Origin of the sequence: Pseudomonas leptonychotis (genome assembly GCF_004920405.1) — a bacterium.
GTDB classification, from domain to species: Bacteria; Pseudomonadota; Gammaproteobacteria; order Pseudomonadales; family Pseudomonadaceae; genus Aquipseudomonas; species Aquipseudomonas leptonychotis.
The window spans coordinates 1-57,671 of sequence record NZ_RFLV01000006.1; the positions used below are offsets into that span (position 1 = coordinate 1).

Annotated in this window: 54 protein-coding genes; 8 read left to right on the top strand and 46 right to left on the bottom strand. The window is 53.7% G+C overall.

Annotation, left to right across the window (positions count from 1 at the left end; genetic code table 11):
* Nucleotides 1-230 precede the first annotated feature (230 nt).
* The 39 genes from D8779_RS19110 to mtnA all read right to left on the bottom strand — a co-directional run bounded on the left by D8779_RS19110 (nucleotide 231) and on the right by mtnA (nucleotide 44,968).
* Nucleotides 231-1,394, bottom strand: a complete 1,164-nt coding sequence (locus tag D8779_RS19110; RefSeq protein WP_136666129.1) for an MFS transporter — start codon at nucleotides 1,392-1,394, stop codon at nucleotides 231-233.
* A 128-nt stretch (nucleotides 1,395-1,522) separates the two neighbouring features.
* Nucleotides 1,523-2,329 carry an SDR family oxidoreductase gene (locus D8779_RS19115; RefSeq protein WP_136666131.1) on the bottom strand — a complete coding sequence of 269 codons (807 nt, stop codon included), beginning with the start codon at nucleotides 2,327-2,329 and terminating at the stop codon, nucleotides 1,523-1,525.
* Nucleotides 2,330-2,433: 104 nt separating this feature from the next.
* Nucleotides 2,434-2,805, bottom strand: a complete 372-nt coding sequence (locus tag D8779_RS19120; RefSeq protein ID WP_136666133.1) for a DUF2784 domain-containing protein — start codon at nucleotides 2,803-2,805, stop codon at nucleotides 2,434-2,436.
* Between the two features lie 129 nt (nucleotides 2,806-2,934).
* Nucleotides 2,935-3,258 carry a ComEA family DNA-binding protein gene (locus tag D8779_RS19125; protein WP_136666135.1) on the bottom strand — a complete coding sequence of 108 codons (324 nt, stop codon included), beginning with the start codon at nucleotides 3,256-3,258 and terminating at the stop codon, nucleotides 2,935-2,937.
* 162 nt (nucleotides 3,259-3,420) lie between these two features.
* Nucleotides 3,421-5,406, bottom strand: a complete 1,986-nt coding sequence (locus tag D8779_RS19130; RefSeq protein ID WP_420875615.1) for a polysaccharide biosynthesis protein — start codon at nucleotides 5,404-5,406, stop codon at nucleotides 3,421-3,423.
* A gap of 142 nt (nucleotides 5,407-5,548) precedes the next feature.
* Complete coding sequence (locus D8779_RS19135; RefSeq protein ID WP_136666139.1) at nucleotides 5,549-6,580, bottom strand: MraY family glycosyltransferase; 1,032 nt, start codon at nucleotides 6,578-6,580, stop codon at nucleotides 5,549-5,551.
* The gene (locus D8779_RS19140) at nucleotides 6,577-7,542 is read right to left on the bottom strand and encodes a UDP-glucose 4-epimerase family protein (protein WP_136666141.1); all 966 of its coding nucleotides are present in this window, start codon (nucleotides 7,540-7,542) and stop codon (nucleotides 6,577-6,579) included. Before D8779_RS19140 ends, D8779_RS19135 begins: the two co-directional genes overlap by 4 nt.
* Entirely contained in the window at nucleotides 7,536-8,792 is a 1,257-nt protein-coding gene (locus D8779_RS19145) for a glycosyltransferase family 4 protein (RefSeq protein WP_136666143.1), read from the bottom strand. Before D8779_RS19145 ends, D8779_RS19140 begins: the two co-directional genes overlap by 7 nt.
* Nucleotides 8,793-8,800: 8 nt before the next feature.
* Complete coding sequence (wecB, locus tag D8779_RS19150) at nucleotides 8,801-9,934, bottom strand: non-hydrolyzing UDP-N-acetylglucosamine 2-epimerase (RefSeq protein ID WP_136666145.1); 1,134 nt, start codon at nucleotides 9,932-9,934, stop codon at nucleotides 8,801-8,803.
* Nucleotides 9,935-9,957: 23 nt separating this feature from the next.
* Nucleotides 9,958-11,076, bottom strand: a complete 1,119-nt coding sequence (gene wbjC / locus D8779_RS19155) for a UDP-2-acetamido-2,6-beta-L-arabino-hexul-4-ose reductase (protein WP_136666147.1) — start codon at nucleotides 11,074-11,076, stop codon at nucleotides 9,958-9,960.
* Between the two features lie 3 nt (nucleotides 11,077-11,079).
* Nucleotides 11,080-12,114 (bottom strand): polysaccharide biosynthesis protein, encoded by a 1,035-nt coding sequence (locus D8779_RS19160; RefSeq protein ID WP_136666149.1) that lies wholly within the window; start codon nucleotides 12,112-12,114, stop codon nucleotides 11,080-11,082.
* Nucleotides 12,115-12,145: 31 nt separating this feature from the next.
* Complete coding sequence (locus tag D8779_RS19165; protein WP_136666151.1) at nucleotides 12,146-12,931, bottom strand: AglZ/HisF2 family acetamidino modification protein; 786 nt, start codon at nucleotides 12,929-12,931, stop codon at nucleotides 12,146-12,148.
* A gap of 1 nt (nucleotide 12,932) precedes the next feature.
* Nucleotides 12,933-13,547, bottom strand: a complete 615-nt coding sequence (gene hisH, locus D8779_RS19170; RefSeq protein WP_136666153.1) for an imidazole glycerol phosphate synthase subunit HisH — start codon at nucleotides 13,545-13,547, stop codon at nucleotides 12,933-12,935.
* A complete protein-coding gene (locus D8779_RS19175; protein WP_276605894.1) occupies nucleotides 13,544-14,698 on the bottom strand; it encodes an N-acetyl sugar amidotransferase in 1,155 nt (384 codons plus the stop codon). The genes hisH and D8779_RS19175 overlap by 4 nt, the downstream gene beginning before the upstream one ends.
* Before the next feature lie 21 nt (nucleotides 14,699-14,719).
* On the bottom strand, nucleotides 14,720-16,024 hold the full coding sequence (locus D8779_RS19180; protein WP_136666157.1) for a hypothetical protein: 1,305 nt from the start codon (nucleotides 16,022-16,024) through the stop codon (nucleotides 14,720-14,722).
* Nucleotides 16,021-17,388, bottom strand: a complete 1,368-nt coding sequence (locus D8779_RS19185; RefSeq protein WP_205895854.1) for a hypothetical protein — start codon at nucleotides 17,386-17,388, stop codon at nucleotides 16,021-16,023. Before D8779_RS19185 ends, D8779_RS19180 begins: the two co-directional genes overlap by 4 nt.
* A complete protein-coding gene (locus D8779_RS19190) occupies nucleotides 17,385-18,152 on the bottom strand; it encodes an oxidoreductase (protein WP_136666159.1) in 768 nt (255 codons plus the stop codon). Before D8779_RS19190 ends, D8779_RS19185 begins: the two co-directional genes overlap by 4 nt.
* Nucleotides 18,149-18,835 carry an acylneuraminate cytidylyltransferase family protein gene (locus D8779_RS19195; protein ID WP_136666161.1) on the bottom strand — a complete coding sequence of 229 codons (687 nt, stop codon included), beginning with the start codon at nucleotides 18,833-18,835 and terminating at the stop codon, nucleotides 18,149-18,151. The genes D8779_RS19190 and D8779_RS19195 overlap by 4 nt, the downstream gene beginning before the upstream one ends.
* Nucleotides 18,832-19,845 carry a Gfo/Idh/MocA family protein gene (locus D8779_RS19200; RefSeq protein WP_136666163.1) on the bottom strand — a complete coding sequence of 338 codons (1,014 nt, stop codon included), beginning with the start codon at nucleotides 19,843-19,845 and terminating at the stop codon, nucleotides 18,832-18,834. The genes D8779_RS19195 and D8779_RS19200 overlap by 4 nt, the downstream gene beginning before the upstream one ends.
* The gene (locus D8779_RS19205) at nucleotides 19,842-20,888 is read right to left on the bottom strand and encodes a nucleotidyltransferase family protein (protein WP_136666165.1); all 1,047 of its coding nucleotides are present in this window, start codon (nucleotides 20,886-20,888) and stop codon (nucleotides 19,842-19,844) included. Before D8779_RS19205 ends, D8779_RS19200 begins: the two co-directional genes overlap by 4 nt.
* Before the next feature lie 16 nt (nucleotides 20,889-20,904).
* Nucleotides 20,905-21,576, bottom strand: a complete 672-nt coding sequence (locus D8779_RS19210) for an acetyltransferase (protein ID WP_240789770.1) — start codon at nucleotides 21,574-21,576, stop codon at nucleotides 20,905-20,907.
* Nucleotides 21,573-22,640 carry an N-acetylneuraminate synthase gene (gene neuB / locus D8779_RS19215; RefSeq protein ID WP_136666167.1) on the bottom strand — a complete coding sequence of 356 codons (1,068 nt, stop codon included), beginning with the start codon at nucleotides 22,638-22,640 and terminating at the stop codon, nucleotides 21,573-21,575. Before neuB ends, D8779_RS19210 begins: the two co-directional genes overlap by 4 nt.
* A 2-nt stretch (nucleotides 22,641-22,642) precedes the next feature.
* Nucleotides 22,643-23,332 (bottom strand): PIG-L deacetylase family protein, encoded by a 690-nt coding sequence (locus D8779_RS19220; RefSeq protein ID WP_205895855.1) that lies wholly within the window; start codon nucleotides 23,330-23,332, stop codon nucleotides 22,643-22,645.
* The gene (gene neuC / locus D8779_RS19225) at nucleotides 23,322-24,497 is read right to left on the bottom strand and encodes a UDP-N-acetylglucosamine 2-epimerase (protein WP_136666169.1); all 1,176 of its coding nucleotides are present in this window, start codon (nucleotides 24,495-24,497) and stop codon (nucleotides 23,322-23,324) included. Before neuC ends, D8779_RS19220 begins: the two co-directional genes overlap by 11 nt.
* Nucleotides 24,487-25,296: a GNAT family N-acetyltransferase gene (locus D8779_RS19230; RefSeq protein ID WP_136666171.1), complete on the bottom strand. Its 810-nt coding sequence runs from the start codon at nucleotides 25,294-25,296 to the stop codon at nucleotides 24,487-24,489. The genes neuC and D8779_RS19230 overlap by 11 nt, the downstream gene beginning before the upstream one ends.
* Nucleotides 25,297-25,306: 10 nt before the next feature.
* Nucleotides 25,307-25,741 carry a MaoC family dehydratase gene (locus tag D8779_RS19235; RefSeq protein ID WP_136666173.1) on the bottom strand — a complete coding sequence of 145 codons (435 nt, stop codon included), beginning with the start codon at nucleotides 25,739-25,741 and terminating at the stop codon, nucleotides 25,307-25,309.
* Nucleotides 25,742-25,758: 17 nt separating this feature from the next.
* Nucleotides 25,759-26,919 (bottom strand): LegC family aminotransferase, encoded by a 1,161-nt coding sequence (locus D8779_RS19240; RefSeq protein WP_136666175.1) that lies wholly within the window; start codon nucleotides 26,917-26,919, stop codon nucleotides 25,759-25,761.
* Nucleotides 26,920-26,926: 7 nt separating this feature from the next.
* Complete coding sequence (locus D8779_RS19245) at nucleotides 26,927-28,117, bottom strand: UDP-N-acetylglucosamine 4,6-dehydratase (RefSeq protein ID WP_136666177.1); 1,191 nt, start codon at nucleotides 28,115-28,117, stop codon at nucleotides 26,927-26,929.
* A gap of 46 nt (nucleotides 28,118-28,163) precedes the next feature.
* Entirely contained in the window at nucleotides 28,164-29,411 is a 1,248-nt protein-coding gene (locus D8779_RS19250; RefSeq protein WP_136666179.1) for a lipopolysaccharide biosynthesis protein, read from the bottom strand.
* Nucleotides 29,412-30,179: 768 nt separating this feature from the next.
* On the bottom strand, nucleotides 30,180-31,337 hold the full coding sequence (locus D8779_RS19255; RefSeq protein WP_136666181.1) for an LPS O-antigen chain length determinant protein WzzB: 1,158 nt from the start codon (nucleotides 31,335-31,337) through the stop codon (nucleotides 30,180-30,182).
* Nucleotides 31,338-31,880: 543 nt separating this feature from the next.
* Nucleotides 31,881-32,165 carry an integration host factor subunit beta gene (gene ihfB, locus D8779_RS19260; protein WP_090238453.1) on the bottom strand — a complete coding sequence of 95 codons (285 nt, stop codon included), beginning with the start codon at nucleotides 32,163-32,165 and terminating at the stop codon, nucleotides 31,881-31,883.
* Nucleotides 32,166-32,317: 152 nt separating this feature from the next.
* Nucleotides 32,318-34,012, bottom strand: a complete 1,695-nt coding sequence (gene rpsA / locus D8779_RS19265; protein WP_136666183.1) for a 30S ribosomal protein S1 — start codon at nucleotides 34,010-34,012, stop codon at nucleotides 32,318-32,320.
* A 153-nt stretch (nucleotides 34,013-34,165) separates the two neighbouring features.
* Nucleotides 34,166-34,852 (bottom strand): (d)CMP kinase, encoded by a 687-nt coding sequence (cmk, locus tag D8779_RS19270; protein ID WP_136666185.1) that lies wholly within the window; start codon nucleotides 34,850-34,852, stop codon nucleotides 34,166-34,168.
* Nucleotides 34,849-37,104 carry a bifunctional prephenate dehydrogenase/3-phosphoshikimate 1-carboxyvinyltransferase gene (locus D8779_RS19275; protein WP_136666187.1) on the bottom strand — a complete coding sequence of 752 codons (2,256 nt, stop codon included), beginning with the start codon at nucleotides 37,102-37,104 and terminating at the stop codon, nucleotides 34,849-34,851. Before D8779_RS19275 ends, cmk begins: the two co-directional genes overlap by 4 nt.
* Complete coding sequence (hisC, locus tag D8779_RS19280) at nucleotides 37,101-38,207, bottom strand: histidinol-phosphate transaminase (RefSeq protein ID WP_136666189.1); 1,107 nt, start codon at nucleotides 38,205-38,207, stop codon at nucleotides 37,101-37,103. The genes D8779_RS19275 and hisC overlap by 4 nt, the downstream gene beginning before the upstream one ends.
* Nucleotides 38,208-38,298: 91 nt before the next feature.
* Nucleotides 38,299-39,405 carry a prephenate dehydratase gene (pheA, locus tag D8779_RS19285; RefSeq protein WP_167492604.1) on the bottom strand — a complete coding sequence of 369 codons (1,107 nt, stop codon included), beginning with the start codon at nucleotides 39,403-39,405 and terminating at the stop codon, nucleotides 38,299-38,301.
* The gene (gene serC, locus D8779_RS19290) at nucleotides 39,405-40,490 is read right to left on the bottom strand and encodes a 3-phosphoserine/phosphohydroxythreonine transaminase (protein WP_136666191.1); all 1,086 of its coding nucleotides are present in this window, start codon (nucleotides 40,488-40,490) and stop codon (nucleotides 39,405-39,407) included. The genes pheA and serC overlap by 1 nt, the downstream gene beginning before the upstream one ends.
* A gap of 195 nt (nucleotides 40,491-40,685) precedes the next feature.
* Entirely contained in the window at nucleotides 40,686-43,472 is a 2,787-nt protein-coding gene (gene gyrA, locus D8779_RS19295; protein WP_136666193.1) for a DNA gyrase subunit A, read from the bottom strand.
* Between the two features lie 419 nt (nucleotides 43,473-43,891).
* Complete coding sequence (gene mtnA / locus D8779_RS19300; RefSeq protein WP_136666195.1) at nucleotides 43,892-44,968, bottom strand: S-methyl-5-thioribose-1-phosphate isomerase; 1,077 nt, start codon at nucleotides 44,966-44,968, stop codon at nucleotides 43,892-43,894.
* A 139-nt stretch (nucleotides 44,969-45,107) separates the two neighbouring features.
* Here mtnA and D8779_RS19305 point away from each other — a divergent pair, with 139 nt between their 5' ends.
* The 5 genes from D8779_RS19305 to D8779_RS19325 all read left to right on the top strand — a co-directional run bounded on the left by D8779_RS19305 (nucleotide 45,108) and on the right by D8779_RS19325 (nucleotide 49,882).
* Nucleotides 45,108-46,427 carry a TRZ/ATZ family hydrolase gene (locus D8779_RS19305; RefSeq protein WP_136666197.1) on the top strand — a complete coding sequence of 440 codons (1,320 nt, stop codon included), beginning with the start codon at nucleotides 45,108-45,110 and terminating at the stop codon, nucleotides 46,425-46,427.
* Nucleotides 46,428-46,570: 143 nt separating this feature from the next.
* Nucleotides 46,571-47,269: a bifunctional 2-polyprenyl-6-hydroxyphenol methylase/3-demethylubiquinol 3-O-methyltransferase UbiG gene (gene ubiG / locus D8779_RS19310; RefSeq protein WP_136666199.1), complete on the top strand. Its 699-nt coding sequence runs from the start codon at nucleotides 46,571-46,573 to the stop codon at nucleotides 47,267-47,269.
* Nucleotides 47,269-47,940 carry an N-acetylmuramic acid 6-phosphate phosphatase MupP gene (gene mupP / locus D8779_RS19315; RefSeq protein WP_136666202.1) on the top strand — a complete coding sequence of 224 codons (672 nt, stop codon included), beginning with the start codon at nucleotides 47,269-47,271 and terminating at the stop codon, nucleotides 47,938-47,940. The genes ubiG and mupP overlap by 1 nt, the downstream gene beginning before the upstream one ends.
* A 59-nt stretch (nucleotides 47,941-47,999) precedes the next feature.
* Entirely contained in the window at nucleotides 48,000-48,740 is a 741-nt protein-coding gene (locus D8779_RS19320) for a YciK family oxidoreductase (RefSeq protein WP_136666204.1), read from the top strand.
* Nucleotides 48,741-48,955: 215 nt separating this feature from the next.
* Complete coding sequence (locus D8779_RS19325) at nucleotides 48,956-49,882, top strand: GGDEF domain-containing protein (protein ID WP_136666206.1); 927 nt, start codon at nucleotides 48,956-48,958, stop codon at nucleotides 49,880-49,882.
* Between the two features lie 134 nt (nucleotides 49,883-50,016).
* Here the strand turns inward: D8779_RS19325 and rluB are convergent, their stop codons facing one another.
* The 7 genes from rluB to D8779_RS19360 form a co-directional block, all read right to left on the bottom strand.
* Nucleotides 50,017-51,222, bottom strand: a complete 1,206-nt coding sequence (rluB, locus tag D8779_RS19330; protein ID WP_136666208.1) for a 23S rRNA pseudouridine(2605) synthase RluB — start codon at nucleotides 51,220-51,222, stop codon at nucleotides 50,017-50,019.
* Between the two features lie 132 nt (nucleotides 51,223-51,354).
* Nucleotides 51,355-51,534: a DUF1289 domain-containing protein gene (locus D8779_RS19335; RefSeq protein ID WP_136666210.1), complete on the bottom strand. Its 180-nt coding sequence runs from the start codon at nucleotides 51,532-51,534 to the stop codon at nucleotides 51,355-51,357.
* 30 nt (nucleotides 51,535-51,564) lie between these two features.
* Nucleotides 51,565-52,356: an SMC-Scp complex subunit ScpB gene (scpB, locus tag D8779_RS19340; RefSeq protein WP_136666212.1), complete on the bottom strand. Its 792-nt coding sequence runs from the start codon at nucleotides 52,354-52,356 to the stop codon at nucleotides 51,565-51,567.
* A 2-nt stretch (nucleotides 52,357-52,358) separates the two neighbouring features.
* The gene (locus D8779_RS19345) at nucleotides 52,359-53,057 is read right to left on the bottom strand and encodes a segregation and condensation protein A (protein WP_167492606.1); all 699 of its coding nucleotides are present in this window, start codon (nucleotides 53,055-53,057) and stop codon (nucleotides 52,359-52,361) included.
* 148 nt (nucleotides 53,058-53,205) lie between these two features.
* On the bottom strand, nucleotides 53,206-54,420 hold the full coding sequence (locus D8779_RS19350; RefSeq protein WP_136666216.1) for a tryptophan--tRNA ligase: 1,215 nt from the start codon (nucleotides 54,418-54,420) through the stop codon (nucleotides 53,206-53,208).
* 44 nt (nucleotides 54,421-54,464) lie between these two features.
* Nucleotides 54,465-55,094 (bottom strand): L-threonylcarbamoyladenylate synthase, encoded by a 630-nt coding sequence (locus tag D8779_RS19355; RefSeq protein WP_136666382.1) that lies wholly within the window; start codon nucleotides 55,092-55,094, stop codon nucleotides 54,465-54,467.
* Nucleotides 55,095-55,107: 13 nt separating this feature from the next.
* Entirely contained in the window at nucleotides 55,108-55,971 is an 864-nt protein-coding gene (locus tag D8779_RS19360) for a PHP domain-containing protein (protein WP_136666218.1), read from the bottom strand.
* A 152-nt stretch (nucleotides 55,972-56,123) separates the two neighbouring features.
* Here D8779_RS19360 and D8779_RS19365 point away from each other — a divergent pair, with 152 nt between their 5' ends.
* The 3 genes from D8779_RS19365 to D8779_RS19375 are packed head-to-tail and all read left to right on the top strand — an operon-like array spanning nucleotide 56,124 to nucleotide 57,560.
* On the top strand, nucleotides 56,124-56,423 hold the full coding sequence (locus D8779_RS19365) for a YciI family protein (RefSeq protein ID WP_136666220.1): 300 nt from the start codon (nucleotides 56,124-56,126) through the stop codon (nucleotides 56,421-56,423).
* 54 nt (nucleotides 56,424-56,477) lie between these two features.
* Nucleotides 56,478-56,879 (top strand): SH3 domain-containing protein, encoded by a 402-nt coding sequence (locus tag D8779_RS19370; protein ID WP_136666222.1) that lies wholly within the window; start codon nucleotides 56,478-56,480, stop codon nucleotides 56,877-56,879.
* A gap of 3 nt (nucleotides 56,880-56,882) precedes the next feature.
* Nucleotides 56,883-57,560 carry a response regulator transcription factor gene (locus tag D8779_RS19375; RefSeq protein WP_136666224.1) on the top strand — a complete coding sequence of 226 codons (678 nt, stop codon included), beginning with the start codon at nucleotides 56,883-56,885 and terminating at the stop codon, nucleotides 57,558-57,560.
* The last annotated feature ends 111 nt before the right edge of the window (nucleotides 57,561-57,671 follow it).

A 57,671-nucleotide genomic window follows, 5' to 3' on the forward strand; every position in this document is an offset into this window, starting at 1 on the left:
CCTCGTTCAGTGACCTGCTTGACGGCTTCAATTTTGAATTCTTCGGGATAACGCGAGTTACTCATGGCACCTCCTAGTGGGCCGTATTATGAGGCTTGGAGGTGTCTACGAAACTAGGGGCGATTCACTCCAGCAAATCAAGGCTGCCTTCTATCACAGCCTCAGAGGCCAAGGAAGGAACTGCTGCTAAATACCCACCATCAGCCTGGTAACACTGCGCTCAGCCAACCTCAGGCAAAGGCACGTTTAGGCCCATGACGCATCACCCAAGCCAACAATGTCATCAACACCGCGAGCGCAGTCAGCACCATGAATGGAATCTGGTAGCTGCCGGACAAGTCCCGCACCAGTCCCGTCAGCACAGGTGTGGTGCAGGCTAGGCTATAGCCGGTAAACAGCATCATCGCGGTCCAGCGGCTGACCGCCAACGGCGAACCCGCCTCATACAGCGGCAATACCAATGACAACGCAAAAGAGCCGCCCAGGCCAAAACCGATAGTGACTGCCCACACCTCCGGCAACACGGTTGGCTGAAAGGTAATCATCGCCAAACTAATCGACGACAACAGCCCACAGCCCAGCAGCAGTAGATAACGGTTGTGGAACCGCTGCGCCAGCCAGGGTAACAAGAATGAGCTGGGCAACCCCATCAGCATCGATACACTGAACAGGCTGTTGCTGTGCATCAGGCTCAACCCGGCTTCGTGATAGCGTGCCACTGCCCAGGTTGCCAGGGCGTAGAACAACCCCGCTTGAATGGCAAAAAACGCACTGATTAACCAGGCTCGCGGCTGCCGCCAGGGCAAGCCGCTGGCGGCCTCATTGTCGGTTTCGATACGATTAGGCAGAAACAGCCACAGCAACAATCCCAACAACGCCGGTAACGCCCACACAGCCAGGCCACGGGTCCAATCATCCCCCAGCCACTGCGTGGCCGGCACCGTCAGCACCGCACCACCGGCGCCACCAATCGCCATACCCAGTGAATACCAGCCCACCACGCTGCCCATGCGCCCAGCAAAATGGCGCTTGATAAACCCCGATAGCAACGGCCCGGCAACCGCAATGGCCGCCCCCAGCAGCACAGCACTGCCAATCAAAATCACACTGGCGTGCCCGACAATGCGTAGCAGCAACGCCACTGCGATCACGGCCATGCACAAGGCAATGGTGCGTTCAAGACCCAGGCGCACCGCCAAACGCGGTGCAAAAGGCGCTAACAACCCCATACACAGTACGGGCAGAGCAGTCGTCAGACTGATCAGGCTGCGGCTCAGCGCAAGCTCTTCGGCGATTCGCTCGATGAGCGGTGCGAGGGAGGTGATCCCGGGCCGCAAGTTGATTGCAGCCAGGATAAGGGCCAGCAACAGCATGACCCGTGGGAAAGGTTTCACAGTAACCCATCAGTTTTGCGGCCATGCCGACATGGCCGCAAACCTTAGAGTGCAAGTTCATCGCAAACAAGTCTAAACGGCGATTAAGTTGACCTCTAGATCAAAAAACCACATTCCCCTACGGCGGATCACTTAACGCGCGGTGCACGCATTCTGTCGGCCATTGTGGTCATTTCGTTGTATAGCAACTGCGGATTCTGCTTTTTCAAAGCCCACGCCATACGGCCCTGCTCATGGGGCAAAATCATAAACTCGCCTTTGGCGATTTCTTCGTAAATGTAGTCAGCAATATCCGCTGCACTGATCGGCGAGCTTTCCAGCAGCTTACCCACCTGCGCTTTCATCGCCGGTGTAGGTCCCCGGAAGGAATCGAGCAAATTGGTCTGGAAGAACGATGGGCAAACCACATGAACGCTGACTTCATGCATCTTCAATTCGATCAGCAAGCTTTCCGACAAGGCCACCACACCAGCCTTGGCCACGTTGTAGTTACTCATCGCCGGCCCCTGCATCAAGGCTGCCATCGAGGCAACGTTGACGATCTTGCCTTTGCTCTTCTCCAGCAACGGCAGGAAGGCTTTGCAACCCTTAACCACGCCCATGAGATTGATCGCGATCTGCCAATCCCAATCCTCCAGCGACAGTTCACCGAAGAAACCACCAGAGGCAACGCCAGCGTTGTTGACGATCACATCAATGCCGTCAAGCTTCTCCTCGCAGGCTTGGGCAAATGCCGTCAGCTGGCTGTAATCACGCACATCACAGCGCTGAGTAAAACCATCGCCGCCCGCGTCGCGAACCAACTGCAAGGTTTCGAGCAAACCCGCTTCATTGACGTCCGACAACGCCAACTGCCAGCCCTCACGCGCCCAACGCAAGGCAATTTCACGCCCCAAACCCGAACCTGCGCCGGTGATCATCATGCGATTTTGCATAGGAAAGCTGCCTTTGCTGCTGTGATTAATGGGGTCAGTGTAGCCGGGTAAATTATCTTCCCCGCATACCATCATTCCTCTGAATAAGCGGGCCTAAGCTCAACTCACGGCTGCCGGTAGCGCTGCCAAAGCAACACGCCATAAACCAGCCCGTTGAGCAGCAGAGCGAACAGCCCCAAGCCAAGCTGAAGCTGCGGCGTCAACCCGGCCGGGTAGATAATCGGCAGCAGATAGTGCTCAACGAAACCACCGCGATACCCCGCCTGCCCCGCAGCCAGACGCAGACTCTGCTCCAGTGGTGTCAGCGGACAGGGCCAGTGCATCAATTCCACCAGCACACCCCACAAGGCCGCCGGCACATGCAACCAAGCCAACCCGCGCCAACGCCATACCAACAAACCGCCTAGCACAGCAAATAGAATGAATAGCAGGTGCACCACCACCACGCCATCTGCCGCCAATGCCAACCAGAACATGCACTTCCTCGCTGCGAACCCTTTGCCTATTACTGCCACGCAATATGCCGCGCGTATTGCCACTGTATTTACACACAATAAAAAGGCCGGTTAATAACCGGCCTTCGTTCACCATTGCTGGTGCAGGTGTTAGTTGATACTTAACTTGTCGCGATTTTTCTCCAACGTTGCCTCGCCAATCCCCTTGACCTCCAGCAACTCATCCACAGAAGCAAAGTCGCCGTGCTCATCACGGTAGGCAACAATCGCCTGCGCTTTGACCTCGCCGACTCCCAACAACTCACGCTGCAGGGTGGCGGCATCGGCAGTATTGAGATTGATCTTACCGACCGGTGCCACTTCAGCTGCATCAACAGCAGGTGCTGGCGGGGTCTGAGTTTCAGCGGCGAAAACCGCCAAGGACATGGAAGCAATCAGAGCGAACAACAGAGCGGACAGTTTGGCTTTTAGCATAAGTGCATCCTTTCGTTAGTTTTCACAAGTACGTGGGACTTCCCTCTCCACGCAGTGAAAACTAGCTGCTGCCAAACACTTGTCAAATAACTGTACGCCTCATCAGCTGAATCAGCTCAAGCTGCAGCTCATGCCCTACTCAAAAGTGCTTACGGGATAGCCCTAAGGGTCAAGACGTCGCTTCATATGAATCCAGTCAACAATCTCGCCTTCAGGCTTGTAGCCACTGACCGTCTCGCGCAACAGCTGGCGAACACGCTCATAGTCATCGCGTTCAACAGCATCTAGTACGTCGCTCAAGCGCACCTTGAACAGCGCCCATGAAAGATGCTCTTCACTAGCCCGCATAATCATTGGGTGCTCAGTCGGGCTGACATTATCGCCAATCAACAACTCTTCGTAGAGCTTCTCGCCTGGGCGTAAGCCGGTGAACTCGATAGCGATATCACCGTGAGGACTCTTAGCAGAACGAACGCTAAGACCACTGAGATGAACCATTTTTTCGGCCAGCTCAGCAATTTTGACTGGTTCCCCCATATCCAACACAAACACATCACCACCCTCGCCCATAGCTCCGGCCTGAATAACCAACTGCGCGGCCTCCGGGATGGTCATAAAGTAGCGAGTAATATTAGGGTGCGTGACGGTAACCGGCCCGCCCTTTTGAATTTGCTCGTGGAAAAGGGGAATCACTGAACCGGATGAGCCCAACACATTGCCAAAACGCACCATAGTAAAGCGCGTCTTATTTAGCTGACACAGTGCTTTATCATCCCCAAACAACACCGGCGCAGCCTCATGGCTAAGCGCCTGCAGCACCATCTCGGCTAAACGCTTGGTACTACCCATGACATTTGTAGGCCGTACGGCTTTGTCAGTAGAGATCAGCACGAAATTGCTCACCCTGGCCCTAATTGCTGCTTGCGCGGTGTTGAGCGTGCCCACTAAGTTGTTCAGCACGCCTTCAGCAATATTGTGCTCCACCATCGGTACATGCTTATAGGCGGCGGCGTGATAAATGGTATCCACTTTCCAGGTTTGCATCACATCAAGAAGCCTATCGGCGTTACGAATCGAACCCAGAATCGGCACCAAGCGCAGCGGTAGCGACTCACGTTTGACCCGCGACTCCAACTCAGCATGAATGCTGTAAAGATTGAACTCACTGTGTTCAAACAATAAAAGTGTCAGCGGTTCGTTGAGCATTATTTGCCGGCACAACTCAGCACCAATTGAGCCACCAGCACCTGTGACCATCACCACCTGGCCACGGATACAGCGTTCAAACAACGTTTGTTGCGGCGCAACCGCATCACGCCCCAGCAAGTCGGCGATATCCACCTCCTGCACATCCTCGACCTTCACCCGGCCACTGGCTAAATCCATGAATCCGGGGATACTGCGCACATGCAAGGGAAAGCGCTCCAACTCCTCTAGAACCTGCCGGCGCCGCGCGCGCGAAGCAGATGGCATGGCCAAAAGAATTTCATCAGCACCCGTTTCATTGATCATCTGCTGGATGTGCTTGGAGGTGTAAACCCTTAACCCGGCAATCACTCTATTGGCGATACCTGAGTCGTCATCAATAAACGCCACCGGGCGCATACCACGCCCCAGCCTGAGTGCAGCAACCAACTGATTACCAGCCGCCCCCGCGCCATAAATGGCCACTTTAGGCAAACCACTGTCGCGCCCTCGCAGCCTGGTAGGCTGGTCAACAGAGAACCAATCCCCCATGAAGTATTGGCGCATTAAGAGCCGTAAACCGCCGACGAGCACCAAACTCAGCCACCAATAGTTGAACACCATAGACCGTGGAATCAGCTTAGGTGCCGCCTGATACCAATACACAGCCAGCGCCAGCAATAGCGTCGACAAGGTAACGGCCTTAGCGATGGCCAGGAGCGCATCGTTACCGAAATAGCGCATTACCGCACGGTACATACCAAAGCGAATAAACAACGGAATGGCGATAATCGGTGCCAACGCAAATAACCAAGCATGCCCGGAAAAGGGCTCTATAGCCTCGCTATCACCCAAGCGCACAACAAACGCCAACCAAAGGGCAACCCAAACGAGAGCCACATCCGTTGTCACCTGAATCAGTCGCTTACTGCGTCGTGGCAAGCTCACCAGACGACTGCGCAACTTTTCAGCAAGTCTTAACACAACACTTCCTCAACTTCTAAAGCTGGCTAGGAATTAACGACAACACCTTGCGGCGCAATGACTGGCTAGAGCTCGGCTATATAAACCAATCAACGCCTATCAGCACTTGAAGGAAGAGCGCTTAACGCGACTCCAGCTCACCGGCCTTATACTTCAACGCCAACCCAATCAGCGGTGCATAGGCAATCGCCAGACCAACCAAACCATCCAACCCACTCCAGCCAACCCACAGCGCAATGGGCAGCAGCCAGAACAAATTAAGCGCTGCCACCGCAAGCGTCACCGGCAAGTGCCGACCAAACCGCCGCGAAGCATACTGGTAAGCATGGCTACGATGAGCCTCATACACTTTATCGCCGCGCAATAAACGGCGCAGCAAGGTAAAAGTGGCATCGACAATAAACACGCCAAGCAGAATCAGCCAGCTCCAAAGCAACTGCGGCGCCACCCAGGCTGCCTGCAGTGACATCACGCCCAGAGTGATTCCAAGAAAACCACTGCCCGCATCCCCCATAAAGATCCGTGCCGGTGGGAAATTCCAGAACAGAAAGCCCGCCACCGCAGCTGCAAGCAGCACTGGCATGACCCAAACCGTAAGCTGAGCTGAGCCTGCGAAGCCCAGGATGGCGTACAAAAAAGCCCCGCCAATACACACGCAAATCGCCTCGACACTGGCAATGCCATCAATGCCGTCCATAAAATTATAGAGGTTGAGCAGCCACACCAGATACACCGCAGCCAGCGCATGACCAAACCAGCCCAGATCGACGGTGAAACCGAACATCAGTAAAGGCGGCAAGCCACTGAGCCAGAACAGCGCCCAAATAGCCGCAGCAAAATGACCAAGCAAGCGCCAGCGCGCGGCGATATGACCGTGATCATCGAGAAAACCCAGCACGGCAATACCCGTTCCCGAACCCAGCAGCGCCCAAGTCAAAGGCCAAGCGATAAAGCCGCCCCTCGCCATCAACGGCAACACCAACAAAAAGCTGATCACGATAGCCACGCCACCGCCGCGCGGCGTCGGCACCGAGTGCGAGCTACGAGCATTGGGGATATCAATCAAACTGCGAGCCAGGGCGTAGCGGCGCAACGCGCCTGTCATAAAAAGCGAAATGCCGACCACCGCCGGCAACAACCACCAGATACTCATTTAGCGTGCTGTTCCAGAAAATTTTTGGCCGTCTTGCGCAACGCTTCATCGACGCTGACCGGCGGGATCCAGTGAAGTAGCTCACGGGTTTTGTCGATGTCCACCTGTAGCGAACCGCATAAGCGCTGGGAAAGGTCTTTCTTGCCGAGCAGCGCCGCCCCCATCTCCAGCAGCCGGCTCGGGACCGGCAATAGCCGGGCCGGTTTGCCCAAGGCTGCCCCCATACGACGCAATAACTCGCTCGTCGAAAGATCCTCGCCATCGCTAACTAGGAAGGTCTGGTTAGCCGCAGCAGGGTGCTCGATACAGGTCACAATCAGATCGACCAGATTGTCCAAGGCAACCAGGCTACGCTGGTTATGGATGGCCCCAAACGGCAAAGGCACGCCCTTGTGCAGCCAGCGCATCATATTGAGGAAGTTAGCCTTCACCCCCGGTCCATAGACCAGGGGCGGCCGGATAATCACCACCTCCATCCCGGTTTCAGACGCCAATGCGCGCAGACCATGCTCGGCTTCCATCTTTGAAATACCGTAAGGATCCGCCGGCAGTGATTGAGCGTCGGCAAGGTAAGGCACACCTACTGGCGTGCCCTCGCCGTTGACCTTGATCGAACTGATAAAGATAAAGCGGCGCGCACCCGCCTGCGCAGCCTGGCGGGCAAGGTTCAAGGTGCCCTCAACATTAACCTTGCGAAACTCGGCGAGCGGGTCGGACGACTCATCCCGCATAACGTGGACGCGGGCGGCGCTGTGGATAACCACTTCGCTGCCGTCGAGTGCAAGCTTCCAATCTGTATTGGCATCGAGCCCAGGCAAGGATAGATACCTCGCGCCGCTTGGCACAATAATCGTCTCGGCTCGTGAACAGACGACCACCGCCATGCCGTCCTGGCAAAGGCGATTAAGCACGGATCGCCCAACAAACCCTGTACCACCAGTCAACAATACTTTATTCAACATGACTTGCCGTCCCTGCGAGTGGCCTGACGAAACAAGCTCACCAGATCCGAGAAGAGCTTTACCTTGGAGAAATGCTCTTCATAGTAATGCTTACCCAACGCCCCCATCGACTCACGCTGCTGCGAGGTCATGGCCGCCATCTGCTCGACAATGCTGGAGAACGCCTGACGATCACCCGAAGGACAGGCCAGACCGGCACCGGCCTCCTCAATAACGCGGGCTGCCTCACCACCGATCATACCCAAAATCGGCTTACCGGATGCCAAGTATGCTTGTACCTTGCCGGGGATGGTTTTCTCGAATACTTCGTTAGTTTTCAGTGAGACCAACAATGCATCTGCCGTCGCAAAAAGAGGGGGCATGGCGTCGAGAGGATGGCGTCCCAACAGAAATACATTGTCCAATCTCCGTTCGGCGACCTGCTGCTCTAGCCACTCACTAATCCTACCGTCCCCGACGATCAGCCAGCGTATAACCAACTTGGCTCGCAAAGCCTCGGCAACATCGAGAATGGCGGGAAAGTCCTGTGCGTCACCCAAGTTGCCGGCAAACAAAATGGTGAAAGAGAGCGGTTCACGCTTGATCAGAAACGATCCCTCCGCCGGCAGGCTAGAAAAACCATCCTCAGCCCAGCTTGGAAAATATACCAACCGCTCGGAAGGCATCGCCCGCGTACAGTACTGCTTCACGCTGGAGCTAAAAGCTTTCGATTGGAGGAGCAAATAGTCGGCCCTGTTGTATATCCAGGACACCCCTTTACCCACTAGAGCGAGCAGGCGTGCATTGCTCAATACACCAACCGCTTTTAACGTCTCTGGCCATAGATCAAGCACCCAGATAAACACTGGTACCTTCTTCAACTTACCAATCACCAGTGCAGGGATAGCCGACATGATCGGCGATACCGCATAGACAAAAATCGCGTCGAATTCTTTTCCGCGCAGCTTCCAACTGCCCAACACAGAGCCACTAATGAAGAACGACACGTAGTTCAGGATGAGAGTGATGCTGCTCTTGCCACGTGGAACGAACGGTACCCGCACAACCTTTGCACCCCGATACTCGGCGTACTGCTCTGGCGACCGGCGGTAACTCTCAAAAACGCTGCCTTCGGGGTAATTGGGCCAGCCAGTTAAAACAGTGACCTCGTGCCCACGTTGAATCAATCCCTCGGCGAGATCGTTGATACGCATATTTTCCGGCCAGAAATACTGGCTAACGATTAGAACCTTCAATTTTTGCTCAGGCATGCGAAGGCTCAGTCATTCCGTTTCCAGACATTACGCATCACATAATCGCGATAACTGTGAATAATCCGCACCACTTTATCAGCAACGTTGGGCATGCTGTAGTCGGCCACCAAACGCAAGCTGCGATCATCGCCTCGACTCTGGCTCTCCAGTAACTTCAAGCCCTGCAGCACACGTTCCACTTCCAGGCCCACCATCATTACAGCAGCCTCTTCCATACCTTCCGGACGCTCATGGGCTTCGCGAATATTCAATGCAGGGAAGTTGAGGATCGAAGACTCTTCATTGATCGTTCCGCTGTCTGACAACGCAGCCATAGAGGTAAGTTGCAGCTTGTTGTAATCCTTGAAACCCATTGGCTTGAGGAGCCGCACATTGGCATGGAACTTCACGCCCATCGCATCCACACGTTTCTGGGTGCGCGGGTGGGTAGAAACAATCACTGGGTAGCCATAGCGTTCGGCCAAGGTATTGAGCACATCGACCAGCTTGAGAAAATTCTTATCGGAGTCGATGTTCTCTTCGCGATGACCACTGACCACAAAGAACTTGCCCGCTTCCAAGCCTAATCGTTCCAGCACATCTGAAGCCTCAATACCATCACGATAGTAATTGAGCACCTCAAACATAGGGCTACCCGTCTTGATAATCATGTCTGGCGACAGACCTTCACGCAGCAGATAGTCGCGTGCAATGGTGCTATAAGTCAGATTGATATCAGCGGTGTGATCGACGATACGCCGGTTGATCTCTTCCGGCACTCGCATATCGAAGCAACGGTTTCCCGCCTCCATATGGAACGTCGGGATCTTGCGACGCTTGGCTGGAATCACCGCCATACAGCTGTTGGTATCGCCCAAAACCAACAAAGCCTCAGGCTGCACTTCAGCCAGCACACGATCCACAGCAATAATTACATTACCGATAGTCTCGGCACCAGATGCACCAGCCGCGTTAAGAAAGTGATCCGGCTTACGAATACCCAGATCATCAAAAAAAATCTGATTCAGTTCATAGTCGTAATTCTGCCCGGTATGCACCAATACATGCTCACAATGCTCATCTAACTTGGCCATGACCCGCGACAAACGTATGATTTCCGGACGAGTACCAACAACAGTGACAACTTTCAGCTTTTTCATTGCAAATCCTTGTTCAAAGCGACTTAGGCTTTGGTGCCGACCGGACAAGCGAAGGTGTCTGGCTTCTCACGGTCGAAAATTTCGTTAGCCCAAAGCATCACGATCATTTCCTCATCGCCAACATTGGTGATGTCATGGGTCCAGCCGGGGACTGTCTCGACGATTTCCGGTTGCTCACCATTGGTGAACAATTCGTAAAATTCGCCCGATATAATTTGGCGAAAACGAAAACAGGCCTTGCCTTTGATAACCAGAAACTTCTCGGTCTTGGAGTGGTGGTAGTGCCCGCCACGAGTGATGCCAGGATGAGCAGTGAAGAAGGAAAACTGCCCCGAGTCCTTGGTTTTAAGCATCTCCACGAACACGCCACGTGAATCGCCGTACTTAGGCACCTCATAGGCAAACCGCTCGGGCGGCAAGTAACTGAGATAAGTTGAGTACAGAGCCCGCGTCAGACCAGTGCCTACCGCCTCGGTAACAAGCGCCTGCCGACTGTCACGAAAAGCGTGCAACTGTTCAGCCAACTCGCCGATCGTGATGCTGTATTGCGGCTCGACACAGACAAAAGGCTCGACCGATAACTGCCCATCCATCAGCGCTATAAAGCGGCTGATGACATTATCGATGTAAACCAGATTGACCAATGCATGCGGATCATTGATCTGGATCGGCAGATCACGGGCAATGTTGTGACAAAACGTCGCCACTGCCGAGTTGTAGTTTGGACGTGCCCACTTGCCAAAAACATTGGGCAAGCGAAACAGAAAAACCGGGGCTGCGTGGCTAGCTGCCAGCTCAAGCAATAGCGTCTCCGCCTCACGCTTGCTTTTGCCATAGGGGTTAGACAACTCAGCCTGACTGGAAGATGTATACAAAACCGGAACTGGACGACCACTGTGCTTGATGGCATCACAGAGGTTGCGCGTCAGATCAGCATTGCCAACCTGGAACTCTTGCGGATCTTGCGGGCGATTAACGCCAGCCAAGTGGAAAACAAAATCCACTTCGCGCACAAGTTCAGGCAAAAGGGCAACGTTCTCTGCTCGAGTAAAACAGCGAACCGTTAAGTCAGGGCGCTCAGCGAGGTGGGCCTGTAAATTCTTGCCGATAAAACCATCGGCGCCTGTAATCAAAATATTCAAAATTTATTCTTCAGCTGTTGCGTGTTCACCACGCTGAATGGCGCGTATAAAATCCAACTTAAGGAGCAAACTCTGCATACCCTCAACATCCAAACGCTCAGTATTATGCGAGTTGTAGTCATCGGTACGAGAAATTTTCTCCTCCCCCTGCTCCACAAACTTGGAGTAATTCAGGTCTCGTAAATCTGGCGGCACACGAAAATACTGACCTCTATCTTCAGCACAGGCTATTTCCTCGCGACTGAGCAATGCCTCGTATAGTTTCTCTCCATGACGAGTACCAATTACTTGAATTGGATGTTCCGGCTTGCCAACCAATGCAGTCAGCGCCTTGGCCAATACGTCTACTGTTGCAGCTGGAGCCTTCTGTACGAACATATCGCCATTATTGCCATGCTCAAAGGCGTACAACACCAGATCAACCGCATCAGCCAGCGTCATCATGAAACGCGTCATGTTCGGATCGGTCAGGGTCAGCGGGATACCTGCGCGAATCTGCTCGATAAACAGAGGAATGACCGAGCCGCGCGACGCCATGACGTTACCGTAGCGCGTGCCACAGATAACCGTACCAGTGCCTTCTAGGTTACGGGATTTGGCCACCATCACTTTTTCCATCATGGCCTTGGAAATCCCCATAGCATTGATGGGGTAAACCGCCTTATCTGTACTTAGGCAAACAACACGTTTGACGCCATTCTGGATCGCAGCCTCCAGCAGATTTTCAGTACCCAGCACGTTAGTCTTGACCGCCTCCATCGGGTAAAACTCACAAGAGGGTACCTGCTTCAACGCAGCAGCATGGAAGACGTAGTCCACACCGCGCGTGGCGTTCAGTACGCTCTGATAGTCGCGTACATCACCGATATAAAATTTCAACTTGGGGCTGGAATAATGCTTACGCATGTCATCCTGCTTCTTTTCGTCGCGGCTGAAGATGCGAATTTCAGCTATATCAGTATCGAGAAAACGTTTGAGCACCGCGTTGCCGAATGAACCAGTGCCACCGGAAATGAGCAACTTCTTACCATTGAACATATGCAATCCTGAAATCATAAAGCAATGCAGCCTAGCGGCGGCCTTGCAGAGCTGAATAGATAGAGTCGCGCTTCTGCTGTGACGTGGGATAACTAATAAGCACCGCCCGATAAGGGCCTTTGAACACGAAAAAACTACCGGCAGCTACGCCGACAACGCCACAGGATGCGACCACATTGTGCATGTCATCAAGGCTGCCACCACCACCAAGTACCGTCAGCGGAACGGTTAGCACCTCGCGCAGGTGTGCAGCCAGCAACAAGTCATAGCCTTTCATCTTTCCGTCGTTATCGATGGAGTTGATAACGATCTCCCCCGCCCCGAGCTTTTCCATTTCAAGCGCAACTTCGACAACGTTGCGCTTGGTGTTGCGGGTGCCATTGTGCGTCCAGACGTCCTGGACTTTACCGAGTAACCGTTGCTTGTGATCTAAAACCACGACAACGCTCTGACGTCCGATTTCAGCGGCAATTTCACTAATCAGAGCGGGGTTGGCAAGCGCAGCCGAGCTGATAGCGACCTTTTCGACGCCCAGGGCGATGATGCGCTTAGCTTGTTCTGCCGTACGCACGCCGCCACCGTAGCAAAGCGGCATTCGGCATTCAGACGCAAGATGAGCGATCTGCTGATAGTCGGGCTCGCGGTTCTTCGCGCTGGCGTCAATATCGATGACGATCAGCTCATCCGCCTCCTTCTCATTGAAGATCTTCACCGCATTAATGGGATCGCCAACGTATTTGGAGTCTTTGAAACGAACGGTCTTAACGAGACCGCTATCCTGAATCAACAAGCAAGGGATGATGCGTGGTCTCAACATTTCACAATTCCGCGAAGTTCTTCAGCAAGGCGACACCACAATGGTGACTCTTCTCGGGATGGAACTGCACCCCATAAACATTCTTCGACGCAACGGAACAACTGAAGCCGATGCCATAGGTCGCCGTGGCGGCGATATGCTCAGGTTCAGCGCACTCGAAAAAGTAAGAGTGAAGGAAATAAAACAGCCAGCCGTCCTGCTGCCCATGAAACAACGGGCTGCCGGGTGTAGGCAATACGTCGTTCCAGCCCATATGAGGTAAAGCAAGCTCACTGGATTCGTTCATAGAATGAAAGTTGCGTACCCTGCCAGGAATCCAGCCTAAGCCAGGCAACACGCCCTCGTCACTTGAGTCGGCAAGCATTTGCATGCCCACACAGATGCCTAGCACAGGAATACCTTGGCCAATGATCATGTCATCAAGCGTTTGCCGCATCCCAGAAGCATTCAAACGCTGCATGGCATGATCGAAAGCCCCCACTCCGGGCAAGATCAGCTTGCTGGCACCAACCAACTGATCATTATTCTTCGCCACCGTAACCGGTATATGCAGGCGTTTGTAGACGTTGACGAAGGCCTGAATGTTACCCAGACCATAATCGATGATGGTGATCATCTGAAAAGCCTTCTCTCCAATCCGAGGGCGCTCATTACACGCGAACCGATACCGATAAGAAAGCGCTTGTTCTTGTAATCCCGGTAAGTCTTGTTTTCCCCAGCAAAGATCGCCTGTAATTCATCGACCGACAGCCCCAGCTTGTTGGCCACGAATTCGAACTCCGTTTTCAGGAACTGCTCGTTCATTTCTGGTTTGGCGATGCGAGCCAGAGCCTCGTCCCGAATCATCTGCCCGGTCATGATCAGGCTGGAAAAGTGGGCACGGCGCTTCTCGTAGCCGAATTTGCGCGGCATCCAATAATCTTCGTAGAAGCGCGTAAACCTTGACTCGTGGTGCTTATGCTGAAACTTCTGCCAACCGAAACGACGCTCCAGCTCGGCTTCAGCGTCTTTCTTGACATACGGCACCAAATTGAGCGGCTTGACTATCTCCATCCCCAGCACACGCTGATAGAGAATCTTGTAGGTCATGATATCGACAAGAGGAAAGGTCTTGAGTGGCCGCTTGCCGAAGAGCTTGTGGATGTCCGTAAACAAGGTCTTATCGATCCCCGGATACCCCCCCCACTCCTCCGGTTCGCGGCAGCACTCGGTCGAATAGTTACCACCGGTAAGCACATATTTAATGCCATGCTTGCGCGCAAACTTGTACAGGCCTGAAAAAAAAGCAGCGTCCTGAGGCAAATCCTGATCCGCAATTTGCGCTCGCAAAAAAGCAACCTGCAGATCCTTCATTTCTTCCCAATTGATGACCTCGGTGTAGAGGTCAAGACCAAGGCCATCCACCAACTTCTCAATATTGCCCACCGCTTGATCGGTATTCCAGCCCGCGTCGACGTGGAACAACAATGGGCGAAGCCCCATCTTCTCCTTCGCAATATAAGCTGCGTACGAGCTATCGAGGCCGCCACTCAACCCAATGATGCAGTCGAAATCTTTGCCTTCTCCCTGCTTCTTGATCTTAGCTGCAAGCGCTGCAAGCTCGGCCTCTCCACGCGCATCGGGATGCCAGTTAGGAGCAATTTCAGATTTGAAGTTATTGCAATAATCGCAGACACCCGAAGAATTAAAGAAGATCCGAGGGTCAGATATATCCATAATGCACTGATTACAAATTTGATACTTCCGCTGCTTGGTTTTTATACTCACGCTATACCCTTATAAAAGCACTTAGACGATGTTGCGCTCGGCCTTGATATTCGCCAGCGTTTCCAATAACAGAGCCAAATAATCCGCAGATGAAGCAGGTAGCATATTCATCGAGTGAACCACAGCAGGCACGCCAGCACCCTCATATTCAATAACCAGTGTAGAAGGGTATGAAACCAAAAGATCAACATCAGGAAAATTCACTTTTCCTGAAATAACGGTCCACCCCACCTGCCCCATCATCATAGACATAGGCGCCATTGGGTGAGGCTTATAATAAGCCGTCAGTTCAAAATTTTCTCGCAATTGCCGAAACAGATATTCATGCAACTGCTCACATAGGGGATGCCCAACAAATAAAACTCTAAGTTTAGAGTCTGTAAAACCGCGTTCAATTTCAATACCTGGCTTAAAATAAGTAACTTTCACCCTCTCACTACAACCTAGAGTTAATACACCAGTCTTAAACGCATTTTCCTCTTCGAGGCTATACACATAGAGATGATTAACACAGTGCAATTTTCTTGGCAGGCAAAGCGTAGATTTCAATGAGTCCTCTTTAGAGCCCAGCCCACCAAGCGCACCATGCTGAATCAGCAATAGCTTACGCGAATAATTAAGGCCAGCCATTCTATCCGCACGATTGCTGGCTGCAATGGAGCTGTCGACCAAAACAGCCCAACGATCGAAATGCTCGGTCATTATCAGCGTACCTGGTAGCTTGTCGATAGCACGACGTACTGCAAACCAACGAAAAGCCGTGTAACTCTGCAAGACCCAACGCGAGGTTCGCTTGCGCCAAAGCAACATATAAGTGGCAATAACTGCATCACGCAAGGCTTGTAATAAATCCCCCCGGGATAGCAGAGAGAAAACGTCTATACACACCACCGACTCAGGTACGCGTCTTAATGGTGCCCATGGCACTGTAATCCAAAAGCTAGAAAAACTTTCAAAATCTTCAGACCCGACAACATCACCAACCCGTGAAGAAAGCGCCAAGACAAAACAACCATCATTATTTGAGAAAAGCCAACTTTTAGATGGCTTATATTTTTTAACGCAACCCAGAAATTGAATTAAAAATAAAACACAGGCACCGCCCAAAACCCAAACAACACTAGCAACTAACCATAAAAAATAAGTAAAAACCCTAAATCTTTTTCCGTAAGAGATCCAACGAGGAACTCTAGGTATATAACCAAACTTAGACACATGGAGAGCGCTCAACCTAAAATACATTTCATCAATCGAAATTTCATTAAGAACGGACTGAAAATAACAAGATAAAAACCTCAAGCGAGAACAATCAAAAAAACAGCTCACAAGTAGTCTCTCTTGACCTTAAAATTAAACTTACTGAAACCAATGTACATAAGAAATATAAAAGGATACATATAAAAATCCGTATGATTAATCAAGCTACCCCTCAAATGAGAAATCATAAAAAGAATCATAACCACAGCCGCAAACCAAGCACCCACACTATTTTTACGGCAGGCCAAACCATATAAATAACCGATAAACCCCAAATAAAAAGCGATAACCGGAAGACCACCAAAGAAATAGAAATTTAAATAGAGGTCAGTTTCTACAGGCCACTGTTCCGTAGCGCGTATCTCCCAGGCACTAGGAAAATATATATCAGTAAGATAATGATTCATATCATAATATAAAGATGCATCACTCAATCCAAACGGAGTCAAAAATTTATTGAAGGGCAAAAAAAATGTAGTCATAAATGCCGAGTCAAAATCACGTAAAGAAACAGCAAGATTCTCTAGAGCCGTAAAATAATTCAGCGTGTACGGCACAATACTTTCAATGTCTATCCAACTCATATTTCTAAAATATAAACCCAGAAACAAAACAAATATAAAACTAAAACCCAAAACCATTGAACCTTTAGAAAAAAATGGAATATATCTGATCCACGGCAAAACAGATAAAACAATAAGCAAAACAATTTGAAATTTACTACCATGAACTGGAGATGTAATTACCAACCAAATCAAAAATAACGCAATCGGAGTACGCTTCCCTTTTGAGCTAGCATACCAGCCAGTAAACAAAGCAAGTAACATAGAGGAAAAATGACTTAAAATCACAAAATGACCCGATCCAGCGCGATTTAAAAAAGCGTCGCCTGGATTACTGATCCACACGCCGAACCCCCCACTATTTAAAACTATTAAAACAACCAATACGGTCGAAAGGAAATAAAAGAAAGACAACAAGATTAAAAAATCACGAACACCAATAACATAGCCTATACCTTGAGAAGTCTTTACAGACTTCTTCGCCCACCGCTCCCCAACAATCATGGCAACAACACCGACGCCAAAAGTGACATAGGCTAGGGCAAAAGCTAAATCATACTGAACAGCGTCCATGACGCCCCCCTGATAACGCTCAGCAAACCAAGGCGCCACAACAAACCATAAGCCATAATAAATATAAAAAAACGTAAGTGGTGAAACAACCTTCCTCGGAACAGCAAAAGCGAAGGTAACAAAATACAAAAACGTAAAAAGATAAAGATCACAAGCCGCCATTAAATAAGCAACGAATACAGTTGCACAGCCAAAAACATAAATAATGAACAATGTCAGTATTTGCCACAACGAAGGCGCGTCGATATCACATGAGTGCCATCCACCCGCCCTACCTAAACTCAAACCACGCCTCACAAGGAAAAACCATCATCAATAATAAAATTTTGCCCGACCACGAACTCGGAAGCATCCGAGAGCAAGAATAAAATAGCCCCAACAATATCCTTTGGCTCAAGCATTCCTTTCTCACGACAGTAGTTATTGTAACGATCCAGAAATGCTTGATCCTGTCCAGCCAGAATCCCTCCTGGGCTCACGCTATTAACTCTAAATTTCGAACCTTTCGTATAAGCTGAAACATAGCTACCAAGATGCTGTAGAGCAGACTTTATTGCCGCATATTCAACAGGCATTGTCATTGGAGTGCCCGCATAAACCTCAAAGCGAGGCGCCATGACTCCGTAAATTGAAGACATATTAACTAATGAGAACCTTGCTTGCGTCTCTACTGCATATTTTGCGCACTGCTGCATAAACAGAAAGTAACCACCCAAGTGCAAAGAAAGATTTTCACAAAAATCCTCATAAGTCACATCAAAAAAACTTCTACCGTAGTTATCATTTCGAGGGTATGCCGTATTGACCGCGCCATCCAACGAGCCGAATTTCGCCACTGCAGCCGCTATCACGCGCTGTATCGAAGCCGCTTGCGTGATATCACCCTCGATAGCTAAGAACCCCTTATTATTACCTTGCTTCGCCTGAAGAACTTGAAGTGCTTGTTCACTCTGGTCGACGGCAACAATATTTGCCCCACTCTCCAGAGCAGCGCCAACAATTTCCCTACCCAGCCGGCCAGCAGCACCTATAATAATCAGAGTCTTATTATTCAAGTTCATTTCTGGCATTTCCTGTAGAGCGTTTCTGCAACCATGAAATCAAACTCATCATCAATATCGACCGCACGCTCTTTTGGTACGATCACCGACTTTACCGTCCCGGAAAATACACCCGAACTTTCCAAGATAAAGCTAGGGCGCGAGACGTATGCTACCGTGGTCATGTCATAGACAGTCGGCGCATCCTGTCGACGGCGAATGGAATCATTGCGTATCACCACTTCGCTGCAACCATTCTCACTGCGAATAAGCATGTTGAAATAGGGGCTGCGCGCAGCAGCCGTCACGGTAACGACCATATCAGTCTGATCATCGAGCTCCGTGAGACATTGCTCAACATCCTCTTTCCCTCTCAGAGGACTGGTTGTCGGCAAGCTAAGAAATACCTCAAAAGACTCGCCCCTTGAGTGCAAAAAATTTATAGCATGTTGCCAGGCCAACCATTCAGAGGCAGTGTCACTAGCAAGTTCCTGCGGCCTTTTGATGACTTCTGCCGAGAAACTTTCAGCAACAGCCGCGATTTCGTCCGAATCGGTGGAAACGAAAATCTTATCAACGGCGCTCAGTTGCTGTGCCAAGCTTATAGAGTGACCTATAAGGGGGATGCCCCCCAGGGGCCTAATATTTTTCCCCGGCAAGCCTTTTGAACCACCACGAGCGAAAATGAAGGCATATACACTCATGATGAAAAATCTCCAATATTCACAACTTGCCTAGTAACTGATGACTGTTTCAGAGCTTCTACTAAACGCAAGGTATTAAGAGCTTGATAGATATCAACTTCAGGCTTGAGCTCACCCGTGGCCACTTTTACAAAACGAGAAAGCTCATCCAGATACATCTCATTGCGATTGTACTCTGTGTCACTGAAAAGGATTTTTTCTCCATCCTGAGCCGTATGCAGAGAAATACTATTACGCAGTAGATTCCAGATTAGCGTGCCGGACTCACCTACAATCTTGCAAGTACGGGAAGGAGCCCGCTGAAGAAAATCCATATGAAGACTGGCAACAAGGCCGTCCCCTCGGCTTAAAATCGCATAGGCACTATCTTCTACATTAACTTCCAAAGCGCCTGAGTTAGAAGCGACACAGTAGACGCTATCGAACGCTCCGAATAACCAAGTCAAGTAATCCAGTTCATGGCTAAGTTCCAGTAAAACGCCACCGCCTAGCTCCTTACGGGCAGAGACATTCTCTCGGTAATCGGTAGCCGGCCGCCAATCAGGCAAATACTGACCAACATCAATTAATACATGATGAATACGCCCCAAAGTCCGTTTTTCCAGCAGTGTTTTAAGATGAATTGCCGACGGCATAAAACGTAGATTGTAGGCAACCTCAATCTTTTCACTATTCGCATGCATAACATCAGCTGCTGCTGCGAAAGACTCCAGTGAATCCGATAGTGGTTTTTCTATCAAGACCGGAATACCGGCGCGCAGTAACATAGCAGCTTGAGACACATGAAAGGGCGCAGGTGAAGCCACTATGGCCAGGAGAGGTTCAGCACTCAAAGCCTCTTCGAAGCTCTGGTAGACGATATCGGCACCAACCTCCTCCAGGCATAAAGCCCGGCCAGACGCGGACACACACCCGACCCGGGCTTCGCAGAACAATGTCTTGATGTTTACGATATGTCGGCGCGCGATGCTGCCACTGCCTACGACCAAGTAACTCTGCGAACCACTCATAGACCGCCGAGCTCTTGCTGTGCCCGCTTAAAATCTTCCATCCGCCCGATATCCAGCCAATACTCATGAACGGGGAACATATTCACGTCATTGCCGTTGGCAATCTCCCGCTCCAACAGGGTGGGCATATCGACGCGAACACCAGGCGCGACACTCTTAACTAAATCAGGCGAAAGAAGGTAAATACCTGCATTGATAAAGAAGCGGTGCACAGGTTTCTCTATCATCGAACAGATGCGATGGCCTTCGCTCTGAATAACGCCATAGGGCACGCAATGCTCATACTCTCGAACGCACATGGTCGCTACACCGCTATGGTCCAGGTGGAACTCCAGTAGATTTTGGAAGTTCAGGGTGGTTAACAGATCACCGTTCATCATAAACAACGGCTGGTCAATTTCATCATGAGGTAATAGACCCAAGGCTCCGCCTGTACCTAACGGCTCATCCTCGTGTATATAACGGATGCTCACGCCCCAGCGGTTACCATCGCCGAAATGCTCACGGATCATCTCGGGCATGTAGTGAGTGGAAATAAAGAAACGGTGGAATCCGGCATTGATGAAGTTCTCGAGAATTAACTCGAGGATGGGTTTATCCCCCACCTTGAGCAACGGTTTCGGGCAATTCTGAGTCAGAGGATGAAGGCGTGTCCCAAAGCCACCGGCCATAAGAAATACTGGATTATCGCGGTGTCGTTTATTCAGGAGGTCATGCAAGGTTTCCAGGCCAATGACCCGTCCTTCTTGGTCGACTACAGGCAACTGAAGCAATTGGTACTTTTCCATGTCCGCCAGGATACGCTCTCTGCTCCAGCTCCTAGCAGCCGTCCGAGGAGTAGCACACATAACGTCTCCGACTGGAACATCGAGAGCCAGGTGCTTCAACAAAGCACGGCGAACATCGCCATCGGTCAAAGTCCCGAGCAAGCGGCGCTCGACGTTGACTACCATCACGATACGTAAGGCTTCTCGGTCAAGCGTTGCAATAGCATCTTCCAGAGTGGTTTCTGGGCCGATAAGCGTGGATTCCCATTGTTTCATTCAAAAACCTTTTAATTTACTTACTAAATTCGGCTTTCTTTAACGCGGCAGACCCTAAAAATATCAGCCTAGCTCCAAGGTCACGAACCAATACAGATCCGGCCCCAACGACAGCCCCCTCTCCTACGGAACGCCCCTGAATCACTGTGGCGCCGCTTGCTATGAAGGCGCTGTCATCGACCCGGACACACCCACATAGTGTGGCACCAGGTGCGATGTGTACATGGGCACCGATACAGCAATCATGATCGACGCTGGCACGAGTATTAATGATCGAGTTAGACCCGATCTCTGTATCAGGCTGAATTACGGCACCCGCCATTACTTGCACACCCTCGTGCAATACCGCACTCGCATCGACCCAGGCGGAGGGATGCACCAACACGGGAAAGCGAAAGCCTTTTGCTACTAAACGCTCGAAGATCCTACGCCGTCCTAAACTACCGACAAGTTGCCCAATGCCGTTGATCAATCCGACAGCGGTAGGATCAAAATCATCAAGAACGTCGTCGCCACCTAACACCTTAATACCACGCCACTCACTCTTCTCTTGCTGAGCCAAAGCGGGGTCACAAACGCCACGTACATTCAATCCCGCCCCCTGAGCAAGAGAAAGCAACACCTTTGCATGGCCGCCAGCACCTAGCATTACCAGCGGCAGACTGTCGTCAGACGTGATGCTCTTCACTCGATAATCTCACCGGCCTGGTAGCTTCGCGCAGAACGCTGACCTACCAATCCCCACAAAGCAGTCGGAGGCAAGCCATGCCCACAACGCGCGGTTGAAAGATCCTCACGGGTGAAAACAGCTCCAGTCGCAATTTCTCGGGCAGCAATCACCTGTTGACGGGCAGCCTTACGGGTATCCCACTCACTGACTTGTGGAGCCTTGCAAGAATCACCTAAAGCCTGCTCAAGAGAGCGTATATCCGAAACCATCTGTTTGAGTTCATCCGGCTCTAACGAGGCCTTGTGGTCTGGTCCTGGTAATGCGCGATCAAGGGTGAAATGCTTTTCTATAACCCTAGCCCCGCGCGCCACTGCGGCTACCGGAATCAAACAGCCTTCGGTATGGTCCGAATAGCCAACATCCAGGCCAAAGGCGCTAGCTAAAGTGTCCATCGCCTTCAGATTCACCTCGCCCAAGGGAGTGGGATATTGAGAGGTACAGTGAAGCAACGTGACATGCCCTTGCAGCCGTTGCCGCGTGCCGCGGTCACCCCAGCAACGCCAGACTTCATCCATGTCAGCAGGCTCCCGGCTATATGCCAGCGCATGCGCGACTACGGCAAGACCCTGCTCCACTTCAGAGAGCGTTGCCATACCAGTAGACAAGATCAGCGGCTTGCCGGTGCGGGCGAATTGCCATAACAAAGGACCGTTAGTCAACTCCCCTGAAGGGACCTTGAAAAGCGGGATACCGAGGTCGACAAGAAAGCTCAAACTGTCTGGATCAAACGCAGTAGAAATGAATTCAATACCCTTTTGCCTGGCATAGACCTGCAGTTCAGCATGCCAACTTCTGGGCAACTCCAGCTTCTTGAGCATTGTCAGTTGGCTTTCGAACTCATCCGTACTCTTTTTCTGGTAAGCCGCCTTAGGGGCGTGTGCTGAAGCCAGACGTGTAGCATCGAACGTCTGGAATTTCACCGCATCGGCACCCGCTGAGGCCGCAGCATCAATTAATGCAAACGCTTTTTCCTTGTCGCCATTATGATTTACACCCGCTTCAGCAATAATCAGCACAGACATGGTCAGCGTATTTCCTTCAGAATCATAAAAGCTTCGGCAGCACGGCAATTGGCCTGCGCACCACGCAAGGTAGCCAATGCACGAAGGCACTCCTCGCTACGGGGAAACGGAAATTCCCCCATTTCGCCATCAAACAGTGACATTATGATTATTTTTTTATCTAGATACCCAGAGATATCTTCATAAAGATTGGGACGAAATCCGGGATCGTCCGGGCGCAGACCAAAATCAGTTTCCGATAACGTTTCATAAGCGTAAATCGCCTTGACAGACGGCGAACGAAATGTTTTTGCGGCGGAAACTGTCGCGTCAAATACCGCCGCATGATCACTGTGAACATCGTTCCGGTAAGGAATATAGACGCAATCTGGTCTTACACTTTGGATGACATTACCAATGGCCCCGATTATCTCACCCTTCCCCAGAGTATCTAGGGCGGCAGCAGGCAAAGAACAATGGTGCACACCATCAAAACCGTAGGCTTCCCGAACGCATTCGATTTCTTGGGAACGGACCGGGACTCTTTCCTTAGGAAAACCCGCAACACCTTCAATGGTTGTAACAATAAGCCAGTGAACCGACGCACCCTTAGCTTTTAACTTAATGATCGTACCGCCACATCCGAGGGTTTCGTCGTCTGGGTGTGGGGCAACTATTAAAACCGTTTTGGGAAACATAGATTCAGCTTTCAAGGGGATCCTCCGGCTTACGGGCATAGTTTGAACATTCAAGCTCCTTGATCAGCCGGTAGGCACGATCAACACTGTGTCCATCTCCATATGGATTAGAACTACGACGAAGTTGTGAAAGGAAGCCTTCTGATTCAGCATGTTGCACTGCTTGGATTATGGCTTCTACCGAGCCGCCAGAAAAAATCACATTACTTGAGGCAAGACGGCCTTTCTGCCTTTCTCCCACATTGACCGCCGGCAAAGGTATCGAAGGAGCCTCAAGAAGACCTGCCGATGAATTACCTATCATTAGGTCCGCTGACCGAAGTAAATTGATGAAAAGCGATCGAGAAAGGTTTTCATAAACAGTAAGGCTCGATGAACCCTCTAATTTTATTAATGCGTCTCGAATGATACGGTTGCCAGGATCACTATTGGGCATACCTGCGCATACATGATACCCAAGCCTGTTCAGCACACTGACCATGTTATGGATATAAGCACCTGCACGCTCTCGCTCAGAATCTACGGGATGAAATATAAGAACCGCGATTTTTCTATATCCAGCTTCTGCATCAATTTCTAAATGCTGCAGCACTTCGCTTCTAGGGACGACAGGCTCGTTCAAAAATTTATCAAGTGCAACGCTTCCAATAACAAATATCCGACCTTCAGGCTCACCGATTGCCAACAATCTTCTTTTGTGCTCCTCAGTGCTCACAAAATGCAATGACGCGAGCTTCGAAGTAGCATGGCGAACAGGATTATCGACGTGCCCATCTTTTGCGTGGTCACCGCCAAAAAAGTGAATCGAGGGGATATTCAAAAACGCACAGACAGATGCGTAGATGAGCACATCTTCCCGGTCACCGGCAAAGATTACTAAATCGGGAGTTTCATTGCTTAGAATATCGACACACGCGGACTGAAGGATAGCTGCTGATTTGATTCTTGAAGCCTTACTGTCTGAGGCGAGCAGGGTCTCTATCCGATAGCTAACTCTGAAGCCGTCCTTCTCTATTTCTGATACAGAACCACCCATAGCAGGGACCAAATGAGTGCCTGACGCCACTAACTGAAAATCCACTTCACCATCCAGAGCAAGCTTCTTGTACAGAGCACTCATCAGGTCATACTCAGACCTAATAGAGGTAAAGGCCATTATTTTCAATTTATTAGAACACATCAGAAAGACACATCTGTCTGCGGACAATATTAGGGTCGAATTCCTTATTTAGACCTAGGCCACCGAACATATACTCAAAAGAGACGAGATTTGTATCGCTTACGACGCCCGCTGGAAGAAGGAGATTATAAGCCGATGCAACTGGAAGATTTTTAAGAGCATCTAGAGATTCGTAATACATTACATCGACCTCACCTTTATACTCTTTGTAGGCAGTCCCGTCTCGCCACGAATAATGTACTCCTGGCTTTGAAAGTCTCCAGTCGCGAAGTTTGCTATCTGTCAGGCTCGCAACTAATTGTGTCGACTCTTCAACTGCAACTAAATCATCAAGATTAATCAGTAATTCTAGCTCGGACCGATTAACAGAAACGACGACATCGGGTTCGAGAACCGTCCAACCTAGCCGCTTTCGGAATCCGGGAGCAGACATTTGGTTTGGAAAGCCCATGACAAAATCTGCACCGTCTTCTTTTAACTCGTCATAAGCTAAACTTGCCAACTTGGTGAAAAGTCCGTATTTACGATAGTTCTGCGCCACCATAGTTGTCATAGAAAGAAAGGATTTCTGCTTAGCTCCAAACTTATTCATCAATGGATATGGAGTAACAGCATAGTGTGCAACCAGCCCATTATCAAATGCTAGCGCAGCATAAGGATTTCCAAAGGGATTATTTATATAAGCCCAATCCCAAAGCGCACCTGGCAACTCCTGCCCATACACCTCAAAAAACAAATCAAGAATATCTTTTTTATAACCTATTAACTCAGATTTATCTTTAATAACGATCGTCTTCATACAAAACCTTTTATCTTTGTTTTGGGATAAATACCTTTGCCTTACCCTCTAATACTCGCCTCCCATTTACCTCACATCGAGTATAGAACTCTAGCGACTGACCGGACTCGTCAATTGCAATAAGCTCCACTATGGCGATCACCTCATCCCCCACATAAACTGGCCTTTTGAAAACTAATGACTGCTCTGCATACACACAGCCAGCCCCCGGAAACTGGGTGCCAAAAATACTGGAAAATAACGAAGCTGACAGAAGACCGTGGGCAATCCGCTTTTTATATCGCGACTCAGAAGCGTAAACATCATCAAGGTGAATGGGGTTAGTGTCTCCAGAGATTTCCGAGAACCCCCTAACGACCTCATCGCACATCACCTTAGATGTTGTATAACAAGATCCCAACAACGATTCTCGTATACTGGGATCCGTGATTGAAGCTAAGCTCATCACTATTACCTCTTAAGCTAGATGACAGCGCTAGATTTGCTAATAACCACACTACTTGGCAAATTCACCACCCGGGCTGCCAGCCACTCCGCATTACTCAGGTCACCACGCCGACAGCTCTGGTACATAGCCAGGTGATTCATCAACGTCCAGATGGGCCGAGTCATCACCCCTTGCTGATTCGTGGATTCAAGCAACTCGTCTCTGTGGGCTTTGTACTCACAGATAACGGCGTTTAGCCAATAGTTCGAGCGGCAACCTGTGGGTTCTTTCACGAACTCCAGGTTCGTGCCTGAGAATAGCCCTTCGTAGGCCTCAGCCAATGCTCGCTTGGCCTCGATGAAGGCTTCCAACTGCTCCAGCTGGGCACACCCCAGCGCCGCATTCAGGTTCGGTAACCGATAGTTATAACCCAGCTCGTCGTGAATGTACTCGAAGGGATGAGGCTTCTTAGCGGTGGTTGTCAGGTGCTTGGCGCGAGCGGCCAACGGCTCACCAGCCAGGATCATACCCCCGCCTCCGGTGGTCATAATTTTGTTGCCGTTAAAGCTGAGTGTACCCAGCACACCGAAGGTACCGGTGTGTTTTCCCTTGTAGTAGCTGCCCAGAGATTCAGCGGCATCCTCGACCAATGCGATATTCCAGCGCAGGGTTACAGATACCAAACCGTCCAGATCCGCTGGATGCCCGAAGGTGTGCATGGGCACGCAGGCCCGAACCACTTTGTTGTCTGCGCGGGTTCGGCACACACCTTCTGAATCCAACTTAGCGTTATCTTCTAGCCAGGCTTCCATCGCCTTTGCAGACAAACCCAGCGTGTCCCGGTCTACATCGATAAAAACAGGCTCAGCTTTACAGTAGGCAATGGCATTACAGGTGGCCACAAAGGTAAGCGGCTGGGTAAGCACCAGATCACCTGCCTCCACTCCGGCAAGCCTAAGCGCAATGTGCAAGGCCGCCGTTCCGTTCACAGTGGCTACGGCCTTGGGGGAGCCGGTATAACTGGCCATATCCCGCTCAAAGCGGTCTACATAGGCACCAATGCTAGATACAAAGGTAGAGGTAATGGTGTCCGCTACGTACTTTTGCTCGTTGCCGGAAAATACCGGTGCATGCAAGGGAATGAACTCATTGGTACCAAAATGATCTCGTATGAATGTTATCAGTTGTTTGCTCACAGCGGCCTCACATCTTGCTATCGAGGTACTTGCCGGTTTCTTTATGTCCAAAGCCCGGAATCATTTTGTGGAACAGCTCAACAATTTGTTCTTTGCTCCATTCGCTCTTTTTCTTCATTGCTGAAATTTGTTCTTCAAACAGACTCAGTAACTCCTGATTATAGAGTGGTTCATTCTTGATAATTCCAAGGTTCTCGAAGCGGCTCATATCCAACACTTCATTCGCTGTATAGAACTCTTCAAAGTCTTTTTCACCCGTAGTATTACTGGCGGTAAATAAGCAAGGCCACTCACCTTGCTGCGGCAAGATTTTAACCAGCTCCCGTGCTTCATCTTCTGTTTCACACAGGCGAGGTTCGTAGCCACGCCGCTTAAGGTATTTAACGGCAATCTCAGCGAAAGTGATCAAATGCAGATCCTCACTGAGCTTTGGAAAGAAAATATCGCGATTTTCACCAAATATACACGACATCAGACACAGCTCACCGGATTCTTGCGGAGTGACGAAATATCGCTTGATATCGTTCGGGGCCACAATAGGCTGTTGTTTTTGCAGGCGCTGGTTAAAGCCATGCAGCAGAGAACCATCTGAAAAAGCTACGTTTGCGAACCGTGCGGTAGAAATGGTAATTTCCTCACTCTTACGCATCAGGAACATTTCCATAATCCGCTTTGAGGCTCCCATCATGTTGGCAGGGTTTGCAGCTTTATCGGTTGAAACACAAAAATACTTTTTAACACCTGAGTCTATCGATTGCTGAATGGTTTTATCAGTATTAAAGACGTTAACATCTATCATACGCATCAGCGTGAATGGATCTTTTTCACTGCGAACATGCTTGAGCGCAGATAAATTCAAAACGTAGTCATACTGACCATCTGCCTTAACAAAAGCATCGTACTCAACCGAGCCAATATCCAACGCAAAGGTTTGAAAATCGCCATCGATATACCCGAACGAACTCCTAATGTCCCGAACCAGCTCAACCATATTGTTTTCACTAATATCGACAACATGAAGCTTTAGCGGATTACGTTTAAAAATTTCTTTTGTAACCGCTTGGCCAATTGAGCCCGCACCACCCAACACCAAAAAGCGTGACCGCGAAACAATTTCATGCAACTCATCTTCACGGGAGACCATGTCAGCCGTAAACAGGGGTACATCACGACCTATCAGATTAAGCATAGCATCCATTACGAAGCCTCCAGGAGAAATATATATCCTCCTTAATAAGTAAATATTAAATAATTCGATAATTTTGTGGAGTCTTTGTAAAATACATCACTGCCTTCCACCCGGCACCAACACTTAAAGAGCAAATCAACCCTACAATTACAGCTGCCTCGGGACTTATATTTGAAACCGAATAAACCACAAATAAAAATACTGCAAAACTAACGACTTGACTGCGCACAATGTCCCTATCAAAACCTTGCGCATAAAGCCCGAACTGAGGAATCATCCCCAAGCAATAGATAAGATTAGCCAGCATAATCCAAGGAAACATCCACTCATACGCTATAAAAATCGGCTTATCAATAAAATCGATAGCCACACCCAGCACCGCATACAAAGCAAAACTTAAAGAAACACCAACAACAAAACCTTGAACTATTAACTTGCGCATGAATAAACGAAAGGCTTCACTATTATTTTCTTCGTGCGCTTTAATAAGACCCGGATAGATAAAAACAAACACTCCCGCATCCAAAAAAGAGACAACTACATTTGCCATACCGATAAAAAGCACATAAGCCCCTAGCGCTTCCAACCCCAAAAGACTCTCCATCCAGTAGCGATCAACAGTAAAAATACCCCGCAAGGCCAATGTTGAAAGCAAGAATGGGAACGCCACCCACAGCCCAAGCTTAACCCAGCTATAATCTATGGGGCGCACCCACCCTTTAACCTCCTGCTTGCAAACCACTGAAACCCCGACAATACAGGCGAATAAACTTCCAAAAAACCAAAAAGACAAAACAACATCTAAATTCCGAGTAGCTGGCTCGTAATACAACATCAGCGCAACAGCAACCACCCACACCCCTGAACGCACGAACAGTACAACACTAGCAATAAACTGCTTTGATATAGCAACCAGAACCCTATTCAGCTCTTGAGCGAAATACTCTACGACTAATAATGGAATAAACCAATTAAACACACCCCAAGGTAGAAACTCAAAAACAAAAACAAAAACAAAAACAGGCACTACTAATGAAAGCATAAAAAGCGACACTGAAATTTGAGCTTTAAATATATCCCCCCAATCCCCAACCCCGCGCTTGATTAACTCACGATTTGAATATGTGTAGAAATCAACACCAACCACAAATACTGCAAAATCAATGGACACGACCAATAAACCATACAACCCAAGATCCGTAGGATCCAAGTAGCTTGCCAACATAAAAATAAGTAAAAACTTGCATGAGAGCGTCGCACCCCGAAGTATTACATTAGCAAAGCGCACCACTACTTTAGACATCACTTGCCCTGACTACGATTATAGTATCTTATATAAAACTCAAATTAACACACATACTATAGCCCACTTAAACAACATGACTGATGCAGCACTAAAATTAATAGCTTTTTACGCACAGACACTCACTAATTTAATGAATCGAACATACCCCAAGTTTGCGAGTAAATGTCGGCGAGCCATTCACAGATTTGACAGTGCAAATTACAACATCAACTGATGCATTGCTGCTCATCAGTCACGGAGTGCATTTAAGTATAGCCAAACCGCCATAACGCGAAACTAGCTCGAACCTCACGCACACCTAGGTTTGTGTTTTGTCAATCTTGCGTTTGCATTTGTGTAGCTCACTATTCTTATCGAGCTTCTTACAGCCATCGATGCGTAAAAAGACAGACAGCCCTCTACCACCGCAATGATTCCAGCAGCTAGCACGCTCTCCGCACACGATGGAAGCTGGGAGTGGTGATCAGTGTCAGCTATACACTCCAAACTCACCTCAAAAACTACTGGCGCAAGTGGATCGTTTCATATCGCGCCCCACCATCACCTGATCGCAGTAATTGAACCAGCAGAAGCATGCAAGCAGGACGAATACCTTCAACCTAGAGACTGCAGCTTGATCAAGCCAATCAAGTTCTTCCACACATCTATCAACCTAGATATGGTGGAACTTATGGTGTGCCGCTTAAGTAAGGTGCTCAGAATCCGCAAAGGCCCTATGCTTCATCATAAAAACCAGAAAGTGGACCCTGGAAAGCTCTCCATAACTCAGTAGGTCTTTTTCAAAGTATTCATAGTCGAACGGTTTATTAACATCACGCGAATCAGCGCAATAAACACGCCCAACATACCGCCTAGTACGATGCCCAACGCTACGATCAGCGCCTTCTTCGGCTTTATGGGCTGATCTGGCACCTCGATATCACCGTCTTGACGGAAAACGGCAACATTGCTCGGCTCAGGACTAACACCGGCAAACAACTGATATTTTGCTTCGAGATCACGCAGCACTGGAATAAACGGATCATCTGACGTTCGCGCCAACAAAACCTCCAACTCTGCACGCAATGCTTTAGAACCCCGCATATACATCAAACTGCCATCCATAAAGGCGGAGAGCTCAGTATTAACAACGGGAGGATTGACGAACCCTATCGTATCGGCAACGGTTAGTGCCTCCTGCAATTGAACTGTACGGTCTTCTCTACGAGCTTTGGCACTGTCACGCTCTGATTTTATCTGCTGCTGAATATTACGTGCTCGCACAGCAAGTTCGCGATCAGCATTCAGCAACATTTCATCTAACGACCGCTCAGCCACTTGATCGATATACTGCTTAGCCCAAGCTGATGCCAATTCAGGATTATAATGTTCAATAACAATCGAATAACGTTCAGGCTGATTTTTATCCACAGCCTTCACACTGAATTTATCTTTAAATTCTCTATAAATATTATATTGAGATCCAAGGCGCTGAGTATCATCCAAAGACGTCAAATAAAACTCTTTAAAAAATTTACGCAGCGATCTATCCGACTGTAAATTTCGAGTGAACACGGCATACACATCATCAATTAAAAACGGCTCTAACCCGCCATTATTTTCGCCAGTTCTACCCAAGTTGAAACCGGCAATATCACTAAGAGATGGCGGCAACACGGTAGCGCTCACCTCATAAACGGGCTTACTGAGAAATGCATACGAGGCTGCAGCCACTGCGAACAATAAAGTCACAAGGATCATCAACCATTTTTGCGCCCACAGGCTTTGAAATAGCTCAACAAGGTCGATCTCATCATCACTGGCTTGGCGTTGATATGTTTGCTCGGTCACTGTAAATCCATATTTTGAAAAAATGATTATTTGAACAGGGTGAGACTGGCTGCTTGGATGGCAATCGCCCAAGGCATACCATGTAAATGGCATGGGTATACGTTATTTGGACCAGCCAAACTGACTGCCCCGTGCGCGTTTTCGCTACCTAATAAGCGCTGACTCGTTATTATTGATACTGCACCGCCTAACCAGCCACCTTGAGCTCACTCAGGCATTTTGCCATGCCTACCCAACAATTCCCACAGGCGCAGCACTTGAAATTTTACACATAGGTACATCCCTGCATCGCTCAGACCTTCTTCGCCGCAATGAAAATACACTAGTACCCAGATGCTATAGATAACCCGACATCAAATAGTCTCAGGACTACCCCCAGCGAGAGAAGCACACAATCTGAATTCGTAGCTTTTGGAGAGCTCGCCTTTTATAAGGAGGTACATACCCGTGAATAGAGATGCATCGAGATCAGCATTAAGCATCCCAGCCACAGCTAAGGACAAACGAAAAGCTTCACAAAAACCCAATAAGCTGAAAATTGCTCGAAGCGCCACTTAAAACTTGGCATTGATGGGCTTTCTTGCTCAGGCAACAGGGATTAGCAGCGCCACGGACTAGTAACGACTGAAAAGCCTCTTACTCGTCCTCATTCACTCGATCACGTAACTCTTTGCCCGGCTTGAAGTGCGGCACAAACTTGCCGTCCAAGCTAACGGAGTCGCCAGTCTTGGGATTTCGCCCTACCCGCGGCGCACGGTAGTGCAACGAGAAGCTACCAAAGCCGCGAATCTCGATGCGATCACCGGTCGACAGCGCCTGCGACATTTGCTCCAGCATGGTCTTGATCGCTAACTCGACATCCTTTGATGAGAGCTGCCCCTGATGGGTGACGATGCGCTCGATCAACTCCGACTTGGTCATGGTTTTCCCTTCTTTTTCAAGCGGCTAGATCACTAGATAGAACGGTTTTAGCATGCCTGAACCAATTTGAACAGCCTATAAAACAACACCTTAGCGAATTTCAGGCACAAAAAAGGGCGACCGAAGTCGCCCTTTTTCTGGATTGGCTGAACTTAGTTCTGCTTTTCCATTTGCGCGCGGAGCAGATCACCAAGGGTGGTCGGGCCCGCAGCAATGTCGGAGGTGGCTGGCTTATCGCGCAGGCTCTGGATTGCTTCTTTTTCGTCTTCAACGTCTTTCGACTTAACCGACAAGCTGATTACGCGGCTCTTACGGTCAACACTGATGATCTTGGCTTCTACTTCTTCGCCTTCTTTCAGAACGTTACGCGCGTCTTCAACGCGGTCACGGCTGATTTCAGAGGCTTTCAGAGTTGCTTCGATACCATCGGCCAGGGTGATGATGGCGCCTTTGGCGTCAACTTCTTTAACGATGCCGCGCACGATGGTGCCTTTATCGTTAACAGCAACGTAGTCGGAGAACGGGTCTTCTTCCAGCTGCTTGATACCCAAGGAAATGCGCTCGCGCTCTGGATCAACAGAGAGGATCACAGTTTCCAGCTCGTCGCCCTTCTTGAAGCGGCGAACAGCTTCTTCGCCTACTTCGTTCCAGGAGATGTCGGAGAGGTGAACGAGGCCGTCGATGCCGCCATCCAGACCAATGAAGATACCGAAATCAGTGATCGACTTGATGGTACCGGAGATCTTGTCGCCCTTGTTGAACTGACCGGAGAAATCTTCCCACGGGTTAGTTTTGCACTGCTTGATGCCGAGGGAGATACGACGACGCTCTTCGTCGATATCCAGAACCATAACTTCCACTTCGTCGCCGACGTTAACGACTTTCGAAGGATGGATGTTTTTGTTGGTCCAATCCATTTCGGATACGTGCACCAGGCCTTCCACGCCTTCTTCCAGCTCTGCGAAGCAGCCGTAGTCGGTCAGGTTGGTTACGCGCGCAGTAACACGGGTGTCCTGCGGGTAACGCGCCTTGATGGCAACCCATGGATCTTCGCCCAGCTGCTTAAGGCCGAGGGAAACACGGTTGCGTTCACGATCGTACTTGAGGATCTTAACGTCGATCTCGTCACCAACGTTGACGATTTCGGACGGATGCTTGATACGCTTCCAAGCCATGTCGGTGATGTGCAGCAGGCCATCGACGCCACCCAGATCGACGAATGCGCCGTAATCCGTGAGGTTCTTAACGATACCTTTAACTTGCTGACCTTCCTGCAGGGATTCCAGCAGCGCTTCGCGCTCTGCGGAGTTCTCGGCTTCGAGGACGCTGCGACGGGAAACGACAACGTTGTTGCGCTTCTGGTCCAGCTTGATAACTTTGAATTCGAGCTCTTTGCCTTCCAAGTGAGTGGTATCACGCACTGGACGGACATCGACCAAGGAACCTGGCAGGAACGCACGGATGCCGTTAACGTCGACTGTGAAGCCGCCCTTAACCTTACCGTTGATAACGCCCGTAACCACTTCCTCAGCGGCGAAAGCTGCTTCCAGAACGATCCAGCACTCAGCACGCTTGGCTTTTTCACGGGACAGCTTGGTTTCACCAAAGCCATCTTCAACCGCGTCCAGCGCAACGTGAACTTCGTCACCAACCTTGATGGTCAATTCGCCAGCGTCGTTGTGGAACTGCTCCAGCGGGATGAGGCCTTCCGACTTCAAACCAGCGTGAACGGTTACCCAACCAGCTTGGTAATCGATATCGACGATGATAGCGGTGATGATTGAGCCAGCCTGAAGGTTCAGGGTTTTTAGGCTTTCTTCAAACAGTTCAGCAAAGCTTTCGCTCATTTTAATTCCTGTTGATTCAGGGCAGGGAATCCGCCCAAACCACACTCCAGACAATGTGGGTACGTTTATATAAAAAGAAGCAATCGGGTCTAGGACTGGGATCCCCGCAAGCTTCCTTGGCGAGCCGGCCAGCTTAAGCAGCTGGGGCTCTGGTCATCCAGCGAGGTCGCGGTTAGCGACTTCACTGAGAATTCGTTCAAGCACTTTTTCAATTGAGAGTTCAGTTGAATCCAGCTGAATTGCATCGGCCGCCGGTTTGAGCGGAGCCACTGCACGCTGAGTATCACGCTCGTCGCGCGCCTGAATCTCATCAAGAAGACTCGCGAGATTAACATCATCGCCTTTGGCCTTCAACTGCAAGTAGCGGCGACGGGCACGTTCCTCGGCGCTGGCGGTGAGGAAAACCTTCAACGGCGCATCGGGGAAAACCACTGTCCCCATGTCGCGACCATCGGCGACCAACCCTGGCATTTCTTGGAACGCCTGTTGCCGCTGCAGCAGCGCATCGCGCACCGCAGGCAGCGACGCCACCAACGAGGCGCCGGCTCCGACCTGCTCGTTACGAATCAGATCGGTGACTTCTTCACCTTCCAGAATGATGCGTTGGCCGTGACCATCGCCGGCAGCAATGAACTGGACATCCAGATGAGCAGCGAGCAACTTCATCGCCTCTTCATTGGTCAGGTCGACGCCATGATTACCCGCAGCAAACGCCAGCAGACGATAAAGCGCGCCTGAGTCCAGCAGATTCCAGCCCAACTGCTTAGCCAGCAAGCCGGCGATAGTGCCTTTACCCGAACCGCTTGGGCCGTCGATGGTAATAACCGGCGCGACAATCATGCCTTGCCCTCCTCGCTAACACGCAGACCAACCTGAGCCGACAGCGCGAGGAAGTTAGGAAACGAGGTAGCGACGTTGGCACAGTCATGAATGCGGATCGGCGCAGTAGCGCGCAGCGAAGCCACGCTGAAAGCCATGGCAATGCGATGATCGCCGTGCGCCCACACTTCACCGCCGCCGATGCTGCCGCCCTCGATAATGATGCCGTCCGGCGTTGGCTCAGCCTTGACGCCCAAGGTAATCAGGCCGTCAGCCATCACCTGAATTCGATCAGACTCCTTGACCCGCAGCTCTTCAGCGCCACGCAGCACGGTACGGCCTTCTGCGACTGAAGCGGCGATGAACAATACAGGGAACTCATCAATAGCCAGCGGCACCAGATCTTCCGGGATATTGATGCCTTTGAGCTTGGCACTGCGCACACGAATATCCGCCACTGGCTCGCCACCGACTTCACGCTCATTTTCCAGAGTGATGTCGCCGCCCATCAATCGGAGGATATCGATAACACCGGTGCGCGTCGGGTTGACCCCAACATGCTCCAGAAGCAGTTCGGAGTTCTCGGCGATGCTGCCAGCCACAAGGAAGAAAGCTGCCGAAGAAATATCGGCTGGCACTTCGATGTGCGTACCGATCAGCTTGTGACCCGACTCCACAGTCGCCGAGTTACCTTCGACCGTAACCGGATAACCGAAGCCACGCAGCATTCGCTCGGTATGGTCACGGGTTGGCGCAGGCTCAATCACCGTGGTCGAACCTGCCGCATACAAACCCGCCAACAGCATGCAGGATTTAACCTGAGCGCTGGCCATCGGCATTTCATAGGTCATACCACCCAAGATGCCGCCGGCACGAACTGTCAAAGGCGGACGGCCTTCAGGGCCGGTCTCAATGATTGCACCCATGGCGCGCAACGGCTTGGCTACGCGGTTCATTGGACGCTTGGACAGCGAGGCATCGCCGGTCAAGGTCGTGTCGAAAGACTGTGCGGCGAGCAGACCGGAAAGCAGGCGCATCGAGGTGCCCGAATTACCCAAATAAATCGGACCAGGTGGCGCTTTAAGGCCACGCAAGCCAACGCCATGCACAGTTACTCGACCATGGTGCGGACCTTCGATGACCACGCCCATGTCGCGAAACGCCTGGATGGTTGCCAGAGCATCCTCACCCTCAAGGAAACCCTCAACCTCGGTAACGCCTTCTGCCAGCGAACCCAGCATGATTGAGCGGTGCGAGATGGATTTGTCGCCCGGAACACGGATACGTCCGGAGAGTTTACCGCCAGGATTAGCCAGAAAAATCAGATCGTTCGAGTGCATAGCGTCCACATAGGCCCTACGGGCGAGAATTTTGCCGAAATGCTCACGAGCAACGCGGGCGCGCGTGAATACGCCCAGCAATTGATGCCCGTCCCCTGCGTCAACCGCGTCGCGCAAGGCGTCGAGATCGTCGCGAAATACGTCCAGCGTGCGCAGCACCGCCTCGCGATTAGCGAGGAAGATGTCATGCCACATAACCGGATCACTGCCGGCAATCCGCGTGAAATCGCGAAAACCACCGGCAGCGTAACGAAAGATCTCCAGGTTCTCACTGCGCTTGGCCAGTGAGTCCACCAGAGTAAATGCCAACAAGTGCGGCAAGTGGCTGGTCGCTGCCAGCACCTGATCATGATGCTCGACGGCCATATGCTCGACATCCGCACCCAGCTCGCGCCACAGGCTGTCAATCAGCGCCAAGGCCGCATCATCACTCTGCTCACTGGGCGTAAGCACCACTTTATGCCGACGAAACAACTCAATATTGGCCGCTTCAACACCGCTTTGCTCAGAACCGGCTATCGGGTGACCCGGAACAAAGCGCACTGACCGGTCAGCAAAGGCCAGGCGCGCCGCACGCACCACATTGCCCTTAGCGCTGCCCACATCGGTGACTACCGCATCGCCCAAATCAAGCTTAGCCAGTTCACCGAGCAACTTTTCCATGGCCAGAATGGGCACGGCCATTTGAATGACCGCAGCGCCCTGACACGCAACAGCCAGGTCAGTCTCACAGCGATCAACCACGCCCAACTCAACAGCCAGACGCCGTGACTCAGCATCCAGATCAACCCCGACCACCTCTTGAAACAAGCCCAGTTCGCGCAGCCCTTTGGCGAAAGAACCGCCGATCAAGCCGAGCCCAACCACCACCAGGCGGCCGAGCTTAGGCGTGGCAGATTGCAGCGGAGTGACAACAGCGCTCGAATCACTCACGCGCCCAACACCTCAGCCAGGGCCTCAAGGAAACGGGCGTTTTCAGCCGGCAAGCCAATCGATACACGCAGAAAATTCGGCATACCGTAACCCGCCACCGGCCGCACAATCACCCCGGCGCGCAACAATGCCTGGTTGATTGCAGCCGTATCACGGCCAAAATCCACGGCAATAAAGTTGCCCTTGGACGCAATCCAATCCAGCCCCAAGTCGCGCAAGCCTGCTTCAAGCTGCGCCATGCCTGCATCATTGAGCTGGCGGCTTTGCACCAGATAGTCAACATCGTCCAGCGCGGCACAGGCCGCTGCCAGAGCCAGGCTGTTTACATTGAACGGCTGGCGCACACGGTTTAGCACGTCGGCAATCTGCGCCGAGCTAAGCGCGTAACCCACCCGCAGTGATGCCAGACCGTAGGCTTTAGAGAAAGTGCGTGAAACCAGTAGATTTTCGTACCGCGAAAGGTACTTGAGGCCATCCGGCAGTTCATCACCTTCGGCGTATTCGATATAGGCCTCGTCCAGCACCACCAGCACATTCGCCGGCACACGGACGAGAAAGCGCTCCAGTGCATCAGGGCCAAACCAAGTGCCGGTCGGGTTGTTCGGGTTGGCGATAAATACCACACGGGTATTGCCATCGATGGCGGCAAGCATGGCTTCTAGGTCGTGACCATGGTCTTTAGCCGGCACCACCCTGCCCTCTGCGCCCACGGCCTGGGTAGCAATCGGGTAGACGGCAAAGGCGTACTGGCTGAATACCGCATTCAGGCCTGGCGCTAGGTAGGCGCGGGCGACCAGATCAAGAATGTCGTTGGAGCCATTGCCCAAAGTGACCTGATTGATCTGCACAGCGCAACGCTGGGCCAAGCGGCTTTTCAACTCAAAGCCATTACCATCGGGGTAACGCGTCAGCTCGGCCAGCTCATTGCGAATGGCCTCCAGCACCTTGGCGCTGGGGCCCAGCGGGTTTTCGTTACTGGCTAACTTGACGATGCTGGCCGGATCCAGATCCAGCTCACGGGCCAACTCATCCACCGGCTTGCCTGGCACATAGGGCGACAACTGCTGTACGCCTGGCTGGGCCAAGGCGAGGAAATCGGTCATAACAAAGCCTCACGCTTAAAGCCGCAAGCCCCAAGTACAGCCCGGCGTCGATACGCGTGTAGCTTGAGACTTGGCGCTTGCCGCAGCAGTTTTAAAGTACCGCCTTGGGGTAGGAGCCCAGCACTTTGAGCGCCACGGCTTCCTGATTGATCTTTTCCAGCACGTCTTTGATCAGCGGATCGCGATGGTGACCAACGAAGTCGATAAAGAACACGTAGGTCCATTTACCGCTGCGCGACGGACGGGTTTCGATGCGGGTCAGGTCGATACCGTTGTTGTGGAATGGCACCAACAACTCATGCAGCGCACCCGGCTTGTTGCTCATGGAAATGATCACCGAGGTCTTGTCATCACCGGTCGGCGGCACTTCCTGGCTGCCAATAATGAGGAAGCGCGTGGAGTTGTCCGGGCGGTCCTCAATTTTCTCCGCCAGCTTGGTCAGCCCATACAGGCTGGCCGCCATGTCACCGGCAATTGCCGCGCTGTTCCACTCACCCTTAACGCGCTTGGCCGCATCGGCGTTACTCGATACCGCCACACGCTCAACATTGGGGTAATGCGCGTCCAGCCATTTGCGGCATTGCGCCAGGGACTGGGCGTGAGAATAGATACGGGTGATTTTGTCAGTCTTGGTGGTTTCACCGACCAACAGGTGGTGGTGAATGCGCAGCTCAACTTCGCCGCAGATGACCATGTCGTGTTCGAGGAAGCTGTCGAGGGTGTGATTGATCGCGCCTTCAGTGGAATTTTCCACCGGGACTACGCCAAAGTTGACCGCACCGGCGGCCACTTCACGGAACACTTCATCGATCGCAGCCATCGGCACGCTGATCACCGCGTGACCAAAGTGTTTCATCGCCGCCGCTTGCGAGAACGTGCCCTCAGGACCGAGATACGCAACCTTCAGCGGGTTTTCCAAGGCCAGGCACGAAGACATAATTTCGCGGAACAAGCGCGCCATTTCCTCATTGCCCAGCGGCCCTTGATTGCGCTCCATGATGCGTTTGAGCACCTGGGCTTCACGCTCTGGGCGATAGAACACCGGTTTCTCGCCTTCCGGCAGGGCCTTCATCTTCACCCGCGCCACTTCTTCGGCGCAGCTGGCGCGATCACTGATCAGCGCGAGAATCTTTTCATCGAGGCTATCGATACGCAGGCGCAGCGCCTGCAACTCTTGCTCAGAAATTACATCGGTCATCAGCCGTGCTCCTTTTCGAACTCGGCCATGTAGGCAACCAGCGCCTCAACAGCGTCCATGCCCACCGCGTTATAGATCGAGGCGCGCATACCGCCGACCGAACGGTGACCTTTGAGGTTGAGCAGACCGCGCTCATCGGCGCCGGCGAGGAACGGTTTATCCAGTTTCTCGTCAGCAAGACGGAATGGCACGTTCATCCAAGAGCGCGCGTTGTGCGCAATCGGGTTGCTGTAGAAGTCACTGGTATCGATGGCTTTGTACAGCAGGTCTTTCTTAGCGCGATTGATGCGTTCCATCGCGGCGACGCCGCCCTGCTCTTTCAGCCACTCGAACACCAGGCCAGACAGGTACCAGGAGAAGGTCGCCGGGGTGTTGTACATCGAGCCGTTATCGGCGGCGATTTTGTAGTTGAGCATGGTCGGGCAAACGCTGCGGGCACGGCCGAGCAGGTCTTCGCGAACGATGGTCACCACCAGACCGCTGGGGCCGATATTCTTCTGCGCGCCGGCGTAGATCAGGCCGAATTTCGACACATCAATCGGCCGCGAAAGGATGTCGGAGGACATGTCCGCTACCAGCGGCACGTCACCGACTTCGGGAACCCAGTCAAACTGCAGGCCACCAATGGTTTCATTGCTGGCGTAGTGCAGGTAAGCGGCGTCTTTCGACAACTGCCATTCGTTCTGCCCAGGAATGGCGAAATAGTCGTAAGGCTTGGCGCTGGCGGCGACATTAACATTGCCGTAGCGGCTGGCCTCTTCGATGCTTTTCTTCGACCAGATACCGGTGTCGACGTAATCAGCAACCCCGTCTTCAGGCAGCAGGTTGAGTGGAATTTCAGCGAACTGCTGGCTGGCACCGCCTTGCAGAAACAGCACCTTGTAATCCGATGGAATTTCCATCAGGTCACGCAGGTCTTGTTCGGCCTTTTCCGCGATCGAGGTGTACTCCTCGCTGCGGTGACTCATCTCCATGACCGACAGGCCTTTGCCTTGCCAATCGAGGAGTTCCGCCTGGGCGCGTTGCAGAACAGCTTCAGGAAGCGCGGCCGGGCCGGCGCAGAAGTTAAAGGCTCGCTTGCTCACATCCACTCTCTCTCAGATTCACCGAGCATCAACGCACCTCGCGATGACGCATCCACTGCTTTAGCCCCGCCCCGCAGGATGAGTTAGCCGAAGGCGTAACCCATCAAGCAGACTCCTATCGACTCAGGATGAGCGGCAAGCTCTAAGCGTTTGATGGGTATCGCTGAGCTCAACCCACCCTACGACTTACACCAATCACTCTTCGCTGATTGGGCTTTCGTCAGCAGCAGCCTCGGGCGCATCACCTGCATCCTCAACCACGCCCTCAAAGCCCTCTTCGGCGCCAAGCTGCTCTTCACCTTCCAGCAACTCTTCGTCGTCTTCCGCCGAAGGCTCCTGCACACGCTCAAGACCAACCAGGGTTTCATCCTTGGCCAGCTTGATCAGGGTCACGCCCTGGGTGTTACGGCCGAGGCTGGAGATTTCGCTAACGCGGGTACGCACCAGGGTACCCTGATCGGAAATCAGCATGATTTCTTCGCCTTCAAGCACCTGCACGGCGCCCACCAGCTTACCGTTACGCTCGTTGCTGACCATGGCGATCACGCCCTGACCGCCACGACCACGACGCGGGAACTCGTCCATCGCCGTGCGCTTGCCGTAACCGCGCTCAGAGGCGGTGAGAATCTGCGCATCGGCTTCCGGAATCAGCATGGAGATAATCTCCTGCCCTGCCGGCAGACGCATACCACGCACACCGCGAGCGGTACGGCCCATGGTGCGGACTTTGCTTTCTTTAAAGCGAATGACCTTGCCGCCATCAGAGAACATCATCACTTCGCGAGCGCCGTCAGTGACGGCGGCAGAGATAAGGGTGTCATCTTCGTCCAGCTTGAGGGCGATCAGGCCCGAGCTGCGCGGACGGCTGAACTGCACCAGCGGGGTCTTTTTCACAGTGCCTTTGGCCGTAGCCATAAAGATGTAGGCACCGGTCGGCTCATCTGGGGTCTCGTCGTCGGCATCATCGCCTTCAACCAGGTCTTCGATTTCTTCAGCCTCAACCACAACGCCTTCGATATCGTCCTGCTCATCGCCTTCCGGGGCTTGCTGACGCAAGGCTTCCAGATCGATCTGCAGCATCGCGGTGATGCGCTCGCCCTCATCCAGCGGCAACAGATTGACCAGCGGACGACCACGGGCCGCACGTGAGGCTTCAGGGATTTCGTAGGTTTTCAGCCAGTACACCTTGCCCTTGCTGGAGAACAGCAAGAGGGTGGCGTGGCTGTTGGCGACCAACAGGTGCGCAATATAATCCTCATCCTTGATCCCGGTGGCCGATTTGCCTTTACCACCACGGCGCTGCGCCTGGTAGGCAGTCAGCGGTTGCGACTTGGCGTAACCGGTATGAGAGATGGTCACGACCCGCTCTTCTTCGGTGATCAGGTCGGCCAGGGTCAGGTCAAGGCGGTTATCGAGAATTTCGGTGCGACGTGCGTCGCCAAACTCGGCCTTGATCGCCTCCAGCTCTTCACGGATCACTTCCATCAGGCGCACGGCGCTATTGAGGATGCGCAGTAGCTCGCCGATCTGGGTGAGGATTTCCTGGTACTCGGCCAGCAGTTTTTCATGCTCAAGCCCGGTCAAACGGTGCAAGCGCAGTTCAAGAATGGCTTGGGCTTGTTCCGGCGACAGGAAGTATTTGCCGTCACGCAGGCCGTACTGCGGATCGAGATCGTCCGGCCGGCACGAATCTGCCCCGGCGCGCTCAACCATCGCCTCTACGGCGCTGGATTCCCAGGCATTGGCCATCAGCGCGATTTTGGCTTCCGCTGGAGTCGGCGAGGCTTTGATCAGTGCGATTACCGGGTCAATGTTGGACAGCGCAACGGCCTGACCTTCGAGAATATGACCACGCTCACGGGCTTTACGCAGCTCAAACACCGTGCGCCGGGTAACCACTTCACGGCGGTGCAGAATAAAGGCTTCGAGCATGTCCTTGAGATTAAGGACTTTCGGCTGGCCGTCGATCAGCGCCACTACGTTGATGCCAAACACGCACTGCATCTGGGTTTGCGCGTAGAGGTTGTTGAGCACCACTTCTGGCACTTCACCGCGACGCAGCTCGATAACGATGCGCATGCCGTCTTTGTCAGATTCGTCACGCAGCTCGGTGATGCCTTCGAGTTTCTTCTCTTTAACCAGCTCGGCGATCTTCTCGATCAAGCGCGCTTTGTTCAGCTGGTACGGCAGCTCGCTGACGATGATCTGCTGGCGACCGCCAACCTTGTCGATGTCTTCGATAATCGCCCGGGCACGCATATAGATGCGGCCACGGCCGGTGCGGTAGGCCTCAATGATGCCGGCGCGACCGTTGATGATCGCCGCCGTGGGGAAGTCTGGACCGGGGATGTACTGCATCAGCTCATCGACGGTCAGCTCGCCGTTATCGATCAGGGCCAAGCAGCCATTGATCACTTCGGTGAGGTTGTGCGGTGGAATGTTGGTCGCCATGCCCACGGCGATACCGCTGGAACCGTTAACCAGCAGGTTAGGCACCCGGGTCGGCATGACCGCTGGGATCATCTCGGTGCCGTCGTAGTTCGGCACCCAATCCACAGTTTCTTTATGCAGGTCAGCCAGCAGCTCATGGGCCAGCTTGGTCATGCGCACTTCGGTGTAACGCATGGCGGCGGCGTTGTCACCGTCCACCGAACCGAAGTTGCCTTGGCCGTCGACCAGCAAATAACGCAGGGAGAAAGGCTGAGCCATCCGCACGATGGTGTCGTACACCGCCGTATCACCGTGAGGGTGATACTTACCGATGACGTCACCGACCACGCGGGCGGACTTCTTGTATGCCTTGTTCCAATCGTTATTCAACTCACTCATGGCAAACAGCACACGGCGGTGCACGGGCTTCAAGCCGTCGCGTGCATCCGGCAGCGCTCGCCCAACGATCACGCTCATCGCGTAATCGAGGTAAGACTGCTTGAGTTCGTCTTCAATATTGACCGGGAGGATTTCTTTGGCCAGTTCGCCCATGAGTAGCCTTGTTCCTTTTTCTGGTGAAACTCCGCGCCGCTCATCCTGAGTGGTGTGGAGCCTGTCGCCGCGCCGTTAAGGCTTCCGGCGACTCACGACAAATCAATAAGTTATGCCATGTATCTGCGCAGGTAAGAGGCCCGCAATAGGCGCCCCTGAAAACCGCCGGAGCTTACCACAATCACCGCGCCGCACCTATCCCCAGCACCAGCCTGACGACTAGCAGACAGTCGAAAACAACTGCACTCGGCTATCCGGCATTGAAAGCACTCCCGGCAAGCGAAATGAGTCATGCCCATCTACTACTCGCGCATCACGTTTACTCGACTGCTTGACCAGTAGAGCTGTTACTCCACTGCACCTTGCTTGACCGTGGGCTCCCAGACTCTCCAGGACCTGCGCGAGCGAATAAACAACAGTTAATGCAGGCGCTTGCGGCACATCAATTGCGCCATTTTCTCGGCATCCGGGCGGTCGATGACACCCTTTTCGGTGACGAGAAAATCAATCAGGTCGGCCGGGGTTATATCGAACACCGGATTTAGCGCCGCCACGTCCCCGGCAATACGCTTGCCCCCCAACTCCAGCAACTCGCTGGCATCGCGCTCCTCCAGCACAATGTCATCGCCGTGCTCGGCGGCCATATCAATGGTCGAACTGGGGGCCACCACCATAAAGCGCACGCCGTGGTGCATGGCATTGACCGCCAATTGATAGGTGCCGATCTTGTTGGCCACGTCACCATTGGCAGCAATTCGGTCAGCCCCGACAATTACCCAGGTGATGCCACGGGTTTTCATCAGGTGCGCAGCCGCAGAGTCGACATTTACCGTCACGGGAATGCCATCGACCGCCAACTCCCAAGCAGTCAGGCGCGAACCCTGCAGCCAGGGACGGGTTTCATCGGCGTACACACGCTCCAGCAAACCGTCGTGAAAAGCTGCACGAATCACCCCAAGCGCGGTGCCGAAGCCGCCAGTGGCCAGCGCGCCAGCGTTGCAGTGGGTCAACAGGTTCTGCTGATTGGCTTGATGTTTGCGAATTAACTCGACGCCCAGCTGGGCCATGGTCAAGTTGGCGTCGCGATCGCTCTGATGGATACCAACAGCTTCAGCTTCCAGCAGCGCCAAGGGGTCGTCACTGCTTTTGAGCCGATCAAGCCGATCACGCATGCGCTTGAGCGCCCAGAACAGGTTAACCGCTGTGGGGCGCGAAGCCGCCAGCAGGTCAAAATCCGCCTGAATCGCCAAGCGCCAGTCGCCACCAGCCGGAAGGCGTACTCGCGCAGCCAGCACGACCGCATAAGCCGCAGCGATACCAATAGCCGGCGCGCCGCGCACCACCATGCTCCGAATTGCCTCGGCCACATCCGCGGCCGAGTGATAGCTCAGCCAGGTTTCCTCAAAAGGCAACGCGCGCTGATCGAGCAGGTGCAGAGCGCCGTCACGCCACTCGATGGCCTTGACCTTCTCTGCCGCTAGCAATTGCTCGCGCATTACACACCTCCGCCGGAAAAAGCCGACCATTATACGCACAGCACCACACCCACTAAGCCAGATCAGCTGCGCATGACTTCAAGCCTAGGGCGTTCCCCTATAAACTCGCCAGCTTCACCTGACTGCCGGAAGCGTCCCCATGCCCCATGCCCCACTCGACCTTTTGCTCCTGCCCACCTGGCTGGTCCCGGTCGAGCCCGCTGGTGTGGTGTTACTGGAGCATGGCCTGGGTGTCCGTGATGGCCGTATTGCGCTGATTGCGCCACGCGCCGAGGCGCTCAAACACGGCGCCTTGCAAGTTCTTGAGCTACCCGGCCGCTTGCTGACACCAGGGCTGGTCAATGCCCACGGCCATGCAGCCATGACGCTGTTTCGCGGCCTAGCGGATGATTTACCGCTGATGACCTGGCTGGAGCAGCACATCTGGCCCGCTGAGGCCAAGTGGGTTAACGAGCAGTTCGTGCAGGATGGCACCGAGCTGGCCATCGCTGAACAGCTCAAGGGCGGCATCACCTGCTTCTCCGACATGTACTTCTTTCCGGAAACCGCCAGCCATCTGGTGCACAGCAGCGGCATCCGCGCGCAGATCACCATTCCGGTGCTGGATTTCCCGATTCCCGGCGCGCGCGATGCTGACGAAGCGCTGCGTAAAGGCCTGGCATTATTCGACGACCTCAAACACCACCCGCGCCTGAGTGTCGCGTTCGGGCCCCATGCGCCGTATACGGTGAGCGACGACAAACTGGAAAACATCCGCATGCTGGCCGAAGAGCTGGACGCTGGCATCCATATGCACGTGCACGAAACCGCTTTCGAAGTGCAGCAAAGCCTTGAGCAGCGTGGCGAACGCCCACTGGCCCGCTTAGCGCGGCTCGATTTGCTTGGGCCGCGCTTCCAGGCCGTGCACATGACCCAGATCGACGATGAAGACCTGGCCCTGCTGGTGCAAAGTAACACCAGCGTGATCCACTGCCCGGAATCCAACCTCAAGCTCGCCAGCGGTTTCTGCCCGGTGGAGAAACTCTGGCAAGCCGGGGTCAACGTCGCTATTGGCACCGACGGCGCCGCGAGCAACAACGACTTGGACTTGCTCGGTGAAACACGCACGGCGGCGCTGCTGGCCAAAGCGGTAGCCGGCGATGCCACGGCGCTCAATGCCCATAGCGCCCTGCGCATGGCCACATTAAATGGCGCCCGCGCCCTCGGCCTGGACCGGCAGATCGGCTCGCTGGAGCTGGGCAAAGCCGCCGACATGGCGGTCTTCAATTTGTCTGGCCTGGCCCAGCAACCGGTGTACGACCCGGTTTCGCAATTGCTGTATGCCGGTGGCCGCAGCTGTGTCGAACACCTGTGGGTCGCCGGCAAGCAGTTACTCGACGCCGGCCAGCTGACCCGCCTGGACGAACAGCGGATCATCCATACCGCACGCGCCTGGGGGGCAAAAATTGCCAGCAAGTAAAACCGCTCCAACGCCTAAGCCAACGGCCACTGCGACAAACTGACATACATTGGTCGCCCAACTGGCGTCCACTCTACCCGGCGAAACTGGCACCATGAGCGCCTGGCGCCCCACTCTCGCCGCAGCCTGAATCAGGGATTTATATGAGCAACGTCGATCACGCCGAAATCGCCAAATTCGAAGCCCTCGCACACCGCTGGTGGGACCGCGAAAGCGAATTCAAGCCGCTGCATGACATCAACCCCTTACGGGTTAACTGGATCGACGAGCGTGTCGGCCTGGCCGGCAAGAAGGTGCTGGACGTCGGCTGCGGCGGCGGCATCCTCAGCGAATCCATGGCCCAACGCGGCGCAAACGTAACCGGCATCGACATGGGCGAAGCACCGCTGGCCGTGGCCCAGCTGCACCAACTGGAGTCCGGCGTCAGCGTCGAATACCGACAGATCACCGCCGAAGCCTTGGCTGAAGAAATGCCTGAGCAGTTCGATGTGGTCACCTGCCTGGAAATGCTTGAGCACGTGCCTGACCCGGCCTCGGTGATCCGTGCCTGCTACCGTATGGTCAAACCTGGCGGCCAGGTGTTCTTCTCCACCATCAACCGCAATCCCAAGGCCTATATGTTCGCCATCATCGGCGCCGAGTACTTGATGCGCCTGCTGCCGCGCGGCACCCATAATTTCAAGAAATTCATCCGCCCGTCCGAGCTGGGCGCTTGGAGCCGTGACGCTGGCCTGCAGGTCAAGGACATCATCGGCCTGACCTACAACCCGCTGAGCAAACGCTACAAGCTGGAAGCCGATGTTGACGTCAACTACATGATCCAAACCCTCAAGGAGGCCTGATGCGCTTACGCGCGGTTTTATTCGACATGGACGGCACCCTGCTCGACAGCGCGCCGGACTTTATCGCCATCTGCCAGGCCATGCGCGCCGAGCGCGGCCTGCCGCCGATTGCGGACACATTGATCCGCGATCAAGTGTCGGGCGGCGCGCGCGCTATGGTCGCTGCCAACTTCGCCATGCCCCCTGAAAGCGAGGGTTTCGAGACCCTGCGCCTGGAGTTCCTTGAGCGCTATCAGGCGCATTGCGCGGTGCTGACCAAGCCTTTCGAGGGCATGGCTGAGCTGCTCGATGAAATTGAACAGGCCAAGCTGATCTGGGGCGTGGCGACCAACAAGCCGGTGCGCTACGCCGAGCCGATCATGCAACAGCTTGGTCTGGCAGAGCGCTCGGCGGTGCTGGTATGCCCGGACCATGTCAGCCGCAGCAAACCCGACCCCGAGATGATCCTGCTGGCCTGCGCCCAAATGGGCGTAGAGCCGGCCGCGACCCTGTTTGTCGGCGATGATGAGCGCGACATCGAAGCCGGCCGCGCGGCCGGCTGCAAAACAGCAGCCGTCACTTACGGCTATATCCACCCCCAGGATAACCCGCGTAATTGGGGTGCCGATGTGGTGGTCGATCACCCCTTGGAACTGCGCGCAGTACTCGAACGAGCCCTGTGCAGCTGCTGAATATTGCTTGTCGGGCCCATACAGATGTTGCCCGCTTCTGAAGAAATGAGGTTTCCCCCATGTACGACTACGCCGCTCGCCCCGACCTGCTCAAGGGCCGCGTGATTCTGGTCACCGGTGCCGGCCGCGGCATTGGCGCAACTGCCGCCAAAACCTTCGCCGCCCACGGCGCCACGGTGCTGCTGCTGGGCAAGACCGAAGCTAACCTCAGCCGGGTCTATGACGCCATCGAGGCGGCAGGCCACCCTCAGGCCGCGGTAATCCCCTTCAACCTGGAAACCGCCTTACCGCACCAGTACGACGAACTGGCAGCGATGATCGAAGCCGAGTTCGGCAAGCTCGACGGCCTGCTGCATAACGCCTCGATCATCGGTCCGCGCACACCGCTGGAGCAGCTGTCCGGCGATAACTTCATGCGCGTCATGCAGATCAACGTCAACGCCATGTTTATGCTCACCAGTACGTTGCTGCCCTTGCTGAAACTGTCGTCAGACGCCTCGGTGGTATTCACCTCCAGTAGCGTCGGCCGCAAGGGCCGTGCTTATTGGGGCGCCTATGCGGTTTCAAAGTTCGCCACCGAAGGCCTGATGCAGGTGCTGGCTGACGAAATAGACGGCATCGCCACCGTACGCGCCAACAGCGTCAACCCGGGCGCCACCCGCACCGACATGCGCGCTCAGGCCTACCCTGGGGAAAACCCGGCCAACAACCCGCTGCCCGAAGCGATCATGCCGGTTTATTTGTACCTGATGGGCCCGGACAGCACCGGCATCAACGGTCAGGCATTTGACGCACAATAAACGCTGAATAGGGCTGCCGGTTTTCCGGCGGCGGCAGGGATAACTGGCATCAGATTGCCAGTAGCCCGCCAGTTAACCGGCAAAGCGTTGCCGCCCGCCGCCACACCAACACCTCAAGCTACTGAAATAAAACAACTTTTATCGAATTTTAACGATTGGCACGGAATTCGCTCTAGCTCAGTTATCGTCGCGTACTGCGCAAGAGGTAGAGTTTCATGGCCCCGTACAATCAATCCAACACCATCGACTTCGACGCAGCCAAATTGCAGCGTCTCGGCTATGCCGGGCGCATTCAGAAAACCCTGAAACCAGTCAGCTTGGCGCAATTACGCCAGCAACTGAGCCTGCGCCTGCAGACCTCCTTGGAAGCCGAGCGCATCCTCGAACTGTTTTTTACTGAAGTGCAGCGTCTGGTGCCATTGAGCGCAATGAGCTACCAATTAGCCTCCTGCGATTTGCGCCTAGACCTTGGCGAGCGCGCCAACCACTCGGCCGGCTACCGCCTGAACCATGAAGGTGAGTACCTGGGTGAGCTGACGTTCCGCCGCAACCAGCGTTTCAGCGAAGACGAGCTTGGCCAGCTCGAATCGCTGCTCGCCAGCCTGCTCTTCCCGCTGCGCAACGCCCTGCTCTACCGCGCAGCCCTGCAAAGTGCACTGCGTGATCCGTTGACCGAAACCGGCAACCGCATCGCCATGGAGCAAACCCTCAAGCGCGAGGTGGACATTGCCCGGCGCACACTGCAACCACTGTCTGTACTGATGGTCGACATCGACCACTTCAAACGCATCAACGACAGCCACGGCCACTTGGTCGGTGATGAGGCGTTGAAAGCCGTCGCCACCGCATTGAAAGACAGCCTGCGCAATGTCGATATGGTGTTCCGCTACGGTGGCGAGGAGTTTATGGTGCTGCTCTCCAACACCAGCCGCGAAGCCGCCTCGATGGTGGGGGAACGTCTGCGCATGGCCGTGCTGGGCATCCAGTACCTGGTCGAGAACCGCGCCATTGAGTTATCGGTCAGCCTCGGCTGCTCCACGCTGCTGCCAGGCGAGTCCATGGAAAGCCTGCTGCGTCGCGCTGACAAGGCGCTGTATATCTCCAAGCGCGATGGCCGTAATCGCCTGTCGATGGCCGGCTAAACGCAGCAGCCAGGAAAATGCTCGGAAGTGATGTTTAACGTCGTGCAGCGACGGCCCACAAAGTGGCGCGCCATGGATAGCAGGCCATAAAAAAGGCGACCCGAAGGTCGCCTTTTTTACATCTGCCGAAATGCTTACTCCGGCTTAGGGCCGCGTCCGAAGCCGGGGCGCTGACCTTCACGGGTCGGCGAACTGCGACGCTTGACCGGCGCACCCGCGGGCTTACGCGCCGGGCGATCAGTCAAACCAACACCTGGACGCTGCGCACCCGGTTTAGCGGGGCGTTTCTTGTTGACGTCACTCGGACGCTCAGCAACCGGCGTACCTTTGCTCTGCTCGTCGCGCGGCGCACGTGGGCTGCGCACCGGACGCTCACCACGCTCTGAACGCTCAGCCCCTTCACCACGTGTCGGACGCGAACGAGCTTGGTCACCCGCCCCAGCCGAACCTCCGCCATGGGCCGGACGCAAGGTCCGCTCCGGACGGGCCGCACGCCCCACCGGCTTAGCCGATTTACGCTGCAAACGGTCAAGCTTATCGCGGGCTTTCTCTTTCATATCCGGCAAGGCTACCGGCTTGAGGCCGACCTCTTCGCTGAGGATATCCACTTCACGCTGCCCCATTTCGCGCCAGCGACCCATGGTTAGGTCCGAGGTGATAAACACCGGGCCAAAACGCACGCGCTTCAGACGGCTAACCACCAGACCTTGGGATTCCCACAGGCGGCGCACTTCGCGGTTACGGCCTTCCATCACCACGCAGTGATACCAGTGGTTAAAGCCCACGCCACCCGGCGCGACTTTGATGTCAGTGAATTTGGCCGGGCCGTCTTCGAGCATAACGCCAGCTTTCAGGCGCTCGATCATCTCTTCGTCGACTTCACCACGCACGCGCACGGCGTACTCGCGGTCCATCTGGAAGGATGGGTGCATCAAGCGGTTGGCCAACTCACCGTCAGTGGTGAACATCAGCAAGCCGGTGGTATTGATGTCGAGGCGACCGATGTTGATCCAGCGGCCTTCTTTCGGCCGCGGCAGGCGGTCAAACACGGTCGGACGGCCTTCTGGGTCGTCACGGGTGCAGATCTCACCTTCGGGTTTGTTGTAGATGATCACGCGGCGCACGCTCTCGGCGCTTTCTTCGCGGCGAATCACCTTACCATCAACAGCAATCGCATCGTGCAGGTCGACGCGCACGCCAAGACTGGCAACGGCGCCGTTGACCTTGACGCGGCCAGCGCTGATCCAGGCTTCAATTTCACGGCGTGAAGCCAGGCCCATACGCGCCATGACTTTCTGCAGTTTTTCGCCTGCGGGACTGTATTCTTCAATTTCACTCATCTGGGCACCTCCCGGTGTTTTCTCTGGTGATAAGGACGGTTTAGGCACAGCCTATTCGTCGAAGGGGCGCGGAGCATACGCGAAACACGGCGCTCACGCACGAATTGAGGCTAGCCTCCTGATCGGTGGCCGTCAGCCTTTGCGCCGACCGATGGTCGCCAGGCTGAGCAAACGCATATTCGCCTCGGCCAACACGGCACGCCGGTCGGGCTTATAGAGCTTCTTCCAACCCTTGATCTCAGCCTTGCTGCGCCCGCAACCGAGACAAATATCGCGCTCGAACTTACACAGCTTGATGCAGGGATCTTTCACCGCACTAACGCCCTCGAGGCGGACTGCCTCTTAATCAGGCAGCTGTTCTTTATCCAAGGCCTCACAGGACTCCTCGGCGTCCTCATGCTCGTCATCTTGCTCGGGCAAATCGTCGAAGTCGGTCTTGAGGCCCTGCTCCATCGAGTCGAGTTCAGCCAGCAGGCTGCTGAAGCTGGTTTCCTCACCGGCTTCCACCGCCGGCTCATCGGCCATGGCCAGGTCGGCACGCGCCTGCAGGCTTTGCGGAGCGTCTAGATCATCCTCGAAGGCCAGCACCGGCTCCGGTTCCAGCTCGCGCAGGGCGGCCAATGGCGGTAATTGGTCGAGGCTTTTCAGGTTGAAATGGTCGAGAAAGGCTTTAGTAGTGGCGAACATGGCCGGCTTACCCGGTACATCGCGGTGGCCGACGACCCGAATCCACTCACGCTCCAACAAGGTTTTCACGATATGGCTGTTGACCGCCACACCGCGCACATCCTCGATCTCGCCCCGGGTAATCGGTTGACGGTAAGCAATCAGCGCCAATGTTTCGAGCATGGCGCGTGAGTAGCGCTGCGGTCGCTCCTCCCACAGACGGCCGACCCAAGGCGCGTACTTTTCACGCACTTGCAGGCGATAACCGGAAGCGACCTCGATAAGCTCGAACGCGCGGCCCTCACAGGATTTACCCAAGTGCACCAGGGCCTTCTTAAAAACCGCCGGCTCCGGCCGTTCAGCCTCTTCAAAGAGTTCAAACAGACGATCAAGCGATTGCGGCTTGCCGGACGCCAGTAGAAAGGCTTCAAGCAGGCTAGCCAGCTCACGAGGTTCATTAAGATTCATGCTTACTCAGCCCGAGCACGTACATGGATGGGCCCGAAAGCCTCGTTTTGCACCAGCTCGACCAAGGACTCCTTGATCAACTCCAGCACCGCCATAAAGGTCACCACGACCCCAAGTTTGCCTTCTTCAGCGCTGAACAGGCTGACAAAGGGCACAAACGCACCGCCTTTGAGGCGTTCAAGCACTTCACTCATGCGCTCGCGGGTCGACAGCGTCTCACGCGTGACCTGATGGCTCTCAAACATGTCGGCGCGGCGCAACACCTCGGCCATCGACAACAGCACCTCTTCCAAACTGACATCCGGCAACAGCTTGCGTGCCCGCGCCTCGGGGGCATCCAGGCGCGGCACAGTGAGGTCACGCCCCACCCGACTGAGCCCATCGATACCTTCAGCCGCCGCTTTGTAACGTTCATATTCTTGCAGACGGCGAATCAGCTCGGCGCGTGGATCATCTTCCTCGGCCTCCACTTCACTGGAACGCGGCAATAGCATGCGGGACTTGATCTCGGCGAGCATGGCCGCCATCACTAGGTACTCGGCCGCCAGTTCCAAACGCACGGTTTGCATCAGCTCGACATAGCCCATGTACTGACGCGTGATCTCGGCAACCGGGATGTCCAGCACATCGATGTTCTGTTTGCGGATCAGGTACAGCAGCAGATCCAGCGGGCCCTCGAAGGCTTCGAGAAAAACCTCCAGGGCATCCGGCGGGATGTACAGGTCCAGCGGCATTTCGGTAACAGCCTGCCCATACACCAAGGCAAATGGCAGCTCCTGCTGGGCATTGGCCTGGCTATCGGGGGTTTCCTGGGTGAGCGCGCTGGACATGGTTGTTCTCGAAATAGCTTCAGCGGTAATTCAAGCCAAGGGCAAGACGCACTTCGCTAAGGGTCTCGCGCGCCTCGGAGCGCGCCTTGTCGGCGCCATCGGCAAGAATCTGCCGCACCAGATCGGGGCTGTCCTGATAATCGGCAGCGCGCGCCTGCAGCGGCTGCAGTTCAAGCTGCACAGCATCGCTCAACGGACCTTTACACTCCAGGCAACCGATACTGGCGTTGCGGCAGCCTTGCAGCACCCATTGGCAGGTGTCGTTGCTGGAGTACAGCTGATGCAACGGCCATACCGGGCAATTCGCCGGGTTGCCGGGGTCATCACGGTGCACCCGCGCCGGATCGGTCGGCATACGCCGAATCTTTTCCTCGATCACAGGCCCGCTGTCACGCAGAAATATCGCGTTGTTGTTGGACTTGGACATCTTGCTGCCATCCAGCCCCAATAACTTGGGCGAATCACCGAGCAAGGCTTGCGGCTCGACCAGCAAAATTTTGCCGCCGCCCTCAAGGTAGCCATAGAGGCGCTCTTTATCGCCGAGGGTGATGCTTTGCTGATCCTTGAGTAAGGCGCGAGCGGTTTCCAGCGCCTCACCGTCGCCTTGTTCCTGATAAGCCTTGCGCAAGTTGTTGTAGAGCGTGGCGGTCTTCTTGCCGAGTTTAATAATCGCGGCTTCAGCCTTTTCCTCAAAGCCTGGCTCGCGACCATATAAATGGTTAAAGCGCCGCGCCACATCCCGAGCAAACTCGATATGCGCCAGCTGATCGCTGCCCACCGGCACGACGCCAGCGCGGTACAGCAAAATGTCTGCCGCCTGCAGCAAGGGATAACCGAGAAAGCCGAAGGTACTGAGGTCTTTGCCGTGCAGCTGTTCCTGCTGCTCTTTGTAGGATGGCACCCGCTCCAACCAGCTGAGCGGGCAGATCATCGACAACAGCAAGTGCAACTCAGCGTGCTCAGGCACTTGCGACTGAATAAACAGCGTCGCTGAGCTGGGGCTGACCCCTGCCGCCAACCAGTCCACGGCCATGTCCATGACCCGCTGGGACAGCGGGCCGACATCATCGTAGTCCGTGGTCAGGGCGTGCAGGTCAACGATGCAGAAAAAGCATTCGTAGCTGTGCTGCAGCTTCACCCAATTTTTCAGTACACCCTGATAATGCCCCAGGTGCAGCAGTCCACTCGGGCGCATGCCAGACAACACACGGCGTTCAGCGTCAACAAGACTCAAAACCTATTACCTGAAAGAACAAGAGAGGGCGATTATAGCCAGGATCAAGCGTCATCCGTAAAAGGCGACGGGTCGCCGCAACCGACCCGAAACACTTGCGGCTCATCGTCGAGCAGGCTGACCACAGTGGAAGCCTCTAACCCACCGAAGCCGCCATCAATGATCAGGTCAACTTGATGCTCCAGCATTTGCCGCATCTCGTAAGGGTCGCTCATCGGTAGTTCCTCACCCGGCATGATCAAGCTGACGCTCATCAGTGGCTCGTTGAGTTCTTCCAACAGCGCCATGGCAATCGGATGGCTGGGCACGCGCAGACCAATGGTGCGGCGCTTGGCATGCAGCAACATGCGCGGCACTTCACGCGTGGCATTGAGGATAAACGTGTAAGGCCCTGGGGTATGCCCCTTGAGCAGGCGAAACGCCGCAGTATCGACCTTGGCGAAGGTGCTCAGCTGCGACAGGTCGCGGCATACCAGGGTGAAATTGTGTTTGTCATCGAGCTGGCGCAGACGGCGAATGCGCTCTATCGCGCTCTTGTCACCAATATGGCAGCCCACTGCGTAGGAAGAATCGGTGGGATATATCACCACCCCGCCACCGCGGATAATTTCTGCCGCCTGTTTGATCAGGCGTGCCTGTGGGTTTTCCGGATGAATCTGGAAGAATTGGCTCACGCTGAGGCCCTGGTCAATTTGCAGTAGGCTGCTGGACATGTTTAAACCGTGCCCACAGGGGCGGTAGATCCTCGGGAACGGGGCGATAAACACCCAACTCAGACCACTGACCCGGCGCATGAAAATCACTGCCCGCGGTGACAAACATGCCGAACTCGCGCGCCAGAATCGACAGACTACCAACCTGATCGGCCGGCTGCATGCCGTTAACCACCTCCAGCGAATGCCCACCGGCACCGACAAAGTCGGCGATCAATTTGCGTCGTTTACTGCGAGTAAAGTCGTACTGCCAAGGATGCGCCAGGCTGACCCAGGCGCCGGCGCGGCGCAGGGTGTCGACCGCTTGGGCCAACTCCGGCCAATGCTGCTTCACATCACCCAGCTTGCCCGAGCCCAACCACTTGCGAAAGGCTTCAGCACGGTCCTTCACATGGCCATTGCGCACCAAAAAATCAGCGAAGTGCGGGCGCGCCGGAGCATTGCCACTGTCGCCCAGCTCTTGCTGCAGAGCACGCGCGCCCTCCAGCGCACCGGGCATGCCCTTGGCGTCCAGGCGCTTGGCGATTTCCGCTGCGCGCAACCAGCGCCCCTCATGTAACTCGGCAATCGACTGCTGCAAGGCCGGCGCATCACGATTAAAGGCATAACCCAGCACATGGATGGTTGCCCCACCCCAGGTGCAAGACAACTCGATGCCATTGATCAATTGCATGCCCAAAGCGGCGGCGGCAGCGTGTGCCTCATCCAGCCCTTCGAGGGTATCGTGATCGGTCAGCGCCAGCATCCGCACGCCCCGCTCATGCGCCCGCGCCACCACCACAGCGGGCGCGAGCGCACCATCTGAAGCAGTACTGTGGCAATGCAAGTCAACATCCATAAGGGCTACTTTCCGAGTCATTTATGCTTGTTATTATGCCGGTAGATGTGGATTCTTGCTGGCTTGCGCCATTATTTCCTCGCCGTAGCCAATCTAGGCGGCCTTTCTCGCCTGGCTGCGGCCTGTTTTAACGCCCTTTATTAAGGACTGAGATGCTCTACGCGATCATTGCCACCGATGTGGAAAACTCCCTGGAAAGCCGCCTGGCAGCACGGCCAGCGCACCTTGCGCGGCTTGAGCAACTTAAAACCGAAGGCCGTTTGATTCTCGCAGGCCCCCACCCTGCCGTTGACAGCAATGACCCAGGCCCTGCGGGTTTTTCGGGCAGTCTGATCGTCGCCGAGTTCGAATCGCTGCTCGCCGCCCAGCAATGGGCCGATGCCGATCCTTACCGTGCGGCCGGGGTGTATGCCTCGGTATTGGTAAAACCTTTCAAGCTGGTCTTGCCTTAGCGTTATCTGTTTCATTGCACAAACCATAACAACAATTAAAAAATAGGAGTTCCGATGCGTCCAGGCCCGCTGTTTCTGCTCTTGACCCTGTGCTTGCCAGCCTTTGCTGTAGCCGAAGAAAGCCCACCGCAACCTTTGGCAGAAAACACCTCGGCGCAGGCACAAATCGATGATTTGGAGCAACGTCTGGCGCTCAGCGAAGAGCAACGCAACGCCCTCAGCACAGAACTGCAAAACACCGCCAACGAACATGAAACCGCACAATTGCAGCGCCTGCGCCAGGACAACCAGCGCCTCAAACTGCAATTGAAGAAAGCCCAAGCCAGCGCCCCGCCCCCCTTGATCAGCGAACAACAGATGTGGTTTGCCACGGGCGCAGGTGCCGGCCTACTGGGTGTGATTATCGGGGCACTGTTACGCAACGGCCGCCGATCACGTAAAGAGTGGCTTAACTGACCCATGAGCGATCTGTTATTAATCGACGACGATGTCGAACTATGCGAGCTGCTGACCAGTTGGCTGACCCAGGAAGGCTTTCGAGTCAGCGCTTGCCATGACGGCCACAGTGCACGTCAGGCTCTCGCCCAGCTCAGCCCCGATGCGGTAGTGCTGGATGTGATGCTGCCAGATGGCAGTGGCCTAGAGCTGCTCAAGCAGTTGCGCAGCGATCATCCGGAGCTACCGGTATTGATGCTCTCCGCCCGCGGCGAGCCGCTAGACCGAATTCTGGGTTTAGAGTTGGGCGCCGATGATTACCTGGCTAAGCCCTGTGACCCACGCGAACTCACGGCACGTTTACGCGCAGTACTGCGCCGCAGCCTGGTAGCCACCCCCAGCAGCCCACTTGACCTTGGCGACCTGCACTACAGCCAGGCCCGCGGCACCGTCACTCTGGGCGAACAAGACATCCTGCTGACCCTCTCGGAAAGCCGCATCCTTGAAGCGCTGCTGCAACATCCAGGCGAGCCGGTGGATAAACAAGCGCTGGCGCAGCTGGCTCTAGGCCGCAAACTCACCCTGTATGACCGCAGCCTGGATATGCACGTCAGTAACCTGCGCAAGAAGCTCGGACCACATGCCGACGGCCGTCAGCGCATCCTGGCGCTGCGCAGCCGCGGCTACTACTACAGCGTCTGAACCAATAAGTACCCTGCGGCCTTTACCGAAGCTTTACCTTGCCCTGACTGCCCTTGACCTTGACCGCCCTAGACTGGGCTCATCCGGTGTTTACCGGTTTCAGACAAGGAG

Coding starts and splice junctions, on each gene's coding strand:
- neuC (WP_136666169.1), bottom strand. CDS start 24,497: ATGTGTTCTAATAAATTGAAAATAATGGCCTTTACCTCTATTAGGTCT.
- D8779_RS19125 (WP_136666135.1), bottom strand. CDS start 3,258: ATGCTAAAAGCCAAACTGTCCGCTCTGTTGTTCGCTCTGATTGCTTCC.
- D8779_RS19145 (WP_136666143.1), bottom strand. CDS start 8,792: ATGCCTGAGCAAAAATTGAAGGTTCTAATCGTTAGCCAGTATTTCTGG.
- D8779_RS19195 (WP_136666161.1), bottom strand. CDS start 18,835: ATGAGTGTATATGCCTTCATTTTCGCTCGTGGTGGTTCAAAAGGCTTG.
- D8779_RS19365 (WP_136666220.1), top strand. CDS start 56,124: ATGCTCTACGCGATCATTGCCACCGATGTGGAAAACTCCCTGGAAAGC.
- D8779_RS19230 (WP_136666171.1), bottom strand. CDS start 25,296: ATGAAGACGATCGTTATTAAAGATAAATCTGAGTTAATAGGTTATAAA.
- rpsA (WP_136666183.1), bottom strand. CDS start 34,012: ATGAGCGAAAGCTTTGCTGAACTGTTTGAAGAAAGCCTAAAAACCCTG.
- D8779_RS19370 (WP_136666222.1), top strand. CDS start 56,478: ATGCGTCCAGGCCCGCTGTTTCTGCTCTTGACCCTGTGCTTGCCAGCC.
- ihfB (WP_090238453.1), bottom strand. CDS start 32,165: ATGACCAAGTCGGAGTTGATCGAGCGCATCGTCACCCATCAGGGGCAG.
- D8779_RS19140 (WP_136666141.1), bottom strand. CDS start 7,542: ATGTTGAATAAAGTATTGTTGACTGGTGGTACAGGGTTTGTTGGGCGA.
- D8779_RS19115 (WP_136666131.1), bottom strand. CDS start 2,329: ATGCAAAATCGCATGATGATCACCGGCGCAGGTTCGGGTTTGGGGCGT.
- rluB (WP_136666208.1), bottom strand. CDS start 51,222: ATGAGTGAAATTGAAGAATACAGTCCCGCAGGCGAAAAACTGCAGAAA.
- ubiG (WP_136666199.1), top strand. CDS start 46,571: ATGAGCAACGTCGATCACGCCGAAATCGCCAAATTCGAAGCCCTCGCA.
- D8779_RS19375 (WP_136666224.1), top strand. CDS start 56,883: ATGAGCGATCTGTTATTAATCGACGACGATGTCGAACTATGCGAGCTG.
- D8779_RS19190 (WP_136666159.1), bottom strand. CDS start 18,152: ATGAACTTGAATAATAAGACTCTGATTATTATAGGTGCTGCTGGCCGG.
- hisC (WP_136666189.1), bottom strand. CDS start 38,207: ATGACCGATTTCCTCGCCTTGGCCCAGCCAGGCGTACAGCAGTTGTCG.
- D8779_RS19205 (WP_136666165.1), bottom strand. CDS start 20,888: ATGAAACAATGGGAATCCACGCTTATCGGCCCAGAAACCACTCTGGAA.
- D8779_RS19320 (WP_136666204.1), top strand. CDS start 48,000: ATGTACGACTACGCCGCTCGCCCCGACCTGCTCAAGGGCCGCGTGATT.
- D8779_RS19305 (WP_136666197.1), top strand. CDS start 45,108: ATGCCCCATGCCCCACTCGACCTTTTGCTCCTGCCCACCTGGCTGGTC.
- hisH (WP_136666153.1), bottom strand. CDS start 13,547: ATGATCACCATCATCGATTATGGTCTGGGTAACATTCAGGCCTTCGTC.
- mtnA (WP_136666195.1), bottom strand. CDS start 44,968: ATGCGCGAGCAATTGCTAGCGGCAGAGAAGGTCAAGGCCATCGAGTGG.
- wecB (WP_136666145.1), bottom strand. CDS start 9,934: ATGAAAAAGCTGAAAGTTGTCACTGTTGTTGGTACTCGTCCGGAAATC.
- pheA (WP_167492604.1), bottom strand. CDS start 39,405: ATGACCGATGTAATTTCTGAGCAAGAGTTGCAGGCGCTGCGCCTGCGT.
- D8779_RS19235 (WP_136666173.1), bottom strand. CDS start 25,741: ATGAGCTTAGCTTCAATCACGGATCCCAGTATACGAGAATCGTTGTTG.
- D8779_RS19325 (WP_136666206.1), top strand. CDS start 48,956: ATGGCCCCGTACAATCAATCCAACACCATCGACTTCGACGCAGCCAAA.
- cmk (WP_136666185.1), bottom strand. CDS start 34,852: ATGATTGTCGCGCCGGTTATTACCATCGACGGCCCAAGCGGTTCGGGT.
- D8779_RS19120 (WP_136666133.1), bottom strand. CDS start 2,805: ATGTTCTGGTTGGCATTGGCGGCAGATGGCGTGGTGGTGGTGCACCTG.
- D8779_RS19245 (WP_136666177.1), bottom strand. CDS start 28,117: ATGGATGCTATGCTTAATCTGATAGGTCGTGATGTACCCCTGTTTACG.
- D8779_RS19135 (WP_136666139.1), bottom strand. CDS start 6,580: ATGAGTATCTGGTGGTTGTTGCCGGCGGTGGTCGGCATTTCGCTTTTT.
- D8779_RS19250 (WP_136666179.1), bottom strand. CDS start 29,411: ATGTCTAAAGTAGTGGTGCGCTTTGCTAATGTAATACTTCGGGGTGCG.
- mupP (WP_136666202.1), top strand. CDS start 47,269: ATGCGCTTACGCGCGGTTTTATTCGACATGGACGGCACCCTGCTCGAC.
- D8779_RS19165 (WP_136666151.1), bottom strand. CDS start 12,931: ATGTTGAGACCACGCATCATCCCTTGCTTGTTGATTCAGGATAGCGGT.
- D8779_RS19360 (WP_136666218.1), bottom strand. CDS start 55,971: ATGGATGTTGACTTGCATTGCCACAGTACTGCTTCAGATGGTGCGCTC.
- D8779_RS19255 (WP_136666181.1), bottom strand. CDS start 31,337: ATGCCATTTACATGGTATGCCTTGGGCGATTGCCATCCAAGCAGCCAG.
- scpB (WP_136666212.1), bottom strand. CDS start 52,356: ATGAATCTTAATGAACCTCGTGAGCTGGCTAGCCTGCTTGAAGCCTTT.
- neuB (WP_136666167.1), bottom strand. CDS start 22,640: ATGTCTGTGCTGATTATTGCTGAAGCGGGTGTAAATCATAATGGCGAC.
- D8779_RS19200 (WP_136666163.1), bottom strand. CDS start 19,845: ATGAGTGGTTCGCAGAGTTACTTGGTCGTAGGCAGTGGCAGCATCGCG.
- D8779_RS19160 (WP_136666149.1), bottom strand. CDS start 12,114: ATGTTCAATGGTAAGAAGTTGCTCATTTCCGGTGGCACTGGTTCATTC.
- gyrA (WP_136666193.1), bottom strand. CDS start 43,472: ATGGGCGAACTGGCCAAAGAAATCCTCCCGGTCAATATTGAAGACGAA.